The organism is Paenochrobactrum sp. BZR 201-1, assembly GCF_044987585.2.
In the GTDB taxonomy this organism is placed as follows: domain Bacteria; phylum Pseudomonadota; class Alphaproteobacteria; order Rhizobiales; family Rhizobiaceae; genus Paenochrobactrum; species Paenochrobactrum pullorum.
In genome coordinates this window covers 115,344-163,397 of the sequence record NZ_JBJDRZ020000010.1, presented here as the reverse complement: position 1 = coordinate 163,397, position 48,054 = coordinate 115,344, and the positions used below count along the sequence as shown (strand labels likewise).

Annotated in this window: 48 protein-coding genes and 1 pseudogene (1 of these 49 cut by a window edge); 24 read left to right on the top strand and 25 right to left on the bottom strand. The window is 48.2% G+C overall.

Features of this window, described 5'->3' with window-relative positions; all coding sequences use genetic code 11:
• The first annotated feature begins 359 nt into the window (after nt 1–359).
• The 3 genes from ACI0FR_RS08545 to ACI0FR_RS08535 are packed head-to-tail and all read left to right on the top strand — an operon-like array spanning nt 360 to nt 4,113.
• Nucleotides 360–1,364 carry an ABC transporter substrate-binding protein gene (locus tag ACI0FR_RS08545; RefSeq protein ID WP_404908548.1) on the top strand — a complete coding sequence of 335 codons (1,005 nt, stop codon included), beginning with the start codon at nt 360–362 and terminating at the stop codon, nt 1,362–1,364.
• A gap of 3 nt (nt 1,365–1,367) precedes the next feature.
• Nucleotides 1,368–3,041, top strand: coding sequence for an ABC transporter permease (locus ACI0FR_RS08540; protein WP_374831497.1), 1,674 nt, complete (start codon nt 1,368–1,370; stop codon nt 3,039–3,041).
• Between the two features lies 1 nt (nt 3,042).
• On the top strand, nt 3,043–4,113 hold the full coding sequence (locus ACI0FR_RS08535) for an ABC transporter ATP-binding protein (protein WP_374831495.1): 1,071 nt from the start codon (nt 3,043–3,045) through the stop codon (nt 4,111–4,113).
• Between the two features lie 79 nt (nt 4,114–4,192).
• Here ACI0FR_RS08535 and ACI0FR_RS08530 read toward each other — a convergent pair whose 3' ends face one another.
• The 3 genes from ACI0FR_RS08530 to ACI0FR_RS08520 form a co-directional block, all read right to left on the bottom strand.
• Entirely contained in the window at nt 4,193–5,476 is a 1,284-nt protein-coding gene (locus ACI0FR_RS08530; protein ID WP_374831493.1) for a solute carrier family 23 protein, read from the bottom strand.
• A 363-nt stretch (nt 5,477–5,839) separates the two neighbouring features.
• Nucleotides 5,840–6,349: an outer membrane protein gene (locus tag ACI0FR_RS08525; protein ID WP_374831491.1), complete on the bottom strand. Its 510-nt coding sequence runs from the start codon at nt 6,347–6,349 to the stop codon at nt 5,840–5,842.
• Complete coding sequence (locus ACI0FR_RS08520) at nt 6,313–6,780, bottom strand: TonB-dependent receptor domain-containing protein (RefSeq protein ID WP_374831489.1); 468 nt, start codon at nt 6,778–6,780, stop codon at nt 6,313–6,315. The genes ACI0FR_RS08525 and ACI0FR_RS08520 overlap by 37 nt, the downstream gene beginning before the upstream one ends.
• A gap of 253 nt (nt 6,781–7,033) precedes the next feature.
• On the opposite strand from ACI0FR_RS08520, the gene ACI0FR_RS08515 reads away from it, so the two are divergent.
• From ACI0FR_RS08515 to ACI0FR_RS08500, 4 genes are read left to right on the top strand one after another with little or no spacing between them, the layout of a single operon-like run.
• Nucleotides 7,034–7,306, top strand: a complete 273-nt coding sequence (locus ACI0FR_RS08515; RefSeq protein ID WP_404908554.1) for a hypothetical protein — start codon at nt 7,034–7,036, stop codon at nt 7,304–7,306.
• A complete protein-coding gene (locus ACI0FR_RS08510) occupies nt 7,297–8,004 on the top strand; it encodes an IS66 family transposase (protein ID WP_404908557.1) in 708 nt (235 codons plus the stop codon). Before ACI0FR_RS08515 ends, ACI0FR_RS08510 begins: the two co-directional genes overlap by 10 nt.
• Entirely contained in the window at nt 7,932–8,294 is a 363-nt protein-coding gene (locus ACI0FR_RS08505) for a hypothetical protein (RefSeq protein WP_461667935.1), read from the top strand. Before ACI0FR_RS08510 ends, ACI0FR_RS08505 begins: the two co-directional genes overlap by 73 nt.
• 41 nt (nt 8,295–8,335) lie before the next feature.
• Entirely contained in the window at nt 8,336–8,680 is a 345-nt protein-coding gene (locus ACI0FR_RS08500; protein ID WP_404908560.1) for a hypothetical protein, read from the top strand.
• Between the two features lie 461 nt (nt 8,681–9,141).
• Here ACI0FR_RS08500 and ACI0FR_RS08495 read toward each other — a convergent pair.
• A pseudogene (locus ACI0FR_RS08495) lies at nt 9,142–9,291 on the bottom strand (transposase); the annotation flags it as partial.
• Between the two features lie 4 nt (nt 9,292–9,295).
• The gene (locus ACI0FR_RS08490; protein WP_404908565.1) at nt 9,296–9,502 is read right to left on the bottom strand and encodes a hypothetical protein; all 207 of its coding nucleotides are present in this window, start codon (nt 9,500–9,502) and stop codon (nt 9,296–9,298) included.
• Nucleotides 9,503–9,877: 375 nt separating this feature from the next.
• Here ACI0FR_RS08490 and ACI0FR_RS08485 point away from each other — a divergent pair, with 375 nt between their 5' ends.
• The 3 genes from ACI0FR_RS08485 (at nt 9,878) to ACI0FR_RS08475 (ending at nt 12,671) form a co-directional block, all read left to right on the top strand.
• Nucleotides 9,878–10,900, top strand: a complete 1,023-nt coding sequence (locus tag ACI0FR_RS08485) for an ABC transporter substrate-binding protein (RefSeq protein ID WP_374831479.1) — start codon at nt 9,878–9,880, stop codon at nt 10,898–10,900.
• Between the two features lie 153 nt (nt 10,901–11,053).
• On the top strand, nt 11,054–11,821 hold the full coding sequence (locus ACI0FR_RS08480; RefSeq protein ID WP_374831477.1) for an ABC transporter ATP-binding protein: 768 nt from the start codon (nt 11,054–11,056) through the stop codon (nt 11,819–11,821).
• On the top strand, nt 11,814–12,671 hold the full coding sequence (locus ACI0FR_RS08475) for an ABC transporter permease (RefSeq protein ID WP_404908568.1): 858 nt from the start codon (nt 11,814–11,816) through the stop codon (nt 12,669–12,671). The genes ACI0FR_RS08480 and ACI0FR_RS08475 overlap by 8 nt, the downstream gene beginning before the upstream one ends.
• Nucleotides 12,672–12,752: 81 nt before the next feature.
• Here the strand turns inward: ACI0FR_RS08475 and otnC are convergent, their stop codons facing one another.
• From otnC to ACI0FR_RS08425, 10 genes are all read right to left on the bottom strand, one after another.
• Nucleotides 12,753–13,391 carry a 3-oxo-tetronate 4-phosphate decarboxylase gene (gene otnC / locus ACI0FR_RS08470; protein ID WP_404908571.1) on the bottom strand — a complete coding sequence of 213 codons (639 nt, stop codon included), beginning with the start codon at nt 13,389–13,391 and terminating at the stop codon, nt 12,753–12,755.
• A gap of 81 nt (nt 13,392–13,472) precedes the next feature.
• Nucleotides 13,473–14,741, bottom strand: coding sequence for a TRAP transporter large permease (locus ACI0FR_RS08465; RefSeq protein WP_404908574.1), 1,269 nt, complete (start codon nt 14,739–14,741; stop codon nt 13,473–13,475).
• The gene (locus ACI0FR_RS08460; protein WP_374831469.1) at nt 14,738–15,217 is read right to left on the bottom strand and encodes a TRAP transporter small permease; all 480 of its coding nucleotides are present in this window, start codon (nt 15,215–15,217) and stop codon (nt 14,738–14,740) included. Before ACI0FR_RS08460 ends, ACI0FR_RS08465 begins: the two co-directional genes overlap by 4 nt.
• 69 nt (nt 15,218–15,286) lie before the next feature.
• Nucleotides 15,287–16,288, bottom strand: coding sequence for a TRAP transporter substrate-binding protein (locus tag ACI0FR_RS08455; protein ID WP_374831467.1), 1,002 nt, complete (start codon nt 16,286–16,288; stop codon nt 15,287–15,289).
• Between the two features lie 59 nt (nt 16,289–16,347).
• Complete coding sequence (otnK, locus tag ACI0FR_RS08450) at nt 16,348–17,613, bottom strand: 3-oxo-tetronate kinase (protein WP_404908579.1); 1,266 nt, start codon at nt 17,611–17,613, stop codon at nt 16,348–16,350.
• 39 nt (nt 17,614–17,652) lie between these two features.
• Entirely contained in the window at nt 17,653–18,387 is a 735-nt protein-coding gene (locus ACI0FR_RS08445) for an FCD domain-containing protein (RefSeq protein ID WP_404908582.1), read from the bottom strand.
• Entirely contained in the window at nt 18,384–19,286 is a 903-nt protein-coding gene (locus ACI0FR_RS08440; RefSeq protein WP_374831461.1) for a 3-hydroxyacyl-CoA dehydrogenase, read from the bottom strand. Before ACI0FR_RS08440 ends, ACI0FR_RS08445 begins: the two co-directional genes overlap by 4 nt.
• A gap of 545 nt (nt 19,287–19,831) precedes the next feature.
• On the bottom strand, nt 19,832–20,182 hold the full coding sequence (locus tag ACI0FR_RS08435; protein WP_404908585.1) for a CHRD domain-containing protein: 351 nt from the start codon (nt 20,180–20,182) through the stop codon (nt 19,832–19,834).
• 326 nt (nt 20,183–20,508) lie between these two features.
• Complete coding sequence (gene pdxR / locus ACI0FR_RS08430) at nt 20,509–21,948, bottom strand: MocR-like pyridoxine biosynthesis transcription factor PdxR (RefSeq protein ID WP_374831457.1); 1,440 nt, start codon at nt 21,946–21,948, stop codon at nt 20,509–20,511.
• Nucleotides 21,949–22,020: 72 nt separating this feature from the next.
• Entirely contained in the window at nt 22,021–22,704 is a 684-nt protein-coding gene (locus tag ACI0FR_RS08425; RefSeq protein ID WP_404908589.1) for an MOSC domain-containing protein, read from the bottom strand.
• 268 nt (nt 22,705–22,972) lie between these two features.
• Here ACI0FR_RS08425 and ACI0FR_RS08420 point away from each other — a divergent pair, with 268 nt between their 5' ends.
• The 4 genes from ACI0FR_RS08420 to ACI0FR_RS08405 all read left to right on the top strand — a co-directional run bounded on the left by ACI0FR_RS08420 (nt 22,973) and on the right by ACI0FR_RS08405 (nt 26,898).
• Nucleotides 22,973–23,491, top strand: coding sequence for a flavin reductase family protein (locus ACI0FR_RS08420; RefSeq protein WP_374831453.1), 519 nt, complete (start codon nt 22,973–22,975; stop codon nt 23,489–23,491).
• Nucleotides 23,492–23,517: 26 nt separating this feature from the next.
• A complete protein-coding gene (locus tag ACI0FR_RS08415; RefSeq protein ID WP_374831451.1) occupies nt 23,518–25,005 on the top strand; it encodes a 4-hydroxyphenylacetate 3-hydroxylase family protein in 1,488 nt (495 codons plus the stop codon).
• Between the two features lie 87 nt (nt 25,006–25,092).
• Nucleotides 25,093–25,473, top strand: a complete 381-nt coding sequence (locus tag ACI0FR_RS08410) for a cupin domain-containing protein (RefSeq protein ID WP_374831449.1) — start codon at nt 25,093–25,095, stop codon at nt 25,471–25,473.
• A 75-nt stretch (nt 25,474–25,548) separates the two neighbouring features.
• Nucleotides 25,549–26,898: an amidase gene (locus tag ACI0FR_RS08405; RefSeq protein ID WP_374831447.1), complete on the top strand. Its 1,350-nt coding sequence runs from the start codon at nt 25,549–25,551 to the stop codon at nt 26,896–26,898.
• A 16-nt stretch (nt 26,899–26,914) separates the two neighbouring features.
• On the opposite strand, the gene ACI0FR_RS08400 is transcribed toward ACI0FR_RS08405, so the two are convergent.
• Together ACI0FR_RS08400 and ACI0FR_RS08395 are read right to left on the bottom strand one after the other, a co-directional pair.
• On the bottom strand, nt 26,915–27,613 hold the full coding sequence (locus ACI0FR_RS08400; protein WP_404908595.1) for a GntR family transcriptional regulator: 699 nt from the start codon (nt 27,611–27,613) through the stop codon (nt 26,915–26,917).
• Between the two features lie 109 nt (nt 27,614–27,722).
• Nucleotides 27,723–28,409: a DUF2848 domain-containing protein gene (locus ACI0FR_RS08395; protein WP_461667934.1), complete on the bottom strand. Its 687-nt coding sequence runs from the start codon at nt 28,407–28,409 to the stop codon at nt 27,723–27,725.
• 366 nt (nt 28,410–28,775) lie between these two features.
• Between ACI0FR_RS08395 and ACI0FR_RS08390 the strand changes: the two genes are divergently transcribed.
• From ACI0FR_RS08390 to ACI0FR_RS08365, 6 genes are all read left to right on the top strand, one after another.
• Nucleotides 28,776–30,020, top strand: a complete 1,245-nt coding sequence (locus ACI0FR_RS08390; RefSeq protein ID WP_374831441.1) for an ABC transporter substrate-binding protein — start codon at nt 28,776–28,778, stop codon at nt 30,018–30,020.
• A gap of 84 nt (nt 30,021–30,104) precedes the next feature.
• Nucleotides 30,105–31,004 carry a branched-chain amino acid ABC transporter permease gene (locus ACI0FR_RS08385; RefSeq protein ID WP_374831439.1) on the top strand — a complete coding sequence of 300 codons (900 nt, stop codon included), beginning with the start codon at nt 30,105–30,107 and terminating at the stop codon, nt 31,002–31,004.
• A gap of 3 nt (nt 31,005–31,007) precedes the next feature.
• Nucleotides 31,008–31,940: a branched-chain amino acid ABC transporter permease gene (locus ACI0FR_RS08380; RefSeq protein ID WP_374831437.1), complete on the top strand. Its 933-nt coding sequence runs from the start codon at nt 31,008–31,010 to the stop codon at nt 31,938–31,940.
• The gene (locus tag ACI0FR_RS08375; protein ID WP_404908603.1) at nt 31,937–32,680 is read left to right on the top strand and encodes an ABC transporter ATP-binding protein; all 744 of its coding nucleotides are present in this window, start codon (nt 31,937–31,939) and stop codon (nt 32,678–32,680) included. Before ACI0FR_RS08380 ends, ACI0FR_RS08375 begins: the two co-directional genes overlap by 4 nt.
• Complete coding sequence (locus tag ACI0FR_RS08370; RefSeq protein WP_461667933.1) at nt 32,677–33,354, top strand: ABC transporter ATP-binding protein; 678 nt, start codon at nt 32,677–32,679, stop codon at nt 33,352–33,354. Before ACI0FR_RS08375 ends, ACI0FR_RS08370 begins: the two co-directional genes overlap by 4 nt.
• 162 nt (nt 33,355–33,516) lie before the next feature.
• Entirely contained in the window at nt 33,517–34,047 is a 531-nt protein-coding gene (locus ACI0FR_RS08365) for a MarR family winged helix-turn-helix transcriptional regulator (protein ID WP_374831431.1), read from the top strand.
• A gap of 57 nt (nt 34,048–34,104) precedes the next feature.
• On the opposite strand, the gene ACI0FR_RS08360 is transcribed toward ACI0FR_RS08365, so the two are convergent.
• The gene (locus ACI0FR_RS08360) at nt 34,105–34,917 is read right to left on the bottom strand and encodes a hypothetical protein (protein WP_374831429.1); all 813 of its coding nucleotides are present in this window, start codon (nt 34,915–34,917) and stop codon (nt 34,105–34,107) included.
• A gap of 459 nt (nt 34,918–35,376) precedes the next feature.
• On the opposite strand from ACI0FR_RS08360, the gene ACI0FR_RS08355 reads away from it, so the two are divergent.
• Genes ACI0FR_RS08355 through ACI0FR_RS08340 form a run of 4 tightly spaced genes read left to right on the top strand, consistent with a single transcriptional unit; the run spans nt 35,377 to nt 40,076 of the window.
• Nucleotides 35,377–35,589, top strand: coding sequence for a YtcA family lipoprotein (locus ACI0FR_RS08355; RefSeq protein WP_374831427.1), 213 nt, complete (start codon nt 35,377–35,379; stop codon nt 35,587–35,589).
• 2 nt (nt 35,590–35,591) lie between these two features.
• Nucleotides 35,592–36,644, top strand: a complete 1,053-nt coding sequence (mdtN, locus tag ACI0FR_RS08350) for a multidrug transporter subunit MdtN (RefSeq protein ID WP_374831425.1) — start codon at nt 35,592–35,594, stop codon at nt 36,642–36,644.
• Complete coding sequence (locus ACI0FR_RS08345; protein ID WP_374831423.1) at nt 36,628–38,532, top strand: FUSC family protein; 1,905 nt, start codon at nt 36,628–36,630, stop codon at nt 38,530–38,532. Before mdtN ends, ACI0FR_RS08345 begins: the two co-directional genes overlap by 17 nt.
• Nucleotides 38,529–40,076 (top strand): TolC family protein, encoded by a 1,548-nt coding sequence (locus ACI0FR_RS08340; protein ID WP_374831421.1) that lies wholly within the window; start codon nt 38,529–38,531, stop codon nt 40,074–40,076. The genes ACI0FR_RS08345 and ACI0FR_RS08340 overlap by 4 nt, the downstream gene beginning before the upstream one ends.
• 6 nt (nt 40,077–40,082) lie before the next feature.
• On the opposite strand, the gene zigA is transcribed toward ACI0FR_RS08340, so the two are convergent.
• The 7 genes from zigA to ACI0FR_RS08305 all read right to left on the bottom strand — a co-directional run.
• Complete coding sequence (zigA, locus tag ACI0FR_RS08335) at nt 40,083–41,276, bottom strand: zinc metallochaperone GTPase ZigA (protein ID WP_404908612.1); 1,194 nt, start codon at nt 41,274–41,276, stop codon at nt 40,083–40,085.
• A gap of 108 nt (nt 41,277–41,384) precedes the next feature.
• On the bottom strand, nt 41,385–42,623 hold the full coding sequence (aztD, locus tag ACI0FR_RS08330; RefSeq protein WP_404908615.1) for a zinc metallochaperone AztD: 1,239 nt from the start codon (nt 42,621–42,623) through the stop codon (nt 41,385–41,387).
• A 292-nt stretch (nt 42,624–42,915) separates the two neighbouring features.
• The gene (locus tag ACI0FR_RS08325; RefSeq protein ID WP_374831415.1) at nt 42,916–44,553 is read right to left on the bottom strand and encodes an acyl-CoA synthetase; all 1,638 of its coding nucleotides are present in this window, start codon (nt 44,551–44,553) and stop codon (nt 42,916–42,918) included.
• Nucleotides 44,554–44,623: 70 nt separating this feature from the next.
• Nucleotides 44,624–45,619, bottom strand: a complete 996-nt coding sequence (locus ACI0FR_RS08320) for an MDR family oxidoreductase (protein ID WP_404908619.1) — start codon at nt 45,617–45,619, stop codon at nt 44,624–44,626.
• Nucleotides 45,620–45,649: 30 nt separating this feature from the next.
• Entirely contained in the window at nt 45,650–46,228 is a 579-nt protein-coding gene (locus ACI0FR_RS08315) for a peroxidase-related enzyme (protein WP_374831411.1), read from the bottom strand.
• A gap of 185 nt (nt 46,229–46,413) precedes the next feature.
• A complete protein-coding gene (locus tag ACI0FR_RS08310; RefSeq protein WP_374831409.1) occupies nt 46,414–47,418 on the bottom strand; it encodes a TRAP transporter substrate-binding protein in 1,005 nt (334 codons plus the stop codon).
• A 27-nt stretch (nt 47,419–47,445) separates the two neighbouring features.
• On the bottom strand, nt 47,446–48,054 hold the end of the coding sequence (locus ACI0FR_RS08305; protein ID WP_374831407.1) for an NAD-dependent succinate-semialdehyde dehydrogenase. 828 nt of this gene lie beyond the right edge of the window; the window shows 609 of its 1,437 coding nt (coding positions 829–1,437); the start codon falls outside the window, past its right edge; it ends in the stop codon at nt 47,446–47,448.

Here is a 48,054-nt window from a genome sequence, read left to right as displayed (position 1 = left end):
TCGGAATGGGGGCTGTCGTCAGCGCCTGTCGCATTTCTATTTTGCTGGGAACGTCGCAACTTTAACTTGCTAAAACACTAGCTAGCTTACTGAAAGATCTATGTTTGATTGATCTTCCCGCCAATTGTAGGTCGCCATCTATACGATTAAGCGTATTATATTTTGCCATCACATATGTGTAATGCCACCATTATGCGTATCCAAAATGTCATGAATTTCATATTTGTGGATCTTATTTCACAATTTAAAGACAGCGATTACATCCAGAGGTTGACACCACCCATTTCGGCAATATTAACTCCCAATGAATTTATGACATTTTCATGATATTTATATGATCATAAGGGAGGAGCGATCCGATGAAATTCCGTTTACGCTTTGCTACCATTGCAACAGCGGCCTTTGTCGCAATGGGTTCGGTTGTTACCACAGCGCAGGCTCTGATGGTTTATACCAGTGTTGATGAAGAAAATGCCAAGAAAATCCTCGATGCATTTACTGAGGATACAGGCGTTAAAGTCCAGATGGTATTTCTGTCATCAGGTCCTGCATTGTCACGTATTGAAGCTGAATCCAATCGTCCGCAAGCAGATGTCTGGTTTGGCGCACCCAGCGAAAATCACATTCTTGCCCAAGAACGCGGCCTGACAGAACCTTATGTTTCTGCCAATGCGGGAGACTTAACAGAGCAATTCAAAGACAAAGACGGCTATTGGCACGCCATTTATACAAATCCATTAGCTTTGGGTATTCGCACCGACATTCTTGAAAGGCGCAATGTGCCAGCACCCAAATCATGGGAAGATTTGAAAAATGAAGCCTATCGCGGCCTGATCCAGATGCCGTCCCCGCAAGCTTCCGGCACGGCTTATGCGGTTATCCTAACTCTGAACCAATTATGGGGTGAAGATGCGACTTTCGAATATATGAAAGAGCTCAACCCGAATATCCAAACCTATACTCAGAGTGGCACAGCACCAAGCGGCGCGCTTGGCGTTGGGGAAACCCCGATTGCACTGCAATTTTCACCAGGCTTTCTGAAGCTGGTGGATGAAGGCTTCCCTGTCAAAGTTGTATTCCCGGCTGAAGGCGTAGGCTATGAAGTCGCTGCCATGTCGATCCTCAAAGATGCAGCCAATCAGGATGAAGCCAAGAAACTGGTAGACTGGATGACCTCGGCAAAAGGTCAGGAGCAGCTTTCCAAAAACAAAACCTACTTCATGCCGATCCGAGGTGATGTCAATGCGGGCGAAGGTGTGCCGGCACTCAAGGATATCAAACTGATTTCCTATGATCCGGCATTTGCTTCCGCCAATCGTCAGCGCCTTGTTGACCGTTGGGTTGAAGACGTACTCGGACAATAACCAATGTTCAAAACAGCCCGATCGCAAATCCGTATTTTGGCGCGTGATCCAGTATTACTCGCTCTGATCGTCGTTATTTTTGCGTCGATCGCTGTTTTCGTAATCTTCCCGCTGGTCAAAGTCTTCTTAGCCAGTCTGCAACAGCGGGGAGACTGGACATTGGATAATTACGCAATCCTGTTTCAGCGCAAACTCTATCAGAATGCGCTGATCAACAGCCTGAGCGTCGGCGCTCTTGTCGGTATTATCGGCGTTATGATCGGTTATCTTGCCGCTTTCGTGCTCACACGTCTCGACGTGCCAGGCAAGAAACTGCTGCATTACCTCACAATTCTACCGATTATTTCACCACCCTTTGTCTCTGCTATTTCCATTCTGTTTCTGTTTGGCTTCAATGGCCTGATTACCAAACAGATCCTGCATCTGGATGCTTTCAGCATCTATGGCATGCATGGTGTTGTACTCTCGCAAGTTTTCACTTTTGCACCGATTGCCTATCTTTCCTTGCGCGGCGTACTGGCTTCCATCAGCCCGACATTGGAAGATGCCGCACTCAATATTGGTGCCACACGATGGCAGACTTTCTGGAAAGTTACTTTTCCATTGTCACTACCAGGCATTGCCAGCGCATTTTTGATTGTGTTCATCGAATCCATGGCTGATTTTGGTAATCCGCTGGTGCTTGCAGGTGCTGCATTCCCGATGCTTGCCCCGCAAGCCTATCTGGAAATCACCGGCTCTTTCAATCTGGCACGTGGAGCAACTCTGGCAGTTATTCTGATCCTACCATCGCTCACTGCATTTGCCATTCAACGTTATTATTTGGCCAAACGTCAATATGTAACAGTTACCGGAAAACCAACCGCCAGCACTTCAAAAATCGTCAGCACTCCAATTAAATGGCTGCTTTACAGCCTGCTGCTGACATTTGCGATCATTGTCGTGCTATTTTATCTGGTTATTCTTCTCGGTGCATTTACGCAGGTTTGGGGCTTTAATTACACATTTACGCTCAATCATTTCTATTATGTCTTCGATGTTGGCCTTTCATCCGTTGTCGATACACTGATTATCGCGATCATCTCAACACCGATCAGCGGCCTTCTCGGAATGATTATCGCGTTCATCGTGGTTCGCCGTGCCTTTCCGGGAAAGCAATTGCTGGAATTTGGCTCGATCCTCTCTTATGCAGTTCCGGGAACTGTTGTCGGTATCGGCTATATTTTGGCCTTCAATGCACCACCATTCGTTCTGACGGGCACACTTGCCATTCTTGTTCTTTGTTTCGTGCTGCGCTATGTGCCGGTTGGTATCCAATCAGGCATTGCAGTTTTGCGTCAGATTGATCCTTCAATTGAGGAAGCTGCCCAAAATCTCGGTGCCACAACACTGACAACCTTCCGCAAAGTAACACTGCCATTGGTGGCACCTGCATTTTTCTCCGGTCTCGTTTATGCCTTTGTGCGTTCAATGACCGCTATCAGTGCTGCAATCTTCCTTGTTTCGGCCAATTGGAATCTGATGACAGTACAAATTCTTAATCAGGTCGGCTCAGGGCGGCTTGGTGTCGCTGCGGCCTTCAGTGTGCTGGTTATTCTGATTGTTCTGATCGCTGTTATGCTGATCAATGCCTTCGTAACCCGTATGACACGTCACACAAATATGGTTCGTTTTTAATATGACAGATGACGTAAAAATTATTGCGCTTCACAAGCAATTCACCAATCCGGAAAACCCGTCACAAACGGTACATGCGGTGCGTGATATCAATCTGGCAATTCAAAAAGGCCAGTTGGTAACGCTGCTCGGGCCATCCGGGTGCGGTAAAACCACATTGCTGCGTATGATTGCTGGTTTTGAAGAACCCACTTCAGGCGATATCATGTTCGGTGAAAAACGTATGAATGATGTGGCACCGAACTTGCGTGATGCGGCGATGGTGTTTCAATCCTATGCGATTTTTCCGCACCTTAATGTGTTTGAAAATATCGCCTTTGGTTTAAGGCTCAAAAAAATTAGCCGTTCTGTAATTGATCAACGGGTGAACCATGTGATGGAAGTGACTGGCTTGCAAGGCTATGCAACCCGTTCACCGAACCAGCTATCGGGCGGACAGCAGCAGCGCGTCGCTCTTGCACGCGCGATTGTGATGGAACCGAGCGTCTTATTGTTTGATGAACCACTGTCCAATCTCGATGCCAAATTACGCGAGCAAATGCGCGTGGAAATTCGTGAATTGCAGCAACGCCTTGGTATTACCAGCCTCTATGTTACCCATGATCAGGTAGAAGCGATGAGCATCTCCGACCTGATCGTAGTGATGAACAAGGGTAATGTCGAGCAGATCGGCACGCCTTATGAGGTTTATGCACGTCCAGCCACAAAATTTGTTGCAGACTTCATCGGCAAGGGCAATTTCCCGACTGCAAAAGTAACCGGAAAAGACAAAGTAGAGCTCGCAGGCGTAACTTTGGAATTAGGGCGTGAGACAGGTTTTGCTGAAGGTGACAATGTTACACTGATCGTACGCCCTGAAGCCGTGAAAATCCATGCAACACAAGGCGAATTCGCCAGCACAGTCAAACGCGCCATGTTCCTCGGCAATGTTGCGGAATATCTGATTGATGTGGATGGGCTTGGCGACTGGCTGGTTGATGTAGCAAGTCCTGCCGAGCATGGTCAATTTGCCACTGGTGAGCGCGTATTCCTCAGCCCTTCACGTGCATCTTTGCATCTGCTGCCAGTATAAGTAAACGTGACCAAAAATAGATAATAAAAAAACCGGCGGTAATAGCACCGCCGATTTTTTGTCATGTTATACTGATTAATCAGGCTTCGGAACGGCGTCCGATACCTAACAGCTGATACATAATCAGAGCTGCGAATGTAGATGTGCCGATACCACCGAGCGAGAAGCTACCAATAGTAATCGTGAAATCACCTGCACCAAAAATCAGTGCGACAGCGACGGTAAAAAGGTTACGCGGATCGGAGAAATCCACCTTGTTGACAACCCAGATACGCGCCATTGCCGAGGCAATCAAACCAAATACAGAAACCGCAAGACCAGCTAGTACCGGTGCCGGAATGGTTTGCAGAACAGCGCCAAATTTCGGCGACATGCTCAATGCCAAAGCCACAATCGCAGCAATGACAAAAACCAATGTCGAATAGACTTTGGTCATCGCCATAACACCGATATTTTCTGCATAGGTCGTCACACCGGTACCACCTCCGGAACCGGAGATCATGGTCGCAAGGCCATCACCAAGGAAACCGCGACCGATATAACGATCCATGTTCTGGCCGGTGATTGAACCCAGCGCTTTGATGTGACCAAGATTTTCAGCCACCAATACGATTGCAACCGGTGCAATCAAAGCAATAGCAGGCCAGCTGAATTCAGGCTTGGCAAAATGCGGCAAACCAAACCATGCTGCATTTTGTACCGAAGCAAAATCGATACCGTTAATAAGACCAAAGCCATTACCGAGTATCAGAACCAGCAAATAGCCAAAAACAAGCGCAAGCAGAACAGCAATACGGCGGGTCGAGCGCGGGCCATAGGCCGAGATCATTGCCATACAGAGCACTGTTAAAAGCGCAATAGTGATATGCGCGCCTGTACCTTTGAGCTGATTGACTGCAACTGGTGCCAGATTAAGGCCAATGGCGACACCAATCGCACCTGTAACCGCTGGTGGCATCAGTTTTTCAACCCAACCGGTACCAACGCCCATGACGATGAGACCGATCAGTGCATAAATCGCACCGCAAGCGATAATACCGCCAAGTGCAACACCAATATTAGCATTAGGCCCGCTACCGGCATAACCAGTTGCAGCAATCACCACAGCGATAAATGCAAAAGATGAACCGAGATAGCTTGGAACGCGACCGCCGGTTATAAAGAAAAACAGCAGCGTACCAATGCCCGAAAAAAACACCGCTACATTGGGATCAAATCCCATAATGAGCGGTGCAACAATTGTAGAACCCGACATTGCCAATAAGTGCTGAATTCCCATGGGAATCGCAGCGGAAGTCGGTAATCGTTCATCTGGTAAGACCGTGGCGTTATTTGTCAGGCGCCAGGTGGGAAAATAGGCCATCTTGTCCCCCAAGTTAAGGCATGTCGTGGAACGAGCCGAATAGCTTTCCAAGACGATAGGTATAAAAATAAACTGAATACTTTAACTGAACATTGCTGAATGCAACGAATTGTCGTGTAAACGACCTTGTATATCCGGCATTAGAATTTATTTCCAGTAGCGGATTTTTTATTCATTATTTAATTTCGCAAGAACCATGCCTGATTTGCCGATCAGGCTATTCTTTAATCATGCCAATATGTAGCCAGAGCCTTACCGATTTCTAGCGTGGCAGTTTATTTCTTCCCACTTCTGTAGGCTCAAATATGAAACGGCTTCAGTTCTAGAACTGAAGCCGTTTTTATTTAAGTGCGGATCGAACAATCAAAACCGATAATTAATACCGAGTTTGATCTGGTCAATTCTTGGCTTGCTGTCCCATTTATAGGTGGCGCCATTCAGTTCAGGCGTTTCAAAACCACCTTTTCGCAAATTGGTAAAACTATATTCACCACCAATACTGACCACAAAATTATTGGCAAACTGATAATCATACCCTAAATGCACACCCGCAATCGTCGTGTCCGCATTGCCAAAATTATAGACCAGTGCATTTTCACCATTCGTTGTAAAATCAGCCATCTGATAGCTGCTCGTACCACCACCCAGATGCAAACCAGCATAGAGTCCGCTCCAGTCATATGCATTTGCATTATCGAGATCAGCCCAGCCTTTGGGCGATGATGACGAGAAATCAGTGGTAAAACCAACGCGCAATGTACGCCCCGGCGACGGAATTCGGGTAAGACTTAATGGCTCGACATAATAAACATCCGTCAGATTTTCGACGGCAAAGCTTAATTTAGCAACTTCCGACAGTTTATGGATGCCCATAAATCTATCAGCGTGTACGGTTCCCACGGAATTTGTGTGATCATGCTGGCACCACCTGCATCAGGTGTCTGCGCATCGGCTGCGCGTGGTCCTATATGTGAAATACGACCGCTTAAGGAAAGGCGCTCATCCAGCAACGTCTGGCTTAAAGTCAGGCTCACCTGATATTCCGGTGGAACATAATTGGTCGCATAATCACTGGCGAGCGAAGGATTCGCACAAGTGTCACGCGTGATACAATATTCAATATTGGTGTAATAAGAACCCGCCAATTCTGCTGAAAAGCCCCCTTGTTCATAACGCGCAGAAAGATCAATACCTGCCATTTTGACCTGATCAATATTGCGGATGAGCATATTGCGACCATCCTTCAACGTACGGTTGATATAATTATCAGTCGTGCTGTCGAAATAGCTTACTTTGAAACGCACACTGTCATCATTGTTGAAAATTGTAGGCTTACATCGCCTACGGAAGTGGCAAAGCGTGACGTATTGGAAATATCGGTGCCGCGCATCTGCGATTTTTTGGTAATCGCTCCCATGGACGCCGCCTTTAGATGGTGTTCAACACCGCCATTCTGCCACATTAAGGCTGTCGGGGAGCATCAATCCCATCAGAGCCGAAATTCTCCCCTAAATTCTGGGATTGTCAAGAGTTTAAAAATTAGAAACCATGCTTTGCATGGAACATATTGAATTGCAGCGCTTGAGCAAGGACGAACTGATTGATCTGGTTCTGAATTTGCAGCGCCCCTTGAACAACTCGAACGATTCATCCACGCGGCCATCCACGGACAAGAAAGTGCGGCGTGAAAGTTCACGTCCAGGCAATGCAAAACCGGGCCACGCACCGCAATTGAACATTACACAAAAAACCCTGAGTTTCGTAATCACCTGCCAGAGCATTTTGAGTGCTGTGACGACCTACAAGTTTGTAATACAGCAATGGAATTGATTGGCGAATACGACGAGATCGATCTTCCTCCGATCAGGGCTTATGTCATCCGTCATTGCCGTTTTGCCTGTGCGTGCACGCATTGTGGTGCGCCTGTTAAAAGGACGGCTCCAGCTGTTGCAGCAAGTACGCTTTTTGGTAAGCGCATTCATGCTCTGGCCATCTATTTGAAAGAATTCCAGGTGTTTTCTTGCAAGCGCCTGCGTGCCCTGTCGTTGGATATATTTGGCATCACGATAAGTGAACGCGCATCAATGAACATATTTCTGCGCTCCCATGCGACCTTCGAATTGGAAGCGCATAAGACTCGCGCAATCCTTCGGTGTGCCAAGGTCGTTGCTAGCGCTGACGCCAGTGTTCGCATTAAGGGGGCTAAATCGTATTATTGGGTGTTTCACTGCAAGAATGTCGTTGTTAATCAGTCAGATTATTCACGTTCCAGCCGTTTCACAAAGGAAATGATGGAGGGCCACGTACCGGAAGTCCGGATATTTGACCGGTATTCAGCTCAGCAAAATCTCGCAGATAATCATCAAACCTGTCTGGCGCATCTGGTGCGCGATACAGCCTTTGCGTTTAAACAATGGTTCACCAAAGTGTTCGCTCTGGCACGTGATATCGGCAGTTGCGCCGCGTCGAAGCTGGCAGTCAAAAAGCGAGAATTAAAAAACAGCTCAACAACATTCTCGATACGATAACAAATTGCGATTGTGTTCGTAAGCTACAGAACAAGATCGGCCGGGCGAAAGAGCAGCTTCTTGTCTTAAGCCGTTATCCCGGCGAGGTCGAAGCCACCAACAATGGCTCGAAGCAAAAACTGCAGCCAAGTGTGATCCAGCGCGAAGTAACTAATGGCTATCGTGCCAAGTGGACACCAAATGCCGAAGTCGACGTACGAACAATGGTCGATACTGCAAAGCATAAAGGCCAAAAATTTCTGCCAAACAATCCTCAATACCCTCGTTTAAGTCAAAATTGGCGTGGGTAATTACCCAAAAATTTTGCATATTCATTAAGGGAACATTCATTATGAATAAATTATTAAGAATATTTTATACAACTAAAAATTTATTAGTTATGTCGCATTTTGACAAAGATTTTATTAAAAGTTCAATTTTATTAATTAATATTCTGCCACGAGCTAATATTGAAAATATATTATCTTGTAGTTTTAATAAAGAAATTGTACTTGAAACAATAAAATCCATAACACATGATTATAATTTGATAATAAATGAGTATATAGAAAATCACATAGATCCTTATATTAAATATAACCTACGCAATAAGAGATACACAACTGATTTTTACAGAGCTACTGCTGGCCAACGTGGCGCGCTAATATTTTTTAGTATTGTATATTATTGGGGGTAATTGCGACTATTATTGTCTCTGTTAGTACGATTTCTGGTAATGACACAAAAAATACTTCGTTAATAACGGGTATTATTTATATTATTATTTTCGTCTACACAATGGCCTCTATTGGTTATTTAACAATTGGAAGTAATGTTGCTAACGCTTGGGATATCGACAAGCAGCACATAGAGGCACTTATTAATCTTATGCAGGCAAGATTAGATGGAGTGACGGTTGGTTTTCTGCAGGCATCGTCAGGTCGCGATAGAGCCGGTACATCACCCGCGAACATGATATTTTTTCGCCCGGAGAGAACACAAAATTCTGTAACACGAAGACGTATGTCTTCTGCACGTATTGATATTGAGTAGTGGGTAATTATGGCTGCATGGCGTAGTTGCATGGGTGCGACTTTAGGCAAGATTGCCCTATCCTTTTTATTTCATTAGATGCGCGGAAATCGCTACGCTCAGGACTCATTGATTGATGCAAAAGATGATTATTGCCGCGATGCAAATTGCTGACATGAATGTATGGGCACATCGATCGTAGCGGGTGTGAACCCGTCACCAGTCTTTGAGCTTTCCAAATATATTCTCGATCTTGTGGCGTTTTCGGTAGAGCGTGGCGTCATGCGCCATTGGTACTCATATTTGCAGTGTAGCTATCAGCAAAATTATTCAAACTTGCACCGATACCACCTTCGCAATAAAGAGCATATTTACCATTTGCCCAATGATATGCTCCCCCATACACCAATATCAGCCCATGTTTTATTATTTGTAATATCAACTGATTTATATTTGCAATCACATATAAATCACTTGGAAGCAGCATAATCCAGAATGTTCAAGCCGGCACATTAAATAATTTAATACGACAACCAACTGTTGTATCCTTGTCGCTTTTTTTCCACATTCACATCACTGCTGAAGCGAACCCATGCTCCATAACTATCTTCATTGGCAAAAATGCCCTATATGTGACCTTTAAATTAAAGTTTTATGCAGTAAATTGTTGTGAAATATCCGCAACGCGGTTAGAGAAGCGTGCTTACCCGTTTTGCTGAAACTCTTAGCCTTGCCTCATCTGTAACAGGCGCTATATGTTCTCAAGACTCAAGGGAACATGAGCCTGCTTCATTGTCTCCCAAGCCAGCCAACGTCATGAAAGTAAATGGCGCATATCGTGTCACCTTCGGGAGGAATAATAATGAGTTTTCTTTTAAATCGCCGTCAGACTCTGATTGGTATGGGTGCTCTGGGAACTGCCGCAGCTTTTGGCATGCCTGCACGTGCTGCAACCCGTAACCTTGCCGTACTGCACTTGGCCAGCCATGCGCCAAGCTTCATCGCTTTTGAGCGCGGTTATTATAAAGATGCAGGTCTTGATATCGAATTGAAATTTTTTGAAGCGGCACAACCTATGGCCGTTGCCATTGCCTCCGGTGATGCCGACTTTGGTGTAACCGCTATGAGTGGTGGCTTGATCAGTCTGGCACAAAAAGATGCAGTCAAAGTTATCGGCGGCGCACTGACAGAGGAAAAAGGCGTGACAGGCGCTATCATCCTTGCCTCCAACAAAGCTTATGATGCAGGTCTGACCGATCCATCAAAACTGGCCGGCAAAAGCTTCGGTATTACAACTGCCGGTTCGTCTTTCCATTTCATGGCGCATAAAATTGCTCAAGCCAACAATATCAAGCTTGCCGATATGCAGCTTCGCCCATTACAAAAGCTCGGTGCAATTGTCGGTGCCCTGACAACCGGTCAGATTGATGCCTGGGCGATCCAGCCGAATGTCGCAAAAAAGATGATCCGTGAAGGAGCTGCCAAGCAAATCGGTCTTGTATCCGATTATGCACCCGATTATCAGGTCACAACTGCGTTTACTTCGACCAAAAATGCCGCCGATGAGCGCGAAATGACTGAAGCTTTCGTCAAGGCTTACTCACGCGCCATTGCTGATTATAACGCAGCTTTCATTGATAATAAGGCCGATGATCAGGAGCGTGATGATCTGGCCAAGATTGTTCACAAATATGTTGAGAGCGACAGCCCGTTTGAAACAGCCAAACAAAATCTGGTTGACGGCGCGATGAAGATCAATGAAGGTCTGGCGATTTCAATGGGCAGTTGCGTTGAACAACTTGAATGGTTCAAGGCGGAAGGCATGGTTAAAGATGCCATCACCAATGAACAATTGTTTGACACATCTTACGTCAAAACAATTTGACTTTTGCTGAATACAGCGGGGGCGCCAACGCCTCCGCTAGAGCATGTCTCCCAAAAGTGGGCACCGGTTTTGGGATAAAGACATGCGTAAAAACAAAACGCTAGAGCGAGCACAGTGGATACGATTAAGTGCGACACGCTCTAAGGAGAACTCATGGATCTGAGACTTAAACATATCAGCCATTCTTATGGATCCGTTGAGGTACTGAAAGACATTTCGCTTGATATTCCTCAGGGTCAGATCGTCTGTCTTATCGGACCTTCGGGCTGTGGAAAATCAACATTACTACGTTTTTTAGGAGGGCTTGAGAAACCGCAATCGGGTGAAGTTTTGCAAATCGGCAATCCACCGCAAGATTGTCTCAATCCGCTCACCTATGTGTTTCAGCATTTTGCTCTGCTGCCGTGGCGTACTGTCGAGGGCAATATCAAGCTGGTGCTTGAGGATCATGGCTTAAGCAAAGGTGACATGGATGACATTGTCTCTGATGTTCTCGAGCGCACACGCCTTTCTGATTTCAGGCAGGCGCTGCCCAAACAATTATCGGGCGGTATGCGCCAGCGCGTGGCCATCAGCCGTGCTTTAGCCGTGCGTCCGGCTGTGATGCTGATGGACGAGCCGCTTTCTGCGCTCGACAGCCAGACGCGTGAACTTTTGATGGATGATCTGATTTCACTCTGGACACGCCAGCCTTTTACGTCTGTTTATGTGACCCACAATCTGAATGAGGCTGTAAGATTAGGACATCGAGTGGTGGTTTTATCACGCCGTCCAGGTCAGATTCGTGAAATTGTTGATATTGATACACCACTCTGCGAACGCCATTTGGGCGACCCGGTTTTGGAACAAAAACAAAAACAATTGTGGGAATTGATGCGCGAAGAAGCAGCCGCCGCAGACAAGGAATTGGTAAATGTCTGACGTTACAACTTTGAAAACGGCGCAAGCGACGTCAGAAGATAAAGAATTCAGCCAAAATACTGCGCCGGTACGCCCCGTTCTGTTTCGTGGCGGAGGGTTTGCCCCGGTTCCGGTCAAAGGTGTCGGCATTAGTGTTTTTGTCGTGCTGATCATTCTTGCAGAGATCGGCACACGCACAGGCTTTATATCCAGCCTCACATTGCCGCGCCCCACTGCGGTTTTTGATACATTTGTGCAATTGTGGCAAACAGGCATGCTCTGGAAGCACTTGCTGCCCTCCTTGCAGCGCCTTGTCGTCGGTGCTTCGCTTGGCATTGTTGTTGGTGTATCTCTCGGCGTTTTGATCGGTCTTTTCAGTTATGTCCGTGCCGGTCTTGTACCACTGATTGCCGCCTTGTTTCCGATTCCGAAAATCGCACTTTTGCCGCTTTTTGTGATCTGGTTCGGCATTGATGAAATGTCGAAATATGCGCTCATTGCTTTTGGTACATTTACCCCGACCGTCGTTGCCACCTATGGCGCGGTCGACAATGTCGATCGTTCGCTCATCCGGATGGGACAAAGTTTCGGCCTAAGCTGGTGGTCAATTGTTCGTAAAATCGTGATGCCGGGTGCATTTCCTGCCATTCTTTCCGGCCTACGCGTATCAATTTCTATAGCGATTATTCTGCTCGTTGCCGCGGAAATGCTTGGCGCACAATATGGCGTTGGCTCGTATATTCTGGAAGCCGGCTCGCTTTATGATCTTGAAAAACTTTTTGCTGGCGTCACTATTTTGTCGGTGATGGGACTGATCGTGAATTTCATTATCAGCCAGATCGAAAAGCATTTTCTGAGCTGGCGCGGATAACCCGCGCACGTCAAATTGCAGATAAAAAATGCCGCGAGAGTTGATTAAAAACCAACCGTCGCGGCATAATTATTGAAAGCTTTAGCTACGGCTTTTAGGTGTCAATTCTGCAATCTCTGCCTCATTGAGGTAACGGATTTTTTGTCCATGCAAAATGAAAGCCAGACGAGCAGTTTCTTCCAGTTCTTCCGCATTATTCACCGCATCTTCAATATCTTTACCCAAGACAACAACGCCGTGAGACGCCAGCAAAAAAGCATTGACCGGATGTTTATTGGCGGCAATAACCAGATCACGGCCAATTTCTGCAGAACCCGGGCGATAATAAGGAATAACCGGCAGATATCCCACCCGCATGACATAATATGGTGTGAATGCCCGTAAAGCATTCTCCTGCGGCAGATCTTCAAGGCATGATAAGGCTGTCAGATATGTGGAATGCAGATGTACAATGGCACCCGCTTCGGGGCGGCAATCAAAAAGCTCTTTATGGAACATGAACTCTTTGGATGGCTTGGGGCCTGACAAAACCTCACCACCACCACTCACATGAGATAGTTTCTCAGATGTCAAACGTCCAAGACTGCCACCCGTCGGCGTCACCAGAAAGCCGCCATCAATACGCACCGAAACATTGCCGGCACCACCCACCGAATAGCCACGATCAAACATGCTGCGGCAAAGATCACAAAGCAGCTGCGCTTTTGCTTCACGGTTCATGACGGACACCTTTTCTTGTCAATTATAAAGTCAATAAGAGAATACGGCGCTTGGTGCCAAGCGCCGTATTCAAGATTTTGATTAGTGTGAGATCGCCCAGCTGGTAAAGCCCGGCCAATAGGTGACCAGCATCAGCACTGCAATCATAATGGCCCAGAATGGCAACATTGCACGGGTCAACTTCATCACCGAAACGCCAGAAATACTACTGGCGAGATAAAGCGCTGTACCAACCGGCGGAGTGAGCAAACCGATGGTGAGGTTGATCACCATGATCAGGCCGAACTGTACCGGATCGACACCAAGTTGGTTGGCAACAGGTGCCAAAATTGGTGTCATCAGCAAAATGGCAGGACCGCTATCAAGAAACATACCGACAATCAGCAGCATAACATTGATGAGAAGGAGCAACAAAATTGCATTATCGGTGAGACCCAGAATAGCACCGGCAATCATCTGTGGCAGCTGAGCATTGGTCAACAACCAACCAAACAGCGATGTCGCAGCAATAATCGCTGCAATTACGGCTGTGCCGATTGCGGCTTCAATGCAGATCTGCGGAATCTTTGAGAAGGTGATTTCCTTATAGATGAACATACCAACAATGAAGGCATAGGCTGCAACAACTGCACCACCTTCAGTCGGCGTAAAAATACCCATCCGGATACCACCGATGATGATGACAGGCATCATCAAAGACCAGCTTGCATCTTTAAAACGTGCCCATTTTTCAGCATTGCTGACACGACCTTCTTTTGGATAGCCATGTTTGCGGGCATAAAAATAAGAATAAAGTGCAAAGCCGAAACCAATCGCAAGACCTGGTGCAATGGCGGCCATGAAGAGATCGCCAATGGATGCCTGAGCTGAAACACCATAAATGATAATCGCAATACTTGGTGGCAAAATCAGTGCCAAACTACCTGATGAAGCCACCAGAGCAGCAGAAAAACCGGCATCATAATTGCGCTTTTTCATTTCCGGTATCATCACTGTGCCAAGTGCGGCCACATCAGCTACGCCGGAACCGGAAACACCACCCATGATCACACCACTGACCGATACCACATGCGCAAGACTACCGCGGATATTACCAACCAGAGATAAAGCAAAGCTAATGATACGGCGGGTAATGCCGCCATGCCCCATCAAGGCACCTGCCAGCATGAAAAGCGGGATAGCCATCAATGGAAATGAATCCACGGATGTGAAAAGGCGCTGCGCAAAAACCGCAATCGGGAAATCAAGATAGAGAATGGCAATGAGCGAAGCGATAGCAATGCCGAAAGCAACCGGCAAGCCAATCAGCAGGAAAAACGCAAAGCCGCCAAAAAGAATAAATGAGATCATTTCGCGTTTCCTTCGCTCAAAGTGGCGCGCTTCCATGCTTCACGCAGAGCGAAATAGCATAAGGTCAGGCCGCTGAACGGGATTACAGAATAGACAAGATACATCGGCAATCCGAGAGCCGCACTTTTCTGGTTCATACCAAATTTCATCAGTGCCAAACCACCGAGCAGCAACGCGCCGCCAACCACAGCAACTAACAGCGCGTTGAAAACAACCAGCTTATTGGAAAATTTGACCGGCAGCAATGAAACCAGAAAATCGAGCGCAATGTGCGCCCGCGATTGAAAGGCTGCCGCCATACCAAGAAAAGTAATCCAGACAAAAATATAGCGCCCTACTTCTTCAGACCAGCTTAAAGAATTGGCGAGTGCATAGCGGGCTAAGACCTGAGTGAATGTTACGCCCATCATTGCGAAAATCAGAGCCGCGATGATCCAAAGCAGGAAAGTATGTATCAGCTTATCGAATTTATCCAAGCTGGTTCTCCTCTGCACGTAAGCTTAAACTGCTGCCGCAAGTTAAGCGGCAGCAGCAGCTTGATAAAATTAACGTGCAAGTGCTGTAATAATACGGTTATAGAGATCAGTATTGACGGTTTTAGCGAAAGCTTCATGTGCAGTCACAGCAACAGCAGCAATCGAGTCAACATCTGGGTTTGTGACCTGCAGGCCAGCAGCGACCATCTTTTTCAACATTTCTTCGGTCTGCGAGCGAACAGCTTCGTTTTCTGCAGCGGTTGCAGCAGCTGCTGCTTCGGAAACAATTTTCTGCTGTTCGGGTGACAGCTGGTTCCAGCGCAGTTCACTCATCGCAAGTGTGACATATTCAAACTTGTGATTGGTCATCGCCAGATATTTCTGCACTTCGCCGATACGACCACCATAGATGAACGGAATCGGGTTTTCTTGTGCTTCAATCACATGCTGTTCAAGGCCGGTGTAAACCTCACTCCATGCCATTGGTGTCGGATTGGCACCGATAGCGCGCCATGTGCTGACCATAGCCGGAATTTCAGGAACACGGATTTTGATGCCTTTGAGGTCATCAACACCATTGATAGGTTTGTTCGAAGTCACTTGACGTGAGCCACGTTCCCACCAATCAAGAATACGTACATTCGCATTCTTCAAAACATTATCGGCAATTTCTTCACCGAGTTCGCTCTGAATGACTTTATCAAACTCATCTTGCGACTTAAACAAGTAAGGCAGTTCCAGCAGCTGGATGGACGGTTCGAAATTGCCCAGCACGCCGGCAATCAGACCAAAATCCACAGTCCCCATCTGCATGCCTTCAACCAAATCTCGGTCACCACCAAGAGTTGAGTTTGGATAGATGGCAAGGCTGATAGTACCGTTTGAACGCGCTTCCAGCTCTTCCTTAAACTTCTGCGCACCAAAGTGCCACAGATCCTGTTCCGACTGTATATGACCGAGTTTGAGCGTCAGAACGTCTTGTGCCTGAGTTGGCAAAGTGACCGTGAAAAGGCCAAATGCCGAAACAGCAACGCAAGATGCCAATTTGACGAACTTGCTGAATTTATTCATGTTATTTCCTCCAAACAAATATGTTTTGCAGCCTGTGGCGCAATTGACTGCAAAGCGGATTATTCGCCGCCCAAAATGCGATCTGCTTCGGCAAAAAATTCAGGGCCGCCGAAATTTCCGGATTTGAGAGCCAAAGCAAGTGCCGTTTTTCCATCCGGCAGAGTTGCACGCAGAGCCGGAGCACCGGCCGCAATTTCAGGGCCTATTTCCAAAGCCGTGAGGTTCAGTGCCTCGACCACAGCACCCGAAGTTTCGCCGCCTGCAACAACCAGACGACCAACACCAGCAGCCACCAATGCATGTGCGATATCGGCAAAGAGACGCTCAATTGCATTGGCAACCACTTCGCGGCCAAAATTTTTCTGAGCCGCTTTCACAATTGCCGGATCAGCCGATGAATAAACAAGCGGTCTTTGTGCCTGTTGCATCGCCCATTGGGCAATTTCCTGCGCATCCAATTTACCGGAAACCGCATCTTCTGCAGTAATTTCAAACATCGGCAGGCCACCTTCACGGTGGACTGTTACCTGCCCGCGTGTTGCCATTGAGCAAGAACCCGAAAGCACAACACACTGGCCTGCAACGCCCTGCCAATCCGAATTATTGCCTGACAACAGCCCATCTTTGCGGAAGTTTTCAGGTAATCCCATAGCAATGCCGGAACCGCCGGTGACAAGCCGCAAACCATTTAACGCAGCACCAATTTCCATCAGATCATTGTCGGAAACTGCATCAACCACAATCAGCTGTGCGCCTTCTGCATCGGCTTTATCCAGTGCCGCGCGAATGGCATCAGCACCTTGGCTCACCGCATGAAAGCCCACATGACCAACCGGCATATCTGTTTGCAAAGAAAGCCAGCGGCGAATATCGGCATCCGTCATCGGGTTTAGCGGATGATGTTCCATGCCGCTTTCATTGAGTAGGCGGTCATTAACGAACAAATGCCCTTGATAAAGGGTGCGCCCTGCCCCCGGAAACACCGGACAAACAACCACTTTGCGTGCGTTCAGCTCTTTAGCCAAAGCAGCTGCAACAGGGCCGATATTGCCTTCAGCCGTGCTGTCGAAAGTAGAGCAATATTTAAACAAAAACTGTTTGCAACCTTGTGCCTGCAACCATTTCAATGCTTTCAATGATTGGGCAATGGCTTCATCGGCCGAAATGCTGCGCGATTTGAGTGCAACTACACCGGCTTCGACCGACTGGTCGGCATCTGTTGACGGCACACCGGAATATTGGGTGACACGCATTCCTTGTTTGGAAAGCGTATTTGCAAGGTCACTGGAACCAGTAAAATCATCGCCAATACAACCAAGAAGCATGTGGGAAACCTTATTTATTTTAATGGATATGAAGGCAGATCAGGCGGGATTATCGACCTGTTCGCGCACCTGCCAATATGTTTCAACGACAGTATCCAGATGCGCACGCATTGCCGCTTCGGCACGATCGGCATCACGATCACGGATTGCCTCGAAAATATTGCGATGGGCTGCCATTGCTTTTGTCAGAGCGTCCGGATGGCTGAGCGACATGCGGCGCTGATCTTCCAATAGTTCCAGCACCACATCATAAAGCGCATCCAGCAAAGAATTTTGCACAATACTGACAATGTACTGATGAAAGGCATCATCCGTTTTGGAAAACAGGCCATTATCACCGGCACTTTCAGCATTGGCGATCAGAAGTTTTTCCAATGCTGCAATATCTGCATCACTGGCAAGACGCGAGGCTTCACGCACCATCGCCACTTCCACGAAAATACGTGTTTTCTGGAATTCACGAATGCCTTCATCACGTGCAATCAGTAATTTTGCAGCCCCCGACAAGAGCTGCAAAAGTTCACGCGGATCAGGCTCCGTCACTCTGGTACGGTCGCCATTGGAAACGGCAAGAATGCCGGTTTTGTTCAGCCATAAAAGTGCTTCGCGCACGGCCGGACGTCCCACGCCATAATAAACCATCAAGTCACGTTCCGAGGGAAGTTTGTCCCCGATGGAGAGTTCACCTGACAAAATACGTGCCTCAATATCTTTGGCGATTTTATCAGACAGTCTTTCGCGACTTAAATGGGCTGGCGTGGAAAATCCGTTCATGCTCCAAGATCTTTCGTAATTGCGCGCTTCGCAGTCACGATTGCCGACAAGAAGCTGTCACGCCATTTACGACGTGCAGGCAAGTCATCTGCTGGAACCGCGTTGCGCATTTTATCCTCAATTGCCTTCACAAGTGCAGGAGTCCATTCACGCGGATCAGCCTGTTCTTTGGCAAGACCGTAATACATCGGCCCCAGATTAGCGCAATACTCGGAAACACCATTCGCGGCATTGAGATCAATGGTTGCGAAAGGTCCCATGAAGCACCAACGCAAGCCCAATCCATCAGAAACCGCAGCATCCACTTCCGCAGGAGTGCAAATACCGTCTTCAACCAAACGGAATGCTTCCCCAAGCAAGGCACTCTGCAAACGGTTGACCACAAAACCGTTGATTTCACGGGTCAATGTAATCGGGCTTTGGCCTAAATCCGCCATCAGCTGACGGGTGAAACTCAAAGCGGCAACATCCGTCCACGGAGCCGGGATCAGTTCAACCAAGGGAATGAGGTGGGGAGGATTGATCGGATGTGATACAAGGCAGCGCTCGGCGTTTTTCAAACCTTCGGTGAATACCGATGCCGGAAAGCCGGATGTCGAGCTGCCAACAATGGTATTGGGCGCCAAAAACGCATCCATTTCCTTGTAGAGAGCCTGCTTGATCGGCAGGCGTTCGGGCGCACTTTCCTGCACATAATCAACACCCGATAATGCATCTTCAAGGCTGGTTGCAACACGGCACTGTGCAGCATAGCTCGGGTTAGCAGCAACAACAAAAGCAACAGCGGCTTCAGCTGCTTGCGGGTTCTGGTCAAAGATCGCCAGCTCATGACCGGCGCGTGCAAAAACAAGTGACCAGGATGATCCGACGACACCGCAACCAACAATAGCAATCTTCATTCTATATTCGTCCTTAATGCTTTTACAAATAACAGAGCCACAACGCGCTGCCGACCATTGCTGGCCATAACTGATCGTTTCAAGGATTGATCGAAAAGTTAGATGTTCAAAAGCCCGATGCAGTGCCGATTTTAGCGACGTGCAATCACAAACAAACCTGTAGCGAGCTTTTCAGAAATCCTCCCCGAACTACTCCTCGTAGTGGTATGATAGGTTAATGTTTAGTATATCATACTGTCAAGCAGGGATATGAATAATCGTGCCATCTTGCAGCCACAGAAATTACTTTAAGAGCCAGCACATCAATATTTTCAAAACGTTAAGCTGGGATTATTTTACTGCAAAGTACCATTTAAGCTGTTCATAAGCAGCGTGAAAGCAATGCAAAGAAATGAAAAAATAAACCAAAACACATCATCAGTGGTGCGCATAAACACAATCGTGCAATATTCCCAAACAAGATTCCGGCACCATGTGCTATTAAAATGGTGCCGGAAAATTGGGTCGTGCCTTGAGGAAAAAATTCTGTTTAGTTTATGTCCGGTCTATTCTGGCGTGAGCTGACCACGCAAAACGCCCATCGGATTTTTCTTGGTATGAATATTAAAATACCACAATCCTCTAACCAAACCGTCCTCTTGCTCTTTGGTAAGTGTTTGCTGCCCCACAATAGGACTTAGTAACTGATCGGGCGGAATATTGATAATAATGTCGGCATTTTGCGCAGGTGACGCAGGGCCGTGAAAATGTGCGGCAACAGGCGTTTGATCCGTACCGGTCAAGCCCGAATAGGATATTTTCCACTGTAAAACCTTTGTTTTTCTATCATATTCAACGGTCAATTCTCCCGTTGCTGTATTATTGGGGACAGGTGGAATTTCGTTATGCGGCGACAATGCACTATAAAAATTATAGCTTATTTCTTGATCATTCTCGCAAACAGTGATGATATTACCGTCAGGGTTAACCTGTTTTGTTACGCGTCCGGTATAAGCGAAAAACGATTATTTCCGGTAATGCAATATAGGTTGCGGTTTCACCTTTAACCTTTGATTGAACGGCAAGCGAAAAGCTCGAATATGAATTGTCAAAATAATTTTCATTACTATTTTTTGATGCTGGAATCATGGCCGTAGTCATGCAACTCCGTCTTATGTTCAGCATATATGCGTCACTCTTTAATTGCCGCCTGTCATCTAAGAAACTAGGTTTGGTACTTTTCTCAGGCGGGTTTTGCCCTGACTAAAATTTGAATAGCGCGGCTCAATTCTTCTTCATTCATGCTGGCAAACCCTAAACGAAACGCTTCAATGGGCTGCGTTTCATCCAGTGAATAATGAATGCCGGGCAACAATGCGAGTCCCAAACGTGTGGCATTTTCCGACCATTCTTGAGCGTTCAAGCCATGTTTCAGGCGCAACCAAATCGCCAGACCACCGGACGGCAGTGTAAATTCCACATCATCACCAAGGCGCTCGGTCAAAATTTCCGCCAGAAAATCACGTCTCGCGTGATAAATCCGCCGCGCTTTACGTGCATGACGTTTCATAGTGCCGTCAGCAATCAGACTGCTCAATGCTAATTCCAGCGGTACATCACCCTGACGGTCAATAGCCTCGCGCTGCAATGCCATTTTTTTCAAAATATCTTGCGGTGCGATGGCATAACCCACACGAATACCGGGTGCCAAAAGCTTGGATAATGAACCTAAATAGATGATCGGCAGATCTTTATCAGCACGTGCACGCAGCGGCAAAACAGGGCGTCCATCATAGCGATATTCACTATCATAATCATCCTCGATAATAGTCAGCCCATAACGGCGCGCAATGTCGATCAGACGCAAGCGCCGTGCAGCGCCCAATGTGACGGTGGTCGGATATTGATGATGCGGGGTGATATAAACCGCACGCAAAGTTTTATCGCGTTTGGCGATTGCCTCAAGCACATCCACATCAATACCGGCATCATCCACCGGAATGCTGATAAGATTGGCGCCAGCAGCTCGAAAAGCTGCCCATGCCAGCGGATAACCCGGATTTTCCACGGCAATGCTGATACCGCTTTCGGCAATAGCGCGTGCGGCCAAAAACAGTGCCATCTGGCTACCGCGTGAAATCAAAATATCTGGTTCAGATGCAATCAGCCCGCGTTCTGCATTCAGATAAGTTGAAAGATTGGAGCGCAAATATTCGTTTCCATTGGCGCTGTCATTGGACTGATTATCCAAAAAACTATTGCTGGTTAAAGCACGGCGGAATGCCTGACCAAATGGCACAATCGGCAACAGCCGCGCATCCGGCGCACCATCGGAAATATTCCATAAATATTGGCGGGATTTGCGTTTGAAAGACCTGGCATTCACATCATCAGATTGCGTATTGTGTGTTTTCAATAGATCCGGCAGATCATCCGCCACAAATGTTCCGCGTGAGGCAACGGCATTGAGCCAGCCTTGCATGGTCAGCTCATGATAGGCCGCGTCCACCGTGTTGCGGTTTAATTTGAGGTTTTTGGCAAGCGAGCGTGTACCCGGCAAAGCGTCACCTGGTTTTAAGCGGCCGCGCTCAATTTCAGCAATGATTGTGCGTGCCAGCGCCAGAAAAATCGGCTCGCCATCTTTGACCCTGACTTCAATTGCTAATGTTGTACCTTTTCCCATATCACCGATCAGTTCTTAAAAATGCAGTCGACGGACATGCTGTTGGTTCGTATTGAATGAATGTTTTGTCTGTTAGGCATCACCTTGTAATCGTCGGCTCCAGTCTTCGACTTTACCGGAGCCCAAGCGCTTGCTGGCATATAGCCGCCAGCTATCGGCCAGCAGTTCTAATGCTGCCATCTCGCTTAAAAGATTATGATTGAGCGTATCGACATAAAGAACATGCCATGTTTTGCGAATGGTCCATTCTGGCGCCAGCCGGTCAGCCAGTTTCAACGCATCACCGGCCTGTACATAGCCTTGCTGGAGCACACGATAATACCAGCCGGTACGGCCGGTTTTTTGCAAACGCAAAGCCATATCTTTGGTGTCGAAACGGATATTCAATTTCCAGCAAGGTTGGCGTCCCTGACTTACTTGAATGACCGCCTCACCAAGTTCAAAAATATCGCCGATAGCAATAGTATCTTCGCTGATGCCGCGGGTGGTCAGGTTTTCACCAAAGGCGCCGGGCTGCTTTAAAATATCATGATCGCCGATCTCATTGCGCCAGATCTGATAATGATCAAAATCATAATGATGCACCGCTTTTTCAGGCCCGCCATGATGTTTGCGGTCGCCCTGCTCATCATTGATAAAACCTTCAAGACCCAACCAGCATTTTTCACGCACCGGCAATTTGCCAATCGCACTTGGCAGATTGCGCGGGCCGTAGGGAACAACAGATCCAACTAAAAGCTGATCAATTATAATCATTCGAAAAGCCTCTGAAGCTTAATAGAAAATTATATTCTGTAAGTTGCCATAATGTATAACCGGATGAGGCAGATGATCCAGATTATTTATATCAACTAGGCCGGTTGATTCAAAACTCTATTATTTATTACAAGCCGGATTTTTTCCAATTTCCAGACAACTAACGTTTTTATGCTCTCAACGATTGAAAATTTATCACTTCCTAATTGACACTCACAAAAATAGCTTTATTAATTAGCTAAATTACATAGCTGAATGGGAGGAAACCATGGATCAGCGCCAATTACGTAATGCACTGGCAGAATATGCCACCGGCGTTACAATTGTGACCGCATTGGCGAAAAGTGGTGAGCGGATAGGCATGACGATGACATCGTTTAATTCGGTGTCTCTCGATCCCGCACTTATTCTTTTCAGCATCGGTGTCAACGCTTATAGCTTGAGCGCTTTTGAAGAAGCCGAGGCCTATACGGTCAATATTCTGGCCAGCGGTCAGGAAAAGCTTTCCAACCAGTTTTCCCGTGCAGCCAGTGATAAATGGGCTGGCGTTCATTACACCGAAGGCCATAAAGGTGTACCGCGCATCACCAATGCAATTGCGCATTTTGAATGCGAGCCTTTCGCCTGTCATGAGGGCGGCGATCACAAAATTTTCTTAGGCCGCGTCGTCAACTTCAGTACATCAGCCATTGAAGCAGAACCTTTGCTGTTCTTCCGCGGCCGCTATCACAGCGTTACTGGCCCGCGCATTGACGTGCCTGAATGGCCGCTTCCGTCTCATTACTAATTTTTTGAAACTACAGGGAGGAGACTATGTCTCAAAAAGGTACAAAGACTGGTCAGCAGCATTTGGAAAGCCTGCGTGATGGCCGCGAGATTTTCATCAACGGCGAACGCGTTGACGATGTCACCACGCATCCGGCATTTAAAAATGTAGCACAATCGGTCAAACAGATTTTTGACTTTGCCAAGGCGCCGGAAAACGAAGACCTGATGACCTATGTCACACCTGAAGGTCATCGGGCCAATCGTATTTGGGAATTGCCGAAAAGCTATGAAGAGCTGAAAAAGCGCCGTGCCGGTCTTGAAGGCTGGACAGAAATTCATGGCGGTTTCTTAGGTCGCGCGCCTGATCACGTCGCATCCTGCATTGCCGGTATGTATATGGGGTTGCCGGTTTTTGAAGAATATAACGCGAAATTTGCGCAAAACCTTGCCAATTACTACCAATATGCCCGCGATAATGACCTTTATCTGACCTATGTCATCATCAATCCGCAGGCCGACCGCTCGAAAAACGCAGCCGAACAGGCTGATCCGTTTTTGACGGCCGGTGTGGTAGCGCGTGATGACGAAGGACTTACCATTCGCGGTGCCAAAATGCTGGCAACCGGCGGCGTTGTTGCCAACGAAGTTTTCGTCACCTGCATCCAGCCGATGAAGGCCGGTGAAGAAGCTTATGCGGTTTCTTTTGCTATTCCGATGAATGCAAAAGGCCTCAAAATCATGTCGCGCAAGTCCTATGAGCAGGCAGCACCTTCTGTTTTTGACAATCCTTTGGCCAGCCGTTTTGATGAAAACGATGCAGTGCTTTATTTTGACGATGTGAAAGTGCCTTGGGAGCGTGTCTTTATCGATGGCGATGTCGCTATGTGTGCCAAGCAGTTCCATGCCACACCTGCACATGTCTACCAGAACTATCAGGCGATGATCCGTTTGGCGGTAAAACTGCGTTTTCTGATTGGTATTGCTAAGAAAACCACCGACATTAACGGTATTTCCCAGTTCCCTCAGGTGCGTGAAATGCTTGGTCAGCTGGCAGCAGAAGTCACCATGGTGGATTCAATGGTTGCGGGTATGGAAGCCAAAGGTCATTTTGCCGGTGAATATTTTGTGCCAGATGCTGCAACCCTTTACAGCGCACAGGTTCTTACCCAGCAGCTTTACCCGAAAATCCTCAATACTTTACGTGAACTGGCTGGCGGCGGCATGATCATGTTGCCGTCTTCGGTTGAAGATTTCGGCAATCCGGAACTGGCAGAGCTGATTGACAAAACCCAACAGTCACCGGCAGCATCCTCCAGAGAGCGCGTTAAATTTTATAAGCTCGCCTGGGATGCGGTTGGCTCTGAATTCGGTTCCCGCCATCACCAGTATGAAATGTTCTATGCGGGTGCGACTTTCGTCACCAAAAACCACTCGTTCAGAACCTATGACTGGTCATCAGCCGAGCGCGTCGTTGACGGCATTATGAATTCTTACACGCTGGAAGACAGTCTTGCAGCGGTAAGCAAAGCCTGATGAGGCCAGACTTGCTGCAAATGCAGAAGTCTTTCTAAAATCACCGGCGTTTAAGCGCCGGTGCCCCTTTCAAACAAGGAGACAAAAATGGCTGTTAACAAGCTTCATGACGAGTTCCACACACTTGATATGTCGAGCGGCTGGGAAGTTCCGGCAGGTTATCCTGAAGGTATCAAACAGAAAATCATTTCCGGTGCGCTGGATGAGGTTAACAATCGCGGCTCGCGCACCCGTTTACTGCGTTTTGATGCCGGTGTTTATACCACTGCACCTTTCGAGCATGAATATTGGGAAGAGGTTTACCTCTTGTCAGGCGATCTGACAGTGGGCAATGATGCTAATGGCGAAGGTGGCGTGAGCTATCCGCCAAACACCTATGCTTGCCGTCCGCCGCATGCGCCACATGGCCCTTTCAAATCTGAAAACGGCTGCATGCTGCTCGAAATTCATTATTTCGATCCGGTATAAAAAACAAAGTGCTTCCGGCATTGTGTCGGAAGCACTGCAATAAACATATGTTCACTGCGGGGAGAGTTATTAAAAATGCGCGCAACTTTATCACAATTAGCCTCTGATCTGGAAAATGGTGTCACTACATCTGTCCAATTGACTGAAGCCTGTCTTGCCCGCATTTCAGACCCACAGGGTGAAGGTGCACGCGCCTTCATCAAAGTTGACGCGAAAAAAGCGCGCGCTGCTGCTGCTACGGCCGATCAATTACGCGCGGCCGGTTTGCATGCTTCCCCTTTTGCAGGAATACCTTTGGCGGTTAAAGACCTCTTTGATCTCAAAGGGGAGCCAACACCGGCGGGTTCCAAAGTGCTGGCCGATGCTGCGCCTGCACAAAAAGATGCAGCTGCAATTGCACGGCTGAAAGCTGCCGGTTTTATTATTATTGGTCGGAATAATATGACCGAATTTGCTTTTTCCGGCGTTGGCATCAACCCGCATTATGGCACACCGGCCAATCCGTATGAGCGCCATAAAAAGCGCATTCCGGGCGGTTCGTCTTCCGGTGCTGCTGTTGCTGTTGTTGATGAAATGGCAGCCGCTGCTATCGGTTCGGATACCGGCGGTTCTTGCCGTATTCCGGCGGCACTTTGTGGCCTGACAGGCTATAAGCCAACCGCTTCAAGCGTTCCCTCACAAGGCGCTTTGCCGCTTTCCACTACGCTGGATTCCATTGGTCCCTTGGCCAATAGTGTTGAATGTTGCGCTATTTTGCACAAGCTGATGAGCGGCAGCGAAAATGAGGCGCTGATTGACCTTGATGTGAAAGGCTTGCGCATTGGCGTGCCGCAAAGTGTCGTCTTTGACGGCATCGAGCCATATGTTGCTACTGTTTTTGAAAAAGCTTTAGAAAAGCTGGGCCTTGCTGGCGCGCATATCATCCCGATTGAGCTGAAGGCTTTCCATATTTTGGCTGAGATTAATGGCAAAGGCGGTTTTCCGGCACCTGAAGCCTATACATGGCACAAAGACTTATTGGCGGAACATGGCGATCTCTACGATCAACGCGTTCGTGCACGCCTGATGCGCGCACATGAACAAACTGCTTCGGATTATATTGAAATTCTCCAGATGCGTCGCGATTACATTGACCAAGTGATACACGAGATCACACCATTCGACGTGATTGCGATGCCGACCGTGCCAATGATCGCACCGGAAATTTCGGCACTTGATGATGGTGATGCTTTCACCAAAGCCAATTTGGCACTTTTACGCAATCCTACATTGATCAATATGCTGGATGGCTGCTCCATTTCGCTGCCGGTGCATGAGGCGGATAATGCACCAGTCGGCCTGATGCTTTCAGCCGGAAACGGTCAGGATAACTGGTTGTTGTCCGTTGCCCGTGCCGTTGAAGCACAATTGCGCCAGCTCCAATAAAACAAAGATGGAGGGGTTAAAACTGGCGGGTGATATTTTCCCTAAATGCTTCGATATGGTCGCGGATCGCCTGTTCGGCCGCATCCTCATCATGGGCTTTAATCCCTTCAATCACTGCTGCATGTTGTTCACAAACGCGCACATAATGCTCGTTTGAACGCAGCGAAATAAACCACAAACGCGTGGAGCGGTCGTGCAGATTGCCCATAATATCGGGTAAAATCGTATTGCGGGATGTCGCGGATAACAGTCCGTGAAACTCACGATCCAAATTCATCATCGCTTCAATATTGCGCGATTTGGCCGCCTTCCACATATCATTCAGATTGGTTTCAAGCTTTTTAATGTCAGGCGCATCGGCAAGTTTTGCCACCTGACGCACGCAATAGGCTTCATTAATCAAACGCACATCGATGATATCGAAAATCTCGTGCAAGCTGATAGGTGTCACCATGATGCCTTTGCGCGGAATGACATCAATCAGCCCTTCGCTGGCAAGACGGTCAATCGCCTGATGCACTGGCGTGCGGCCAATATTGAGCTCATCGCTTAAAAGCCCTTCGCTCAACACCTCGCCTGGCTTCAGATTACAAGTAATAATACGGTGCTTAATCGCTTGATAGGCGACTTCCCGAAGTGAAACTACGGGGTCTTTGCGTCTGCGCTTGGGTGCAGATGCAGTTTTTTTGGTTTTATCTGATATATCCGTAGTCATGTCTTGATCTCTGCTATTTTGCCCGAACGCAAAGCTTTGGCTTAAAGGTGACAAGCAATATTCTTTGCTTGTCACTGTCGGTTGAACAGCTGATTCTGGCCAGCTTTTATTATCCCAGCACAGGAAGTGTTAACACATCATAGCTGAAGCTGATTTTACGTTTTAAAACAGGATCTTCCAACTCCCCTTCAAAACGTGTGGCAGCACGGATGCCGCCGATTGCAGGCATGGTGCCGCCAAGCATGGCAGTGCCATCAGCAAGTTTACCGGCATCGCTATAACCCGCGATCAGATCAAGCGGTGCCAAAAGCCCGGAAATCGAGCCTTCCTGATAAAGAACGCGCACACCATCAATGGTGGCAAAGCTGCGCAAAATCATCTCGTCCCAATGGTCTTTGACTTCGTCAAAAGGCCAGACGGTAGAAGCCACCGGCTTGTCGCACATTTGCTTTGAAACGGTCACACCATAGGTTTCCACCTCGCGTTCGGTATGGTCGGATGCAAGCCCCACATAGAGTTTACCATGATGGGCAAAGATCACAGATTCGACCTCACCACTGCCCGCAGTACCGGTATCTTCAATTATCGGAGCCGTTGTTAAGCGCGCGGCAGCCACACGATAATAGGTGGGCGTGGAAGCAGGACGAGCAACACCGAGCTCTTCCAGCTCTTTGATATGCTCTTCCATAGCTTGCTTGTTGCGGCCTGCCCAGCCCGCAATGATTAAATTTTTAACTTCAATTTCAATGTCTTGGCGTCCATCTTGGCTGACAACAGCCATTTGAAGCATTGTCATTTGTTCTCGACTCCCCCCTGCTTGTGCTGATCGAATTTTCCGGTCGCAGGAAATGGTATGAATGAATAAAACTAACGTCAGTGATATTTCACTGTAGTTTTATCTTGCATATCACAGACATTTAAGCAATCATGAAAACCACATACCGGCATGCTCTGGGTAGGATGAGGGCGCCGGCAATGTTTGATGGGAGGATCAGCTCATGATCGGGAAAAAGCATGACCTATCGTGGTGGTTTCGATCCGGCCGCGCAATTTGCAAGTTGCCAGACGGATTATATCCGCTCTGGATAAACCACTAGGGGGTCAAATGTTTAAGATTAATCTTGTGCGATCTGCACTTACCGCGCTTGCTATGGCGTCTGTCATGGCAACAGCTGCGTATGCGCAGGAAAAGCCCGCATCCGTTGGTGTCGGTGTTTTCAGTTTCACATCCGGCGCAACTGCAGCCTACGGCATGCCGGGCCGCAATGCTGCCGAGCTGATGATCGAACGCATCAATGCAAAAGGCGGTTTTGGCGGTGTTCCGCTCAAAGCCACCTATGTAGATGAAGGTCAAGGCACCGAAGGCGTGATTGCAGAATTTCGCAAACTTGCGGGCGATCAGGCCAATCAGGTGATGATCGCAGCCCTTTCCAGCGGCAATTGCATGGCTTTGGCACCTGTTACCGATCAGATGAAAATCCCGACCATCGGCTGGAATTGCGATACGCATCAGCTGTATTTAAAAGATAAACATCCGTTCTTCTTCCGTCCCAACGGCAATACCGTTCCGGAGTTTGTCGCCTATGCGGCCTATCTGATTGCAGCAAAGCCTGACGTTAAACGCATTGCCATCATCAATCCGGATTATTCCTTCGGCCATGATGCAGCGGCCATTTTCACGGCTGCCATGAAGGCATTCAAACCGGATGTTGAAGTGGTTGCAGAGCTGTTTCCAAAACTTGGCTCCGGCACTTTCCAGACCGAAATTTCCCGCCTCACTGCCGCCAAACCGGATGTGATCTTCTCCAATCTTTGGGGTGGCGATCTGGACAATTTCGTGCGCCAAGCATCACCGCGTGGTCTGTTCAAATCCAGCCAAGTAGTGCTGGCATTGGGTGAATCATCCCTCCAAAACGTCAATATTCCTGAAGGTGTCATCATCGGCGTGCTGGGCGACGGCTGGTGGAACTCACCGGATGCTGCTGCAAATGCTGAAACCGTTGAATTCGCCAAAGCCTATAAAGAAAAATTCGGCTCATGGCCTGTTTTCCCTGCCATTAAAATGGCGAACAGCTTCATCTATGTTCAAAAAGCTTATGAACGTGCGATGGAAGCCAATGGCGGCCAATGGCCAAGCCGTGAAGAAGTGGCACAAGCGATGAAAAACAGCGAAGTCACTACCCTTACCGGCACCATGCAAACCCGTGAAGACAATGACGGTGTTGTTGATCAGATAGTCGGTATCACCGCCAAATCTGCCGATAATAATGTGCCGGTCATTGCTGAATTGGTACGCTATAAAGGCAGCGATCTGATGCCGCCTGTCGGTCAAGATCCGATTGCTTGGATCAGCACTTTAGCGGCCGACTTGCCTGCCAAATTACCACAACCCGGTTCTTATAAATAATGATCACGTCTTTCATGCGGGCTTAAAAACCAGCCCGCATGAAACCGGCGCATTTTGTTTGCGCAACGTGTGGGATCTTTAAAAATGTTAGAAACACTTATACCGCTGCTTGTTGACGGTTTGGCCAATGCTGCCCTTATCTTTTTTGTGGCAGTTGGTCTGACGCTTGTTTTCAGTGTTCTGCGGGTTTTAAATGTGGCGCATGGCAGTTTTTACTCCATTGGCGCTTATACCGCTGCATCGCTAAGCCTCTGGATTATCAGCATTGGCCTGCCATCATGGCTGACCTTTGTGGCGCTGTTTCTCAGTGCTGCACTTGTGGCCGCGATCTTCGGCCCCGTCATCGAGCGCACTTTTATCCGCTGGACATATGGTAAATCCGAGGCTGTTCAGATCCTTGTCACTTTTGGCCTCTTTCTCATTCTGGAAGATTTGCAGCGTATCGTTTTCGGCGTGAATTCTTACTATGAAGATACGCCCGTGCAGCTGCTCGGCAGCATTGAAATTGGCAATGTCGTTTATCTCAATTATCAGCTTTTGCTGATTGCTTTGGCAGTGCTGCTTATTTTCGGCCTTCGCATTTTCATTGGCCACACCCGTATCGGCCGCCTGATTGCAGCCGTTGTGGCAGACCGCGAAATTGCACAGGCGCTTGGCATCAACACCAACCGTGTCTTCATTATTGCATTTAGTCTTGGTGTCTTTTTGGCAGCGCTCGGCGGTGCCCTGACCACCCCGCAAGCCGGTGTCTCACCGGGCTTAGGTGCAGATTCCATGGTGCTTGCTTTTGCCGTTGTTGCAATTGGTGGTTTGGGCAAAATTGAAGGTGCCGCAGTTGCAGCCGTCATTGTCGCATTGGCAAAAGTATTCGCCATTTATTATGCGCCGGAACTCGATGCCGTTGCCCCTTATCTCGTGATGCTCCTTGTACTTTTGGTTCGGCCTTACGGTTTGTTCGGCTCCTCTTCGACAAGAAAGATCTGATCCATGCGTATTTTGCTCGCAGGCGCCGCAGCCATAATCGCGCTTGTCATTGCCGCTTTAATGTTCCCGTGGCTTGAATTCATTTTAACCCTCGCCATCGCCAAAGGTTTGGCCGCCCTCGGGGTTGCCATTTTGCTGCGTGGCGGCTTGATCTCGCTCGGTCATGCCATGTTCTTTGCGGTTGGTGCCTATGCAACGGCATTTTTAGCCAGAGATTACGGCATTACCGACTTCTTCGGCCTGCTGATTATTTCTGGCCTCGTCTCCATTCTGGCAGGACTTTTAATCGGTGCTTTCATTGTGCGTTATCGCGCTATCTTCTTCGCCATGCTTAATCTGGCAATCTCGATGGTGTTTTATTCGCTCTTGTCGAAGTTTTATGGTTTTACCGGCGGCACAGATGGTTTGCGCGTAGCAGCACCTACCGTTTTTGGCACTTTGATGGAAAAATCACAGTTTGAAAACTTCCTGTTTTACGCTTCCATCGTCATTATGATTATCGTTGGTATTGGTGTACATGCCTATCTGAAAAGTCCGCTCGGTGAAGCTCTCTCTGCCGTCCACACTAATGAAATTCGCCTTGAATATTTAGGTGTGCCGGTGCGTGGCGTGCTGCTGGTGGCCTATACGGTCTCAGCGTTTCTGGCTGGCATTGGCGGTTCGCTTGCCGCAATGACTATCGGTCATGTTCTCCCCGATATGGCTTACTGGACAAATTCAGGCCATCTGGTGCTGGTTGCCGTTCTTGGTGGTGTTGGTGGCGTTGCCGGCCCTATTGTTGGTGCGGTTTTCCTTGAAATCGTTCACACATTGGCCGCAGGCTTTACCGATGCATGGAACATGATTGTCGGGGCCACATTGCTTGGCGTGATCTTTTTCCTGCCAAAAGGATTGATCGGCCTTGTTAAATCCAAGCATAAAGGAGAAACCGCATGAGCGTTCTTCTCAAAGCTGAAAATCTGCACATCGCTTTTGGTGGTGTAAAGGCCGCCAATGGCGTTAATCTTCACATCAATGAAGGTGAATTTCTGGCGATTATCGGCGCAAATGGTTCAGGTAAAACAACATTCCTTAATCTCTGCACCGGTTATATCCGCCCAGTCGAAGGTGAAGTTTACCTTGACGGACAACCGATCACCAAATTGCCGCCACGGACTATCGCACGCAAAGGTATTGCGCGCGCATTCCAGATCCCGCAACTCTTTCTCGATCAACGGGTACTGGATAATCTGATGTTGGCAATCGCCTCGCGTGAAGGCCTTTGGCAACCGCTTAAAGCACTTGATCGCAAAGAGTATCGCGAAGAAGCCATGGAGCTTTTGAGCATGTTTAATCTCGCTGATTGCGCGACAGATATGGCTTCCACCCTGCCGGAAGGTCGCCGTAAGCTTGTCGATATTGCGATGGCGATGGCCTTGAAACCACGCCTTGTTTTGCTGGATGAACCAACAAGCGGTGTGAGTGCTATCGAACGTTTCCAATTAATGGAAACATTGATGCATGCGCTGCGCCAAGCCAAAGTGTCGGCTCTGTTTGTTGAGCATGACATGGATGTAGTGGAACGTTATGCCGACCGCGTTGTGGTGTGGGAAGCAGGTAAAGTGATAGTGGAAGGCAAGCCGGAAACCGTCTTTAAAGATGAGCGTGTAATCCAGAATGTGATCGGAGTTGCATGATGCTGACCGTTTCTTCCATCAATGTTTCTCTGGCGGGTGCGCTTATTTTACGTGATGTCAGTTTTGAACTGAAATCGGGCGCCACAACTGTTCTGATCGGGCGCAATGGTGCCGGTAAAACAACCTTATTGCGCGCAATCATGGGGCTGATCCCGACTGAAAAAGGCTCGATTGCTTTAAGCGGCACCGAGCTCTTGCCGCTCCCCTCTTTTGCACGTGCCCCGCTCGGCATCGGCTACGCGCCAGAGGATCGCAGGCTCATTCCTGAATTTTCTGTCGAAGACAATATCGTTCTGCCGGGGCTGGCAATCAAACTTTCCCAAAGCGAAATCCGTAAGAGACTTGAAAAAGTCTACGGTCTTTTGCCGGAATTGCAGGTGATGCGCGATCGTCCGGGCAATGGTGTTTCCGGTGGTCAGGGCAAGATGGTGGCGCTTGGGCGTGCACTGATGGTGGCCGAGAAAGTGCTGATGCTCGACGAACCTTTTCAAGGGCTTGCTCCGGCACTGGCACTGGAATATGCCCGCACCCTTGGCAAGTTACGCGAAAACATGCGCGATCTGACCCTGTTGATTACGGAATCAAGCCCTAATCTTCTCAAAGCGATTGCCGATGTTACCTTGCTGATCGAGCGCGGTGCAGTGACAGTCCAAGATCAGGAAACAAGAGCATAAAAAGCCAATACATACCGCACCTTCAAACGGCGCTACTTGTATTCAGCAAGCTGCGCCGTTTCCTGTGCTGTTAAATCAATCAGTTAATCACGGTTTCGAAAGTTTCTCCTGTTGATTTAGCTAACCAACAAAGCTAATTTGACGCCAAACAGGAGCGTGCAAATGGCATTGACCGTCAACAGACCCGAATTATTACATGACGGCAAAGATGAAAATTTTCGCCAGACAATCCATGACGCATTGGGTTTCAGTGTTCGTTTGCTCGAAATCCGCAATGGTTTTGCCGAAAGCATCAGCCTGACCGGTCCGGCTTTTTCCATTCTGATTGCGATTGACCATCTAACCAAACAGGATGATATCGGCATTTCCCATGTCAGCGAGCATTTGCATCAATCCGGCGCTTTTGTAACATTGGAAGTGGCAAAACTGGTCAAAAAAGGGCTGATCATTAAAGTACCGAACCGGCATGATCGTCGCCGTGTCAGCCTGTCGGTCACCCAAAAAGCAACTGATCTGCTTGCAAAGCTGGCAGCCACACAGCGACCAGTTAATGATGCTATTTTTTCAAAACTGGATGCGGATCAATGCGCGAGTTTTGCCGATATCATCAAAAAACTGCTGATCGGCACTGATGAAGGTCTGGCACTGTTAAACTATTTCAACGAACGCCGACGCAACCAAGCCGCAGAATAGAAAAAAAGCTTTGCAAATTTCACATCTGCAAAGCTTATAACTATAGTGTTCCAATCCTTAGAAACGATAGGTCATACCTACGACAGGCCCTTTCAGGGTCGTATCAAAAGTATGGCCTTTATCACTATAATTAACACGCAAATATTTATAACCGACCGATGTCGAAAGATGTTTGGTGAACGTATAATTCAGTGTCGCCAAGCCCTGCCATGTTTCCTTGGAACCGACATTGAAACCACCGCCATCACCTTGCAATTGCAATGACAAAGAAGGCGTAAAGTTAATAAAAGCTCTGAAACCGATGATCGGATCAACCCAGCTAAAGCTCTCATTATGGGATTCCGAGAAATTATTATACCGAATGGTCACATCATTCGAGATGTGCCAGATACGCAAGCCACCCAACAGATCAAGCGACCATGTTTCATCATTATAGACGCGGTAACCACCTTTTAAAGTTGCAGTAAACTGTGCTGAATCTACTTGCGCACTCAAACCTTGTACAGGCCCGATAACCGGCAATTTACTGATATTTTCTATATCAGTGGTATTGATATACATCAGATCACCGGCGAAAATAAAATCTTCATAACGGCCTCTGACATCAAGAAAGCCACCGAAATTCAAATCTTTGACAATATCTTTAAAGCTTTTTTCAACCTCAATGCTTGGCGCACGCTTGAAAGGCGAAATATTGCCTTTGATACCAGAAGCCCAGAGATAAGGTGTGACTAGTAAAGACCAGTCTGGTGCGATTTGATGATCAATATCCGCTGCTGGCTGATTATCGATAAAGATAGCATCCGCCGCAAAAGCATTTGCGCTAAAAACGGTTGTCAGCACAGCAGCTGCAAGGAATTTCTTGTGCATTTAGTCTCTCTCAAATCATCCGTTGTTTTTCTATAGTAAATTCTTGTTATTTATGGAACTGCATTTGGATGCGATTATTGTGATCAGAAATTTTTATAGATGGCACGATGACTATTAATGCAGAAAAGACAATTGGCAACCGACAAAAATAATAGTCATCCTGACAGCTTGATAAAATAAAGAAAATCATCTTGATTGATGTTTTCTTATCAACATATCCAGTTTTTATTCCAATGAAAACTGGGTCAACCCGCGCCAATGTTCCTTAAATAAGGCAATGATTGTTTTGTCTGTTAAGCCTGTTGTGAAATTCTTATGTAGAGTTTGGCATCCATCGAGTTTTAAGGATGGACTTTGTTTGAAATAATTGGAATAAAGTTTGTATATGCAAAGGCTTTGATCTGAAGCTTTTCCATGAAACTTTTGCCTGATCAAACATAATAATTGCTGAAAGCGAACATGATGGTGCATAGCCCGACATTCTATATGGTAGGTGCATTTTTCCCCACCTGGATGATATGTTTGGCCGGAGCGATCGCAATTGTGCTTATTATACGAATGATCTTTATCCGCACCGGACTTGAAGAGTTGCTCACATTTCGTCTGATAACTTACACCGCCATGGTTGTGGCGATTGCATTTGCTCTCGCATTTCTGATTTACGGTCATTGAAAATGGAAACAAACAGTTACGTTAAAAAACCAATCAACGCTGTCGGCCTGATCATATTTCTTCTGGCTGTGGCGGCAGCGGTTTTGATGACCTGGTTTTATTTGCGCAAATCGCAAGAAAATCCTTATTCGGATGATGCTGTCATCAGTGCTAATCTTGTCAATATCGCGTCCACGATGCCCGGACGCATTATCGAAATCAATGTAACTGAAAATCAGCGCGTCAAAAAAGGCGATTTATTATTTACTCTTGATCCCAAACCATTAACTTTACTTCTTGAGCAAACGGCCGCAGATCTGCAAATAGCAGAAGCGACATTGGATACGCAACGCCGCGCCTTGAAGGCGGAAACCCAAAATGCACTGATTGCCGACAACCAAGTGGTGCGTGCCCGCACCAATCTGGAACTGGCCGAGAAAAGCCTTAAACGTCTGGAAGCGCTCAGCCCCAAAGGTTATGTGACCAAACAACAAGTTGATGACGCCACAACGCTGCGTAATGATGCCCGCATCAGCCTGACCCAAGCCGTGCAGCAGGCAGATGCCGCCAATGCGCTTGTAGGGAATATGGATAGTACCGAGGCTTTGGTGCGCGCCCGTCAGGCAGCTTTTGCCCTTGCCCAGCACAATTTGGATAACAGCAAAACCTATGCCCCGCATGACGGTCTGGTGGTCGGCCTGATCAATGCAAGTGGTCAAATCGTCATTTCCGGTCAATCGCTTTTCACACTGATCGACACAACGCAATGGTATGCCTCTGCTTCGTTCCCTGAAACAGAGCTTGATCGTATCCGCATCGGTGATTGTGCCAGTGTGCGCATTCTTGCCAACAATAATCTCGTTGTGAAAGGCAAAATCGAGAGCATCGGTTGGGGTGTCAGCTCGGAAGATATGATCAATATCCCACGCAATCTGCCCTTTATTCCCAAAAATCTGAACTGGGTGCGCATTGCCCAGCGTTTTCCGGTACGGATAAAACTAATTGATCCGCCTGCAGAATTAACCCGCGTCGGTGCGTCCGCAGTTGTGACAGTGCATAATGGCAACGCGTGCTGAAACCTCGCTGACAACAGCGATTAAACAAACTTTAGCGGATCTCGCTCCGTTTCCCGGACGCGCCGCCACCACATGGCGCGTGGCCTGTGTTTGCGCGCTCGTTAGCGGCGTCGCCATGTTGTTTCACATTCCCGAAGCAGCAATCTCCGTTTATCTGGTTATCTTTTTGATGAAACCAGATGGTGCAGAAAATACTATTGTTGCAACAGCCGCAGTAATCGCGATTACCATTCTCGTCATTTTGATGATACCGCTTTTACAGGCAACCGTTGAATCCGCCTTGGTGCGTATTCTGGTTATGATTATCTCTTCTTTTATTTTTATTTATATTGGTGCTGCCAGCAAACTGGGCGAAGGCGGCAGCATCGTCGGATTGATTATTGCTTTTATCCTGACGCTGATCAGTATGGTGCCGATCAATGGCGTGATTTCGATGGCATTGCGCTATGCATGGGAAATGTCAATTTTGCCGATGTTTTGCATTGCCGGCTTCAGCCTGTTTTTCGGCCAGTGGAGTGTGAGTTTATTACGTCAGCAATTACGTGAACGCCTGATGCTGGCTCAACAATTGCTCGCTGGCAAAAACGGTGATGCACAAGAGAAATATGCCAAGTTTCTGGCTGAAGGGAATGAGGATTCCGAGAAAAAATTATTATTGACTAAGATTCTGCACCAGACATCAAAAAGTAAATCAGCACAAATCGCTATAGATATTCCCGCTTCTTATCAGCTGGTTTATGCCTCCGCAGCGCTTGCGCAAGAAGGCAATAAAGCCGAGTGTTTGCACTATGCCGACCAAGTCACCACGATCATAGAAGGATTAGACCAAGACAAACCCTTAACGGCAGACACCCAAAATGATCAAGTGACATCAAAAGGCTCGGTTATTCAGCAAGCTATCAATGCCATCACCGGAAATAAAAATCCAAATTACAGCAAAAGCGACAATGACGGCTTTTTCAAAACTGATGCTTTCACCAATCCGGTTTATCAACAATTTGCACTGAAAACCACGCTGGCTGCCATTGCATGCTATATGTTTTACTCCGCCCTCAACTGGAACGGTATCCATACCGCCATGGTGACATGTTATGTCGCCTCACTTGGCACCGCCGGTGATACAGTACACAAGCTTGCACTTCGCATCAGCGGCTGTCTGGTCGGTGCATTTTTAGGCGCTGTCTCCATCATCTATCTGCTACCGCAAATGGAAACAGTCGGCGGATTGATGGTGCTGGTTTTTATCGTCTGCTGGATAGCGGCCTGGGTCGCCGCGGGCAGTGAAAAAATTTCTTATGCGGGGGTGCAAATCGGCCTGGCTTTCACCCTCAGTGTCTTACAAGGGTTCGGTCCGACAACCGATCTTGACACCGCCCGTGACCGTGTCATCGGTATTTTGGTCGGTAATTTTGCAGTTTATCTGGTTTCCGTATTTTTATGGCCAAAAACAGTGAGCCAAACAGCACGCGACAACCTCGTCAAAGCCACCGGAAAATTAGCAGATTTGGCGCTCGTTTCTCCAACTCAACGTCAACAACATATCGCTCAGATTGCTCAAATCGAGAATATTTTAGCTGATGTTCGTTATAGCTATTATCTTTTACCCTTTGAACCGCATCATTTGCGTCCCGCGCAAAAAGTTGCTGAAGTTGGCATGCATTATACGGATGGACTTTCGACGCTTGCTCAGGCCATATATTTTACAGATACAACCATGCCGGAAGTGGCCAGTCGTTTGCACCGATTGGCAAATCACCTCCAAAACTATAATTTGAAACCTGCACCAAACCCGACCCCACCGGCAGAGACCGTTGGTCACTATCAAAATGCACATATAGCGGCACAACTCGCCGATTTAGAAATTTTAGTAACAGGCAGCAGTATATGACCGGCAGACGTTTTTCAGCTTTTCCATTTTTGCCGGTTTGTGCATTACTGATGCTTGGAGGCTGCGCTACTGATGCGTTGGAACTGGCACCAAGCGCGCCGGATAAGCCATGGGTTGCAGCCGACAAAGATAAAACTGCAAAGGAAGGCGGAACAACATCATCCGGAGCGGCCGATTTCGGCATCGCTGCCAAACCGGAGATGGCGCTGATCAATACGCCGGTTGAAGTGGATAATCGCCGCGTTTACGATCTGCCGGCTCTGATTGATCTGGCACAGCGGAGTAATCCGACCACGCGCAACGCATGGGAACACGCCAGACAGGCAGCCCTTGCTGTCGGCATGTCGGAAGCCGTCATGCTGCCAATGATTTCCGCCAATGTGATCGGCGGCTATCAGAAATCCAAACGGCCTGTCGATGTGCCGATTATCGGTGACAATGATATCAATACGACGGTTAAAGGTGTCGTGCCGGCACTGGCATTGAAATGGCTGGTTTTTGATTTTGGTCAGCGTGCTGCTTTGAGCGAGGCCGCGCGTGAAATGTCCTTTGCTGCCAATGTTACCTTTAACGCCTTGCATCAAAAGGTGATTTTTGATGTCACGCGCCGTTATTACGAGCATTCGGCGGCTGTTACCGGACATCAAATTGCGCAACAAACTTTGCGCAATTCAAAAGCAGTTCTTGCAGCCGTGCAGGCAAAACTTGATGAAGGGCGCGCCACAACGGTTGAACTGGCGCTTGCCCGTCAGCAGGTGGCACAAGCAGAATTACGCATCGTGCGTGCCAGCGGACAACAACAAAACACCTATCAGATCCTGCTTGCAGGCATGGGTGTGAATGCAACGCTTGATCTTAAAATTAAAGGCGCGCTTGACCGTAAAATTCCAAACCGCTTTGATGGTGTGACGCAAGATGTCATCGTGGCAGCGTTGGCGCGCCGACCGGATATTCAGGCAGGCTATGCCGCCATGCAAGCAAGTCAGGCAGGGATTAAAGTGGCGAAAGCCGAATTTTTGCCAAAGGTCTTTATCGCCGCCACCTTGTCCAAGCCGTCGGGTGATTTCAACATAGGCGCGCTGCCGGATCTCAACAGCCAGTCGTCGTCAAAAGGTGTGATTGTCGGCGCATCCATGCCGATTTTCGATGGTGGTTTGCGCGCAGCCCAACTTAAAAATGCTCAAAGCGTTGCCAATGTTGCATCCGAAACATTCCGCAAAATGCAGCTTGATGCGGTGGCCGAAATAGTCATGGCTTCCAATGCGTTGAAAACAGCGCTCGCGGCCAACTCTGCCGCCAATACCCTTGTACAAACATCAAATATTGCATTTGACGCTTCATTGGAGGCTTATAAGAACGGCCTCGGCACCATTACTGTCGTCAATGAAACCAATAATGCGCTGCTGGATGCACGACTTGCGCAGGCAGATGCAAAAGCGGCGGCTTTGATCGCCGCCGCCAATCTTGGCTTTTTTGCCGGTGCGCTTACTTCATCCGATCAGGCCAACAATCTTTCGCACTTGCCCGGTGTGACTTCACGCTGAGCAGGATCAGTTCCAGCTACCAAACGGATCAGGCAGATCACGCCACAAGTCTGGTGTGAAACTGTCTGTTTCCAACAGGCAAGCATCCAATTCGGCACAAATTTGAGCCTCGTCCATAGGATCAGTACCGATAAAGACAATTTCCTGCCGCCTGTCGCCCCAAACGGGATGTAAATATGGCTGCATCAATTGCTCAAATTGCGGATCATCCGGCCAGCGCTCGCGCGGGACACTTGCCCACCAAAGCCCCAATTTTGTTGTGCGTACCAAGGCACCCGCCTGACTGATTTCACCCACCCGGTTTGGCCGGGTCGCCAACCAAAAAAACCCTTTGGCTCGCACCACACCTGCCCACGGACGGTTGATGAACGCCTGGAACCTCACCGGATCAAAGGGCCGCTTGGCACGATAAACAAAAGAGCGGATGCCATATTCTTCTGTTTCAGGAATATGATCTTTAAAGCCATGCAGCTCTTTAAACCATAATGGGTTTTGCTCGGCTTTGGCAAAATCAAACAGGCCGGTACCCAGCACATCTTTGACCGCCACATGGCCAAAATCCGTCTCGATAATACGTGCATCCGCATTGAGCGAGATGATAATTTTACGCGCGGCATCCAATTGCTGTGGTGATGCAAGACCGGCTTTATTGAGCACAATCACATTGGCAAATTCGATCTGCTCCACCAGCAAGTCAACGAGTGTGCGCTCATCTCCCTCTCCCGCCGTTTCGCCACGATCACTTAAAAAATCGGCAGAGCTATAATCTTTCAATAAATTGGCTGCGTCCACCACCGTCACCATCGTGTCGAGTTCTGCCACATCAGAAAGGCTAAAGCCATTTTCATCACGAAAATCAAACGTGGCCGCGACAGGCAGAGGCTCGGCAATGCCGGTGGATTCAATCAGCAGATAATCAAATCGGTTTTGCTCCGCCAATCCGCGCACTTCGGTCAAAAGATCATCGCGCAAGGTGCAGCAAATGCAACCATTGGTCATTTCCACCAATTGTTCCTGCGTACGGGAAAGATTGGCCTCACCATTGCGTACAAGGGAAGCATCAATATTCACCTCACTCATATCATTGACGATCAGTGCAATACGGATGCCTTCTCTGTTGGCTAAAATATGATTAAGCAAAGTGGTTTTTCCAGCTCCTAAAAAGCCGGAAAGCACAGTTACGGGTAATTTTTTGGCCATTTCAAATCTTCAATCTGTCAAAGATATTAAGCCCCCGATAAACGGGGGCCAATCGGCTGCTCTCAACATAAAATCAGATATGATGAGCGCAGGCTATAAATCGTCACATCAATGCGATGCGCCGGAACCGCCCACTGCCACGATAGAAAAGGGCATGCCTGCCACGGCAATAGTGCGCGTTTCTTTCAAGCTTTCCGGATCAACCACCCGCACCAAGGAATGACGCGGATCGGTGATGGCAATTTCACCATCGGCCACTGCCAGACGCGGACGCGGATCGCGCCAATGACCATCTTTACTGTATGGCTCAGTTACTTTGGCGGAGCGGGCAATCTCACCCTTCAACACATCCAGCACATGCAAATTGCCGTCTTCGGTCAAAATATAAGCATTTTTCGGATTGGCGGGATCAAGGATAAAATCCACACGGCGCGTTGGCAGTTCCACCAAACGATAAGGATTTGCATCTTCCGGATCAATCAGCACCAATTTGTCCTCACCATAATTGCCGAGGAAAAATTGCATGCTCTTGCCACCCAGCAATGTGCCGGTATAGCCTTCCGGAAAGTCTTTCGGATAGGTCAGCATCTGTAATTTCGGTGCATCCGAGCCATTTGGCTTGGCAATCAGCACACCTTCTTTACAGCCAAAAGCGGCCAGACGGGCAGACATGGCTTCACCATGCAAATCGGTGCATGTTTCCACGCCGCCAACCTGTTGGTTATTTTCATCCAAGATACGTAAACCCACACGTGGCGGCAAGGCATCCGGCTTGGTTTCAATTTCCGTATTTGGCACCGACATTAAAACATGGCGTCCCATTGTTACTGCCACGCCGTGATGGGGTTTCAATGTATCCAGTTCCCGCACATCCGCTTTGTCTTCCAGCAATGCGGCTTCATTGATGATCTCGGCTTTGCCGCCACGATCATAAAACAAAATCGCATGATCACCATGCGGAACCACATGGAACGGGCGCTTGCCTTCAAATGTCACGCCCGACAATCTGACATCGGAAACATCGAGATCGCGATGGTCGCCATGATCGGAAAATTTAATGCCGGATTGAATGACATTGACGAAATCATCGTCGGATTGAGTGGCATAAATAATCTGCCCTGAAGCACTTGCCGTCAGGCTGGCAGGGCCTTTGGTTTCAAAACTACCAAGCTCTTTACCAGTGCTGAAATCAATCGCACGGACAACCGGCTTAGTATGATCAGCAATGAACAAACGCCATGCTTCATTACTGTCATGGCTCTCATGTGCGAGCGCATGGGGCGCTGCAAAAACAAAAACGGATGCAGCTGCTGCCAGCAGATGTTTGCGGATAAGGGGCACGCCCATATGCGGGTTCTCCATAATTAACTGTCACTGGCCATCAATGACCAAAATTTAAAATCGATACGTGCTAACATTACATATTGAGCGATAAAAGGAGCCTCCAGACACGATCTCTCAATCGCACAGGCATTATGAAATGCCTGTGCACTCATCTGCACATAATGTTATTACGTTACATTCAACAACGTTACAATATTACATCGTGCTTTGTTGTCAAGGCAGAATTGCACCCACAAAACCGAAAAAGCTTGAGCATAAAAGCTCGGGCTTCAAATCAATCTACAATTGGTTTCGTTTATTTCTGTGCAATAAAAGAGCGTAGCTGGAATTTTTGAATTTTTCCGGTCGAAGTTTTGGGAATTTCCATAAAGAAAATCTCTTTCGGCCGTTTAAACGGTGCCAGCAATTCTGCCATATGGCTCAAAAGCTCGGCCTCCGTCACGGTCACACCCGCCTTCAACTCGACAAAGGCCACCGGCACTTCGCCCCATTTCTCATGCGGTTTTGCCACCACGCCACAAAGGCTGATTGCGGGATGCTTATAAAGTGCCTCTTCTACTTCCACGGAAGAAATATTCTCGCCACCGGAGATAATAATATCTTTCGAGCGGTCTTTCAGCTGCACATAGCCATCCTTATGCATCACGCCCAGATCACCGGTATGATACCAGCCGCCTTTGAAAGCTTCTTGTGTGGCTTTGGGATTTTTCAAATAGCCCTTCATCACCACATTGCCGCGTAACATGATCTCGCCCAATGTTTCACCATCTGCGGGAACAACTTCCATCGTTTCCGGATCACGTACTGACAAAGCATCCAGCACCGGCGAGCGCACACCTTGGCGTGCTTTCAGGCTGGCACGTTCGGATGAGGTCAGATGGTCCCAATCTGCATGCCATTCATTGACAACACTTGGACCATAGGTTTCGGTCAGACCATAAATATGGGTGACGTTAAAGCCTGCTTCCGCCATACGCGTCAGCACGGTTTCGGGTGGTGGGGCAGCAGCCGTGTTGAAAATAACCGTATGGTCGAAATTTGTGCGTTCCTCATCTTTGGCACTGATGAGAATGGACATCACCACCGGAGCGCCGCATAAATGCGTTACTTTATATTTGGCGATCGCTTCATAAATCACTTTTGCCCGCACCCAACGCAAACAAATATGTGTGCCTGCCTGCAAAGCTATCGTCCACGGAAACGACCAGCCATTGCAATGGAACATCGGCAATGTCCAGAGATAAACCGGATGGCGGGGCATATTGGTGTTGAGCGTATTGCCGAAACACATCAATGCTGCACCACGATGATGATAGACAACGCCTTTCGGGTCGCCGGTGGTGCCGGAACTGTAATTTAACGACAGCGCATCCCATTCATCATCCGGCTGCAACCAGATAAAATCCGGATCGCCTGCCCGGACAAAAGCCTCATAATCAAGCGTACCGATTTTAGCCCCTTTGGGCTGCGGCGCATCAGACGGATATTCACCATCATCATAGTCAATCACAATCGGCTTAGTCTTTGCCAAAGACAGCGCTTTAGCGGTGACATCGGCAAATTCACGGTCAACTATGAGAATTTTTGTTTCCGCATGATCAAGCTGAAAGGCAATGGAAGCGGCATCAAGTCTGGTATTGATTGCGTGCAGCACCGCCTTTGCCATTGGCACCCCATAATGTGCCTCAAGCATCGGCGGCGTGTTGGAGAGCATGACCGAAACCGTGTCGCCCTTGCCAAGCCCTTGATGATGCAAGGCAGCAGCTAACTGTTTGCAGCGTTTCCAAAAATCACGATAACTGTGTCTGGTATTGCCATGCACCACAGCGAGCTGATCCGGAAAGGTCATTGCCGCCCGTTCCAGATAGCCGATCGGGCTCAGCGGCTGATAATTGGCAGCACATCTATCCAAGTTCATTTCAAACGCGTTCATTCATACTCTCCCCTGGGCCCTCCCCAGGCCCGCACAAGCCATGCTCGGGCATCATATTGATGATTATAAACTAACCATCAATTTTGATCACCACACGTCCTTGCGTTTTTCCGGCCAAAATATCATCAGCCAAACGCGGTAAGGCAGACATCGGCTCAACCGTTGTCATATCAGCCAAGAGCTTATGATCGAGACTTTCCGCCAACAGTTTCCAAGCGCGTTCGCGCTTATTGGTGGGAGCCATCACGGAATCCACGCCCAAAAGCGCGACATTGCGCAAGATATGCGGCAGAACCGTTGCCGGTAAATCCGCGCCACCTGCAAGCCCGCAAGCAGCAACGCCGCCGCCATAAACAGTCTGTGCCAGCACATTGGCAAGAGTTGTGGAGCCAACAGAATCCACCGCACCGCCCCAACGCTCTTTCTGCAACGGACCTGCTTTTTCTGATAGAGACGCGCGGTCAACAAAAGAAGAAGCGCCAAGTTTGCTCAAATAATCATGAGTTTCAGGGCGCCCTGTTGAAGCGGTAACATTATAGCCACGGGCTGCCAGAAGTGCGACCGATACCGAGCCCACGCCACCGGCGGCACCGGTAACCAGTACTTCACGGCCGTGCCTTTCAATCATGCCCCAATCTTCCAGCGCATTGACGCAAAGGGCCGCGGTATAACCGGCGGTGCCGATTGCCATCGCCTGTTCCGGTGTGAAAGCATCCGGCAGACGGGTCAGATGTTCCGGTTTGATGCGCTGAAACTTAGAATAACCGCCCCATTCGGTTTCCGACAGACCCCAGCCATTGACCACCACACGATCACCGGCTTTCCACAGGTCGGAGCGGCTTTCCACCACGGTTCCGGCCAGATCAATACCACCAACCATAGGCAGACGACGTGCAATGCGTCCCTTGCCGGAAATTGCCAAACCATCCTTATAATTGAGGCTGGAATGAGAAATTTCCACCAGCACATCGTGATCGGGCAGGTCGTTAAGGCTCAATGTTTTGATGTGAGCACGAGGCTTGCCATCAACATCCTCAATGACCATCGCATTGAATGAATTTGTCATATCGTACTCTTCCGTCTTGATGTTACAGGCTTATTTCTGGACACGGCCAAGCATGTAAAATTCGTCATTCGGGCGCATGCTGGTGACATTGGCAATGCGGTTTGACATACCGAAAAACGCAGTAATCGCGGTGATGTCCCAGATATCTTCTTCCGTGAAGCCATGTGATTTCAAAACATCGAAATCATCTTCACCAACTTCATAAGCACGTGCCGACACTTTTGATGCAAATTCGAGCATCGCTTTTTGGCGCGGTGTAATATCGGCTTTGCGGAAATTAAGCGCAACCTGATCGGCGATCAGCGGATTTTTAGCGCGGATACGCAAAATTGCACCATGCGCAACCACGCAATATTGGCACTGATTGACGGTGCTGGTGGCAACCACAATCATCTCACGTTCGGCAATGGTAAGATTGCCCGGTTTTTCCATTAAAGCATCATGATAGGCCATGAAAGCTCTGAATTCATCAGGGCGGTGCGCCAGCACTAAAAACACATTTGGAATAAAGCCGGATTTATCGCTTACATCTTTGATGCGGGCAGCAATATCTTCCGGCAGATCTTTTAAATCAGGCACAGGAAAGCGGCTGATAGGCTTATCAGTCATAACAGGCTCCATTCATAGCACTCTTATAGGCTTAAACAATCAGCTTTTGCGGGTGATAACCCCACCCGCAAAACTGGGGTTTATCTTGACGCATGTCTTTGTCCCATCGAAGCAGGAACAGAAATCAATCCAGTGAACTGATTTCCCTGCGCAGACGGTATCCACTTTTGGAAGACATGCTCTATTCACTTATTCTTCTCGGCATATTGGCGTTTGCCTTCCTGTACCGCTTCATAAAGCGTAGTGGCGGCAGCAGGCAGGTCTTTCAGAAGATCGGAATGCGTGTCGCCAACCTTGTCAGCCCAGACTTTTTGCTGTTCTTCGGTCAGCGGCACATATTTACCGCCATCCGCTTCAAACTTGCTGACTTGCGCTTTTTCATCATCATCCTGACGTTGGCGCATTTCATCGGTTGAAGGCATCGAGCTTTTCAACAGCGCCTGAATTTCAGCAGGCAAGCTGTCATAAAACCGCTTGTTGACGAAAAAAATCTGCTCATGATGATATTGATGGGTCTCTGTATAGGTTTTGGCAAACTGCGCCGCAGGGGTGGTGACATAGAATGTAAATGGCAAATCGCCGCCTTCAACCATGCCCTGTTCCAAACCGGTGAAGAAATCCGGCAATGAAAGCTGAACACCGTTTACACCAACATTTTGCCAAAAGGCACGAGCAGATGCGGCTGGCGGAATGCGGAAACGCTGCCCTGCTATATCATCCGGTGTCGAGCAAGTGCTTTTACAAAACATATGCGACCAACCAGCATCACCAAGGCCAATAACAACGAGCCCGTTTTCCTCAAAGATTTTTTCCAAAGCCGGACGCACGACATTGTCGGTTGCCCAACGGCGCTGTGCATCATTATCCCACAGATAAGGTAACGACAGAACCGCCGCCGGAGGAATGGAAACTGCAGAACCGGCAAGACCGGTGGTACCGATTTCCAGACGCCCACGGATAACCTGCTGGGTCATTTCCTGATCATTGGCAACCAACTGATATTTAATCTGATATTCTTCACCGGCTTTTTCGTTGAAATTGGTGATGAATGTCTGGATGATCCCTTCCATCATCGAACCCGGACGCAGCGAGCCTGCAATGCGCATGCTCTCCGCAGCCTGGACGGTGCCGCTGAACGACACCGTGGCAGCAAGTGCCGAAAATACGGCCAGAGTTGTTAGTTTTTTCATTCAAGTCCCTCCCGAACTATGATGGTTTTATTCAAATTGCGTGATGAATTTGGTGTTCAGATAGCCGTCGAAAGCCTCCGTTCCGCCTTCGCTGCCATAGCCGCTGTCTTTAATGCCGCCGAATGGTGTTTCCGGCAGTGCAAGGCCTAAATGATTGATGGTCACCATGCCGCTTTCCAAACCATCCGACACTTGTGTCACTGTCTTGCTGGATTGGGTAAACACATAAGACGCCAGACCAAAAGGCAGGCTGTTGGCACGGCGCAGCACATCATCGGTATCATTAAACGATGTGACGGCTGCAATCGGCCCAAACGGCTCTTCGGTCATCAAACGTGAATCTTCCGGCGGGTTAAACACTACAGTCGGCGCATAAAAATGCCCGCGATTGCCGATACGCTCACCGCCGCACATAATCTTGGAACCATTGCCGCGTGCTTCTTGCACAAAACCGTCAATCGCTTCCAGTCGGCGCGCATTGACCAGTGGCCCCATCTGGCTGTCCACATCCAGACCATTACCGACTTTTACATTGGCAATATTGGCGCTGAAGCGTTCCAAAAACTGCTCCTGCACTTTTTCATGCACGTAAAAGCGTGTTGGCGAAACACAAACCTGACCGGCATTTCTGACTTT

Coding starts and splice junctions, on each gene's coding strand:
- ACI0FR_RS08545 (WP_404908548.1), top strand. CDS start 360: ATGAAATTCCGTTTACGCTTTGCTACCATTGCAACAGCGGCCTTTGTC.
- ACI0FR_RS08540 (WP_374831497.1), top strand. CDS start 1,368: ATGTTCAAAACAGCCCGATCGCAAATCCGTATTTTGGCGCGTGATCCA.
- ACI0FR_RS08535 (WP_374831495.1), top strand. CDS start 3,043: ATGACAGATGACGTAAAAATTATTGCGCTTCACAAGCAATTCACCAAT.
- ACI0FR_RS08530 (WP_374831493.1), bottom strand. CDS start 5,476: ATGGCCTATTTTCCCACCTGGCGCCTGACAAATAACGCCACGGTCTTA.
- ACI0FR_RS08525 (WP_374831491.1), bottom strand. CDS start 6,349: ATGGGCATCCATAAACTGTCGGAAGTTGCTAAATTAAGCTTTGCCGTC.
- ACI0FR_RS08515 (WP_404908554.1), top strand. CDS start 7,034: ATGGAACATATTGAATTGCAGCGCTTGAGCAAGGACGAACTGATTGAT.
- ACI0FR_RS08510 (WP_404908557.1), top strand. CDS start 7,297: ATGGAATTGATTGGCGAATACGACGAGATCGATCTTCCTCCGATCAGG.
- ACI0FR_RS08500 (WP_404908560.1), top strand. CDS start 8,336: ATGAATAAATTATTAAGAATATTTTATACAACTAAAAATTTATTAGTT.
- ACI0FR_RS08490 (WP_404908565.1), bottom strand. CDS start 9,502: ATGCTGCTTCCAAGTGATTTATATGTGATTGCAAATATAAATCAGTTG.
- ACI0FR_RS08485 (WP_374831479.1), top strand. CDS start 9,878: ATGAGTTTTCTTTTAAATCGCCGTCAGACTCTGATTGGTATGGGTGCT.
- ACI0FR_RS08480 (WP_374831477.1), top strand. CDS start 11,054: ATGGATCTGAGACTTAAACATATCAGCCATTCTTATGGATCCGTTGAG.
- ACI0FR_RS08475 (WP_404908568.1), top strand. CDS start 11,814: ATGTCTGACGTTACAACTTTGAAAACGGCGCAAGCGACGTCAGAAGAT.
- otnC (WP_404908571.1), bottom strand. CDS start 13,391: ATGAACCGTGAAGCAAAAGCGCAGCTGCTTTGTGATCTTTGCCGCAGC.
- ACI0FR_RS08465 (WP_404908574.1), bottom strand. CDS start 14,741: ATGATCTCATTTATTCTTTTTGGCGGCTTTGCGTTTTTCCTGCTGATT.
- ACI0FR_RS08455 (WP_374831467.1), bottom strand. CDS start 16,288: ATGAATAAATTCAGCAAGTTCGTCAAATTGGCATCTTGCGTTGCTGTT.
- otnK (WP_404908579.1), bottom strand. CDS start 17,613: ATGCTTCTTGGTTGTATTGGCGATGATTTTACTGGTTCCAGTGACCTT.
- ACI0FR_RS08445 (WP_404908582.1), bottom strand. CDS start 18,387: ATGAACGGATTTTCCACGCCAGCCCATTTAAGTCGCGAAAGACTGTCT.
- ACI0FR_RS08440 (WP_374831461.1), bottom strand. CDS start 19,286: ATGAAGATTGCTATTGTTGGTTGCGGTGTCGTCGGATCATCCTGGTCA.
- pdxR (WP_374831457.1), bottom strand. CDS start 21,948: ATGGGAAAAGGTACAACATTAGCAATTGAAGTCAGGGTCAAAGATGGC.
- ACI0FR_RS08425 (WP_404908589.1), bottom strand. CDS start 22,704: ATGATTATAATTGATCAGCTTTTAGTTGGATCTGTTGTTCCCTACGGC.
- ACI0FR_RS08420 (WP_374831453.1), top strand. CDS start 22,973: ATGGATCAGCGCCAATTACGTAATGCACTGGCAGAATATGCCACCGGC.
- ACI0FR_RS08415 (WP_374831451.1), top strand. CDS start 23,518: ATGTCTCAAAAAGGTACAAAGACTGGTCAGCAGCATTTGGAAAGCCTG.
- ACI0FR_RS08410 (WP_374831449.1), top strand. CDS start 25,093: ATGGCTGTTAACAAGCTTCATGACGAGTTCCACACACTTGATATGTCG.
- ACI0FR_RS08405 (WP_374831447.1), top strand. CDS start 25,549: ATGCGCGCAACTTTATCACAATTAGCCTCTGATCTGGAAAATGGTGTC.
- ACI0FR_RS08400 (WP_404908595.1), bottom strand. CDS start 27,613: ATGACTACGGATATATCAGATAAAACCAAAAAAACTGCATCTGCACCC.
- ACI0FR_RS08395 (WP_461667934.1), bottom strand. CDS start 28,409: ATGACAATGCTTCAAATGGCTGTTGTCAGCCAAGATGGACGCCAAGAC.
- ACI0FR_RS08390 (WP_374831441.1), top strand. CDS start 28,776: ATGGCAACAGCTGCGTATGCGCAGGAAAAGCCCGCATCCGTTGGTGTC.
- ACI0FR_RS08385 (WP_374831439.1), top strand. CDS start 30,105: ATGTTAGAAACACTTATACCGCTGCTTGTTGACGGTTTGGCCAATGCT.
- ACI0FR_RS08380 (WP_374831437.1), top strand. CDS start 31,008: ATGCGTATTTTGCTCGCAGGCGCCGCAGCCATAATCGCGCTTGTCATT.
- ACI0FR_RS08375 (WP_404908603.1), top strand. CDS start 31,937: ATGAGCGTTCTTCTCAAAGCTGAAAATCTGCACATCGCTTTTGGTGGT.
- ACI0FR_RS08370 (WP_461667933.1), top strand. CDS start 32,677: ATGATGCTGACCGTTTCTTCCATCAATGTTTCTCTGGCGGGTGCGCTT.
- ACI0FR_RS08365 (WP_374831431.1), top strand. CDS start 33,517: ATGGCATTGACCGTCAACAGACCCGAATTATTACATGACGGCAAAGAT.
- ACI0FR_RS08360 (WP_374831429.1), bottom strand. CDS start 34,917: ATGCACAAGAAATTCCTTGCAGCTGCTGTGCTGACAACCGTTTTTAGC.
- ACI0FR_RS08355 (WP_374831427.1), top strand. CDS start 35,377: ATGATGGTGCATAGCCCGACATTCTATATGGTAGGTGCATTTTTCCCC.
- mdtN (WP_374831425.1), top strand. CDS start 35,592: ATGGAAACAAACAGTTACGTTAAAAAACCAATCAACGCTGTCGGCCTG.
- ACI0FR_RS08345 (WP_374831423.1), top strand. CDS start 36,628: ATGGCAACGCGTGCTGAAACCTCGCTGACAACAGCGATTAAACAAACT.
- ACI0FR_RS08340 (WP_374831421.1), top strand. CDS start 38,529: ATGACCGGCAGACGTTTTTCAGCTTTTCCATTTTTGCCGGTTTGTGCA.
- zigA (WP_404908612.1), bottom strand. CDS start 41,276: ATGGCCAAAAAATTACCCGTAACTGTGCTTTCCGGCTTTTTAGGAGCT.
- aztD (WP_404908615.1), bottom strand. CDS start 42,623: ATGGGCGTGCCCCTTATCCGCAAACATCTGCTGGCAGCAGCTGCATCC.
- ACI0FR_RS08325 (WP_374831415.1), bottom strand. CDS start 44,553: ATGAACGCGTTTGAAATGAACTTGGATAGATGTGCTGCCAATTATCAG.
- ACI0FR_RS08320 (WP_404908619.1), bottom strand. CDS start 45,619: ATGACAAATTCATTCAATGCGATGGTCATTGAGGATGTTGATGGCAAG.
- ACI0FR_RS08315 (WP_374831411.1), bottom strand. CDS start 46,228: ATGACTGATAAGCCTATCAGCCGCTTTCCTGTGCCTGATTTAAAAGAT.
- ACI0FR_RS08310 (WP_374831409.1), bottom strand. CDS start 47,418: ATGAAAAAACTAACAACTCTGGCCGTATTTTCGGCACTTGCTGCCACG.